The organism is Microlunatus endophyticus (genome assembly GCF_014646195.1).
GTDB lineage: Bacteria > Actinomycetota > Actinomycetes > Propionibacteriales > Propionibacteriaceae > Microlunatus > Microlunatus endophyticus.
Window position 1 is genome coordinate 1 of sequence record NZ_BMMZ01000017.1, and the last position, 55,757, is coordinate 55,757.

Annotated in this window: 57 protein-coding genes and 1 pseudogene (1 of these 58 running past the window's edge); 34 read left to right on the forward strand and 24 right to left on the reverse strand. The window is 67.3% G+C overall.

The annotated features are described in order from the left end of the window. Window positions 1-74 precede the first annotated feature (74 nt). Complete coding sequence (locus IEY07_RS22235; protein ID WP_188898042.1) at window positions 75-1,280, reverse strand: LCP family protein; 1,206 nt, start codon at window positions 1,278-1,280, stop codon at window positions 75-77. A 133-nt stretch (window positions 1,281-1,413) separates the two neighbouring features. On the opposite strand from IEY07_RS22235, the gene IEY07_RS22240 reads away from it, so the two are divergent. Genes IEY07_RS22240 through IEY07_RS22250 form a run of 3 tightly spaced genes read left to right on the forward strand, consistent with a single transcriptional unit; the run spans window position 1,414 to window position 4,246 of the window. After that, a complete protein-coding gene (locus IEY07_RS22240; protein ID WP_229670530.1) occupies window positions 1,414-2,940 on the forward strand; it encodes an LCP family protein in 1,527 nt (508 codons plus the stop codon). Window positions 2,941-2,974: 34 nt separating this feature from the next. Further along, on the forward strand, window positions 2,975-3,973 hold the full coding sequence (locus tag IEY07_RS22245) for a glycosyltransferase family 2 protein (RefSeq protein ID WP_188898161.1): 999 nt from the start codon (window positions 2,975-2,977) through the stop codon (window positions 3,971-3,973). Window positions 3,974-3,982: 9 nt separating this feature from the next. Further along, window positions 3,983-4,246: a hypothetical protein gene (locus IEY07_RS22250; RefSeq protein ID WP_188898044.1), complete on the forward strand. Its 264-nt coding sequence runs from the start codon at window positions 3,983-3,985 to the stop codon at window positions 4,244-4,246. Here the strand turns inward: IEY07_RS22250 and IEY07_RS22255 are convergent. Beyond that, window positions 4,216-4,968, reverse strand: coding sequence for a GntR family transcriptional regulator (locus tag IEY07_RS22255; RefSeq protein ID WP_188898046.1), 753 nt, complete (start codon window positions 4,966-4,968; stop codon window positions 4,216-4,218). The two genes, IEY07_RS22250 and IEY07_RS22255, sit on opposite strands and share 31 nt — an antisense overlap. A gap of 76 nt (window positions 4,969-5,044) precedes the next feature. Here IEY07_RS22255 and iolC point away from each other — a divergent pair, with 76 nt between their 5' ends. Genes iolC through IEY07_RS22290 form a run of 7 tightly spaced genes read left to right on the forward strand, consistent with a single transcriptional unit; the run spans window position 5,045 to window position 13,014 of the window. Continuing rightward, window positions 5,045-5,989: a 5-dehydro-2-deoxygluconokinase gene (iolC, locus tag IEY07_RS22260; RefSeq protein WP_188898048.1), complete on the forward strand. Its 945-nt coding sequence runs from the start codon at window positions 5,045-5,047 to the stop codon at window positions 5,987-5,989. Further along, entirely contained in the window at window positions 5,986-6,855 is an 870-nt protein-coding gene (locus tag IEY07_RS22265; RefSeq protein ID WP_188898050.1) for a Cgl0159 family (beta/alpha)8-fold protein, read from the forward strand. The genes iolC and IEY07_RS22265 overlap by 4 nt, the downstream gene beginning before the upstream one ends. Continuing rightward, window positions 6,855-7,640, forward strand: a complete 786-nt coding sequence (gene iolB, locus IEY07_RS22270) for a 5-deoxy-glucuronate isomerase (protein WP_188898052.1) — start codon at window positions 6,855-6,857, stop codon at window positions 7,638-7,640. The genes IEY07_RS22265 and iolB overlap by 1 nt, the downstream gene beginning before the upstream one ends. After that, window positions 7,640-9,568, forward strand: a complete 1,929-nt coding sequence (iolD, locus tag IEY07_RS22275; protein WP_188898054.1) for a 3D-(3,5/4)-trihydroxycyclohexane-1,2-dione acylhydrolase (decyclizing) — start codon at window positions 7,640-7,642, stop codon at window positions 9,566-9,568. Before iolB ends, iolD begins: the two co-directional genes overlap by 1 nt. After that, window positions 9,561-10,460, forward strand: a complete 900-nt coding sequence (locus IEY07_RS22280) for a sugar phosphate isomerase/epimerase family protein (RefSeq protein ID WP_188898056.1) — start codon at window positions 9,561-9,563, stop codon at window positions 10,458-10,460. The genes iolD and IEY07_RS22280 overlap by 8 nt, the downstream gene beginning before the upstream one ends. Continuing rightward, window positions 10,457-11,467 carry a Gfo/Idh/MocA family protein gene (locus tag IEY07_RS22285; protein WP_188898058.1) on the forward strand — a complete coding sequence of 337 codons (1,011 nt, stop codon included), beginning with the start codon at window positions 10,457-10,459 and terminating at the stop codon, window positions 11,465-11,467. The genes IEY07_RS22280 and IEY07_RS22285 overlap by 4 nt, the downstream gene beginning before the upstream one ends. Window positions 11,468-11,496: 29 nt before the next feature. Next, entirely contained in the window at window positions 11,497-13,014 is a 1,518-nt protein-coding gene (locus IEY07_RS22290; RefSeq protein ID WP_188898060.1) for a CoA-acylating methylmalonate-semialdehyde dehydrogenase, read from the forward strand. A 10-nt stretch (window positions 13,015-13,024) separates the two neighbouring features. On the opposite strand, the gene IEY07_RS22295 is transcribed toward IEY07_RS22290, so the two are convergent. Further along, window positions 13,025-14,566 (reverse strand): LLM class flavin-dependent oxidoreductase, encoded by a 1,542-nt coding sequence (locus IEY07_RS22295; protein WP_188898062.1) that lies wholly within the window; start codon window positions 14,564-14,566, stop codon window positions 13,025-13,027. Between the two features lie 80 nt (window positions 14,567-14,646). Here IEY07_RS22295 and IEY07_RS22300 point away from each other — a divergent pair, with 80 nt between their 5' ends. Continuing rightward, a complete protein-coding gene (locus IEY07_RS22300) occupies window positions 14,647-15,132 on the forward strand; it encodes a MarR family winged helix-turn-helix transcriptional regulator (protein WP_188898064.1) in 486 nt (161 codons plus the stop codon). Between the two features lie 67 nt (window positions 15,133-15,199). Here the strand turns inward: IEY07_RS22300 and IEY07_RS22305 are convergent, their stop codons facing one another. The 3 genes and pseudogenes from IEY07_RS22305 to IEY07_RS22315 form a co-directional block, all read right to left on the reverse strand. Further along, entirely contained in the window at window positions 15,200-15,787 is a 588-nt protein-coding gene (locus IEY07_RS22305) for a DinB family protein (RefSeq protein WP_188898066.1), read from the reverse strand. Between the two features lie 57 nt (window positions 15,788-15,844). Then, window positions 15,845-16,561, reverse strand: coding sequence for a GNAT family N-acetyltransferase (locus IEY07_RS22310; RefSeq protein ID WP_188898068.1), 717 nt, complete (start codon window positions 16,559-16,561; stop codon window positions 15,845-15,847). Between the two features lie 16 nt (window positions 16,562-16,577). After that, window positions 16,578-17,284: pseudogene (locus tag IEY07_RS22315) on the reverse strand (SDR family NAD(P)-dependent oxidoreductase). Window positions 17,285-17,426: 142 nt separating this feature from the next. Here IEY07_RS22315 and IEY07_RS22320 point away from each other — a divergent pair. Both IEY07_RS22320 and IEY07_RS22325 read left to right on the forward strand, forming a co-directional pair. Continuing rightward, window positions 17,427-17,867, forward strand: coding sequence for an MmyB family transcriptional regulator (locus IEY07_RS22320; protein WP_188898070.1), 441 nt, complete (start codon window positions 17,427-17,429; stop codon window positions 17,865-17,867). Between the two features lie 76 nt (window positions 17,868-17,943). Next, the gene (locus IEY07_RS22325; protein ID WP_188898072.1) at window positions 17,944-18,771 is read left to right on the forward strand and encodes a sugar phosphate isomerase/epimerase family protein; all 828 of its coding nucleotides are present in this window, start codon (window positions 17,944-17,946) and stop codon (window positions 18,769-18,771) included. Here IEY07_RS22325 and IEY07_RS22330 read toward each other — a convergent pair. Beyond that, window positions 18,768-19,571 carry an HIT family protein gene (locus IEY07_RS22330; RefSeq protein WP_188898074.1) on the reverse strand — a complete coding sequence of 268 codons (804 nt, stop codon included), beginning with the start codon at window positions 19,569-19,571 and terminating at the stop codon, window positions 18,768-18,770. The two genes, IEY07_RS22325 and IEY07_RS22330, sit on opposite strands and share 4 nt — an antisense overlap. A 216-nt stretch (window positions 19,572-19,787) precedes the next feature. Here IEY07_RS22330 and IEY07_RS22335 point away from each other — a divergent pair, with 216 nt between their 5' ends. Next, complete coding sequence (locus IEY07_RS22335) at window positions 19,788-20,657, forward strand: hypothetical protein (protein WP_188898076.1); 870 nt, start codon at window positions 19,788-19,790, stop codon at window positions 20,655-20,657. Here the strand turns inward: IEY07_RS22335 and IEY07_RS22340 are convergent. Next, entirely contained in the window at window positions 20,605-21,519 is a 915-nt protein-coding gene (locus IEY07_RS22340) for an oxidoreductase (protein WP_229670535.1), read from the reverse strand. The genes IEY07_RS22335 and IEY07_RS22340 overlap by 53 nt on opposite strands. Before the next feature lie 23 nt (window positions 21,520-21,542). On the opposite strand from IEY07_RS22340, the gene IEY07_RS22345 reads away from it, so the two are divergent. Continuing rightward, entirely contained in the window at window positions 21,543-22,427 is an 885-nt protein-coding gene (locus IEY07_RS22345) for a MurR/RpiR family transcriptional regulator (RefSeq protein WP_188898078.1), read from the forward strand. Then, complete coding sequence (locus IEY07_RS22350; RefSeq protein WP_188898080.1) at window positions 22,427-23,290, forward strand: EamA family transporter; 864 nt, start codon at window positions 22,427-22,429, stop codon at window positions 23,288-23,290. Before IEY07_RS22345 ends, IEY07_RS22350 begins: the two co-directional genes overlap by 1 nt. Window positions 23,291-23,331: 41 nt before the next feature. Here IEY07_RS22350 and IEY07_RS22355 read toward each other — a convergent pair whose 3' ends face one another. Continuing rightward, window positions 23,332-24,042, reverse strand: coding sequence for a TIGR03089 family protein (locus IEY07_RS22355; RefSeq protein WP_188898082.1), 711 nt, complete (start codon window positions 24,040-24,042; stop codon window positions 23,332-23,334). A gap of 86 nt (window positions 24,043-24,128) precedes the next feature. Between IEY07_RS22355 and IEY07_RS22360 the strand changes: the two genes are divergently transcribed. Continuing rightward, a complete protein-coding gene (locus IEY07_RS22360) occupies window positions 24,129-25,208 on the forward strand; it encodes a mannose-1-phosphate guanylyltransferase (protein ID WP_188898084.1) in 1,080 nt (359 codons plus the stop codon). A gap of 18 nt (window positions 25,209-25,226) precedes the next feature. Here the strand turns inward: IEY07_RS22360 and cofE are convergent, their stop codons facing one another. Then, window positions 25,227-26,123, reverse strand: coding sequence for a coenzyme F420-0:L-glutamate ligase (cofE, locus tag IEY07_RS22365; RefSeq protein ID WP_188898086.1), 897 nt, complete (start codon window positions 26,121-26,123; stop codon window positions 25,227-25,229). Continuing rightward, the gene (cofD, locus tag IEY07_RS22370; protein WP_229670538.1) at window positions 26,120-27,136 is read right to left on the reverse strand and encodes a 2-phospho-L-lactate transferase; all 1,017 of its coding nucleotides are present in this window, start codon (window positions 27,134-27,136) and stop codon (window positions 26,120-26,122) included. Before cofD ends, cofE begins: the two co-directional genes overlap by 4 nt. 350 nt (window positions 27,137-27,486) lie before the next feature. Here cofD and IEY07_RS22375 point away from each other — a divergent pair, with 350 nt between their 5' ends. The 3 genes from IEY07_RS22375 to IEY07_RS22385 all read left to right on the forward strand — a co-directional run bounded on the left by IEY07_RS22375 (window position 27,487) and on the right by IEY07_RS22385 (window position 33,080). Next, complete coding sequence (locus IEY07_RS22375) at window positions 27,487-27,771, forward strand: WhiB family transcriptional regulator (RefSeq protein WP_308422970.1); 285 nt, start codon at window positions 27,487-27,489, stop codon at window positions 27,769-27,771. 285 nt (window positions 27,772-28,056) lie between these two features. Further along, window positions 28,057-31,605 (forward strand): glycosyltransferase family 2 protein, encoded by a 3,549-nt coding sequence (locus tag IEY07_RS22380; RefSeq protein WP_188898088.1) that lies wholly within the window; start codon window positions 28,057-28,059, stop codon window positions 31,603-31,605. Continuing rightward, window positions 31,602-33,080: a DUF5719 family protein gene (locus IEY07_RS22385; RefSeq protein ID WP_188898090.1), complete on the forward strand. Its 1,479-nt coding sequence runs from the start codon at window positions 31,602-31,604 to the stop codon at window positions 33,078-33,080. Before IEY07_RS22380 ends, IEY07_RS22385 begins: the two co-directional genes overlap by 4 nt. Window positions 33,081-33,100: 20 nt before the next feature. On the opposite strand, the gene IEY07_RS22390 is transcribed toward IEY07_RS22385, so the two are convergent. Next, a complete protein-coding gene (locus IEY07_RS22390) occupies window positions 33,101-33,538 on the reverse strand; it encodes a metallopeptidase family protein (protein ID WP_188898092.1) in 438 nt (145 codons plus the stop codon). 95 nt (window positions 33,539-33,633) lie between these two features. Between IEY07_RS22390 and IEY07_RS22395 the strand changes: the two genes are divergently transcribed. The 5 genes from IEY07_RS22395 (at window position 33,634) to aroQ (ending at window position 36,876) form a co-directional block, all read left to right on the forward strand. Continuing rightward, entirely contained in the window at window positions 33,634-33,996 is a 363-nt protein-coding gene (locus IEY07_RS22395) for a DUF3499 domain-containing protein (RefSeq protein ID WP_188898094.1), read from the forward strand. A 77-nt stretch (window positions 33,997-34,073) separates the two neighbouring features. Next, the gene (locus IEY07_RS22400; protein WP_188898096.1) at window positions 34,074-34,328 is read left to right on the forward strand and encodes a Trm112 family protein; all 255 of its coding nucleotides are present in this window, start codon (window positions 34,074-34,076) and stop codon (window positions 34,326-34,328) included. 7 nt (window positions 34,329-34,335) lie between these two features. After that, entirely contained in the window at window positions 34,336-35,376 is a 1,041-nt protein-coding gene (locus IEY07_RS22405) for an SIS domain-containing protein (RefSeq protein ID WP_188898098.1), read from the forward strand. Then, the gene (locus IEY07_RS22410; RefSeq protein WP_229670540.1) at window positions 35,373-36,407 is read left to right on the forward strand and encodes a cation diffusion facilitator family transporter; all 1,035 of its coding nucleotides are present in this window, start codon (window positions 35,373-35,375) and stop codon (window positions 36,405-36,407) included. Before IEY07_RS22405 ends, IEY07_RS22410 begins: the two co-directional genes overlap by 4 nt. A gap of 43 nt (window positions 36,408-36,450) precedes the next feature. Next, a complete protein-coding gene (aroQ, locus tag IEY07_RS22415; protein ID WP_188898100.1) occupies window positions 36,451-36,876 on the forward strand; it encodes a type II 3-dehydroquinate dehydratase in 426 nt (141 codons plus the stop codon). On the opposite strand, the gene IEY07_RS22420 is transcribed toward aroQ, so the two are convergent. The 4 genes from IEY07_RS22420 to IEY07_RS22435 form a co-directional block, all read right to left on the reverse strand. After that, window positions 36,843-37,355: a hypothetical protein gene (locus IEY07_RS22420; protein ID WP_188898102.1), complete on the reverse strand. Its 513-nt coding sequence runs from the start codon at window positions 37,353-37,355 to the stop codon at window positions 36,843-36,845. The two genes, aroQ and IEY07_RS22420, sit on opposite strands and share 34 nt — an antisense overlap. After that, window positions 37,355-37,570, reverse strand: a complete 216-nt coding sequence (locus IEY07_RS22425; RefSeq protein ID WP_188898104.1) for a hypothetical protein — start codon at window positions 37,568-37,570, stop codon at window positions 37,355-37,357. Before IEY07_RS22425 ends, IEY07_RS22420 begins: the two co-directional genes overlap by 1 nt. A 66-nt stretch (window positions 37,571-37,636) precedes the next feature. After that, window positions 37,637-39,067, reverse strand: coding sequence for an aminotransferase-like domain-containing protein (locus IEY07_RS22430; RefSeq protein ID WP_188898106.1), 1,431 nt, complete (start codon window positions 39,065-39,067; stop codon window positions 37,637-37,639). 74 nt (window positions 39,068-39,141) lie between these two features. Beyond that, window positions 39,142-40,359: a DUF2786 domain-containing protein gene (locus IEY07_RS22435; protein ID WP_188898108.1), complete on the reverse strand. Its 1,218-nt coding sequence runs from the start codon at window positions 40,357-40,359 to the stop codon at window positions 39,142-39,144. A 198-nt stretch (window positions 40,360-40,557) separates the two neighbouring features. Here IEY07_RS22435 and IEY07_RS22440 point away from each other — a divergent pair, with 198 nt between their 5' ends. Next, window positions 40,558-41,430 carry a LysR family transcriptional regulator gene (locus tag IEY07_RS22440; RefSeq protein ID WP_188898110.1) on the forward strand — a complete coding sequence of 291 codons (873 nt, stop codon included), beginning with the start codon at window positions 40,558-40,560 and terminating at the stop codon, window positions 41,428-41,430. A gap of 159 nt (window positions 41,431-41,589) precedes the next feature. Here the strand turns inward: IEY07_RS22440 and IEY07_RS22445 are convergent, their stop codons facing one another. Continuing rightward, window positions 41,590-42,579: an aldo/keto reductase gene (locus tag IEY07_RS22445; RefSeq protein WP_188898112.1), complete on the reverse strand. Its 990-nt coding sequence runs from the start codon at window positions 42,577-42,579 to the stop codon at window positions 41,590-41,592. Window positions 42,580-42,753: 174 nt separating this feature from the next. Between IEY07_RS22445 and ahcY the strand changes: the two genes are divergently transcribed. Genes ahcY through IEY07_RS22460 form a run of 3 tightly spaced genes read left to right on the forward strand, consistent with a single transcriptional unit; the run spans window position 42,754 to window position 46,038 of the window. Then, window positions 42,754-44,193 carry an adenosylhomocysteinase gene (gene ahcY, locus IEY07_RS22450; protein WP_229670542.1) on the forward strand — a complete coding sequence of 480 codons (1,440 nt, stop codon included), beginning with the start codon at window positions 42,754-42,756 and terminating at the stop codon, window positions 44,191-44,193. Window positions 44,194-44,201: 8 nt separating this feature from the next. Then, window positions 44,202-45,206, forward strand: a complete 1,005-nt coding sequence (locus tag IEY07_RS22455; RefSeq protein ID WP_188898116.1) for a small ribosomal subunit Rsm22 family protein — start codon at window positions 44,202-44,204, stop codon at window positions 45,204-45,206. Window positions 45,207-45,213: 7 nt separating this feature from the next. Further along, the gene (locus tag IEY07_RS22460) at window positions 45,214-46,038 is read left to right on the forward strand and encodes a phytanoyl-CoA dioxygenase family protein (RefSeq protein WP_188898118.1); all 825 of its coding nucleotides are present in this window, start codon (window positions 45,214-45,216) and stop codon (window positions 46,036-46,038) included. A gap of 9 nt (window positions 46,039-46,047) precedes the next feature. Here the strand turns inward: IEY07_RS22460 and IEY07_RS22465 are convergent, their stop codons facing one another. Beyond that, window positions 46,048-46,569, reverse strand: a complete 522-nt coding sequence (locus tag IEY07_RS22465; protein ID WP_188898120.1) for a SixA phosphatase family protein — start codon at window positions 46,567-46,569, stop codon at window positions 46,048-46,050. Window positions 46,570-47,214: 645 nt separating this feature from the next. On the opposite strand from IEY07_RS22465, the gene IEY07_RS22470 reads away from it, so the two are divergent. Then, window positions 47,215-47,520 (forward strand): hypothetical protein, encoded by a 306-nt coding sequence (locus tag IEY07_RS22470; protein WP_188898122.1) that lies wholly within the window; start codon window positions 47,215-47,217, stop codon window positions 47,518-47,520. A 189-nt stretch (window positions 47,521-47,709) separates the two neighbouring features. On the opposite strand, the gene IEY07_RS22475 is transcribed toward IEY07_RS22470, so the two are convergent. From IEY07_RS22475 to IEY07_RS22485, 4 genes are all read right to left on the reverse strand, one after another. Continuing rightward, on the reverse strand, window positions 47,710-48,219 hold the full coding sequence (locus tag IEY07_RS22475) for a hypothetical protein (RefSeq protein WP_188898124.1): 510 nt from the start codon (window positions 48,217-48,219) through the stop codon (window positions 47,710-47,712). Next, window positions 48,212-48,337, reverse strand: a complete 126-nt coding sequence (locus IEY07_RS24530; RefSeq protein ID WP_268239255.1) for a hypothetical protein — start codon at window positions 48,335-48,337, stop codon at window positions 48,212-48,214. The genes IEY07_RS22475 and IEY07_RS24530 overlap by 8 nt, the downstream gene beginning before the upstream one ends. 466 nt (window positions 48,338-48,803) lie before the next feature. After that, window positions 48,804-49,781: a phosphotransferase gene (locus IEY07_RS22480; RefSeq protein ID WP_188898126.1), complete on the reverse strand. Its 978-nt coding sequence runs from the start codon at window positions 49,779-49,781 to the stop codon at window positions 48,804-48,806. 45 nt (window positions 49,782-49,826) lie between these two features. Beyond that, on the reverse strand, window positions 49,827-50,705 hold the full coding sequence (locus tag IEY07_RS22485; protein WP_188898128.1) for an aminoglycoside phosphotransferase family protein: 879 nt from the start codon (window positions 50,703-50,705) through the stop codon (window positions 49,827-49,829). 120 nt (window positions 50,706-50,825) lie between these two features. On the opposite strand from IEY07_RS22485, the gene IEY07_RS22490 reads away from it, so the two are divergent. Beyond that, complete coding sequence (locus IEY07_RS22490) at window positions 50,826-51,674, forward strand: class I SAM-dependent methyltransferase (protein WP_188898130.1); 849 nt, start codon at window positions 50,826-50,828, stop codon at window positions 51,672-51,674. A gap of 163 nt (window positions 51,675-51,837) precedes the next feature. Here IEY07_RS22490 and IEY07_RS22495 read toward each other — a convergent pair whose 3' ends face one another. Beyond that, on the reverse strand, window positions 51,838-52,413 hold the full coding sequence (locus IEY07_RS22495) for a class I SAM-dependent methyltransferase (protein ID WP_229670543.1): 576 nt from the start codon (window positions 52,411-52,413) through the stop codon (window positions 51,838-51,840). A gap of 119 nt (window positions 52,414-52,532) precedes the next feature. Here IEY07_RS22495 and IEY07_RS24895 point away from each other — a divergent pair, with 119 nt between their 5' ends. Together IEY07_RS24895 and IEY07_RS22505 are read left to right on the forward strand one after the other, a co-directional pair. After that, window positions 52,533-52,982, forward strand: coding sequence for an HIT family protein (locus IEY07_RS24895; protein WP_373288912.1), 450 nt, complete (start codon window positions 52,533-52,535; stop codon window positions 52,980-52,982). 445 nt (window positions 52,983-53,427) lie between these two features. Beyond that, window positions 53,428-53,961 carry a GNAT family N-acetyltransferase gene (locus IEY07_RS22505; RefSeq protein ID WP_229670545.1) on the forward strand — a complete coding sequence of 178 codons (534 nt, stop codon included), beginning with the start codon at window positions 53,428-53,430 and terminating at the stop codon, window positions 53,959-53,961. On the opposite strand, the gene IEY07_RS22510 is transcribed toward IEY07_RS22505, so the two are convergent. Then, entirely contained in the window at window positions 53,927-55,144 is a 1,218-nt protein-coding gene (locus IEY07_RS22510; protein ID WP_188898136.1) for an NAD(P)/FAD-dependent oxidoreductase, read from the reverse strand. The genes IEY07_RS22505 and IEY07_RS22510 overlap by 35 nt on opposite strands. A 148-nt stretch (window positions 55,145-55,292) precedes the next feature. On the opposite strand from IEY07_RS22510, the gene recQ reads away from it, so the two are divergent. Then, window positions 55,293-55,757: the 5' portion of a DNA helicase RecQ gene (gene recQ, locus IEY07_RS22515; protein WP_188898139.1), read on the forward strand. It continues 1,365 nt past the right edge of the window; 465 of the gene's 1,830 nt are visible here — the first part of the coding sequence; the start codon lies at window positions 55,293-55,295; its stop codon lies beyond the right edge, outside the window.

The window sequence follows — 55,757 nt, forward strand, 5'->3', positions numbered from 1 at the left end:
ACCTCGAACACAGTTGATGGCATACACCATCATCCCACACTGTAAACGAATTAATGACGCGCAACACTAGCTACCTATTTGGTAGCGAACTTCTTCAGATTGCTGGTATCGCCCCGCGCGATGTCGCCGAACATCTCCTTGGCCTTGGCGTTGTCCCACAGCACCGACGAACCGGCCGAGGTCGTGGCGTTGGCGTTGGCGATCGGAACCGTGAGCGTCAGGCCGTTGCCGCTGGAGACCCGGCCGAGCGCGATGATCATCTTCATGGCGGAGAACATCGAGGCGTTCTCACCGACAGCCAGCGAATCGGTGCCGGAGTTGGCCAGCCGCCAATAGCGCATCGGGTTGACGATCGTCGCGGGCGAGGCGGCCTTCTTGGCCATGGCGCCGAGAACCTGGCGCTGCCGCTCGACCCGGCCAAGATCACCATGCGGGTCGGCATGGCGTTCGCGGACGTATCCCAACGCGTCCTTGCCGACCAGAGTCTGGCAGCCCTTCTTGAGGTTGATGTGCGCGTCGTGATCCTTGATCGGTTGCTTCAGGCACACGTGGATGCCGCCGATCGCGTCGATCACGTCCACAAACCCCGCGAAGCCGACCTCGGTGTACTGGTCGACCCGCAGCCCGGTGTTCTTCTCGATGGTCTTGGTCAGCAGTTTGGCCCCACCGAAGGAGTAGGCCGCGTTGATCTTGTTGGAGCCGTACCCGGGGATCGGCAGATAGGAATCGCGCGGAATCGAGATCAGCGCCGGCTGCCCGCCTGGCGGGACGTACAGCAGCATGATCGTGTCGGTCCGCTGGCCCGCGTCATGTCCGGTTCCGAGCTTCTTCTGCTCCTCCTTGGTCAGTCCGGCGCGAGAGTCCGAGCCGACCATCAGGTAGAGGGTGCCGGGCTGGTCCGCCGGACGACTCCCGGACGGCTCGAACGCGACCCGGTTGACATGGCTCCAGGCGTAGATCGGAACCGCGACCAGCCAGACCAGCACGGCCGCCAGGAAGATCGCGATCCCGGCGGCGATTCGCCGCCCGACCCTCCGCTTCCGCGGCGGACGCGGTGCCCGGGCGGGTTGCGGCGGTGCGACCGGCGGCTGGGAGGGCGGTTCCTGCGGCGGTTGGGGAGCGCGCTGCGTAGGTTGCCGGCTCTCGACCTGCGGATTAGGGTCGTACGCCGCCGGTTCCTGCTGCGGCAGCAGGCGGGTCGGCTCGGGCTCCTGGTCCCGCGACTGTTTCGGGTCGCGGTGGTAGAGCCAGTCGAGATCGTCGTCGTGACTGGATGCCATTCCACCAAAGTACCTGTGACCGGCGAGTCGGCCCGGCATCGTCGCCGGAGGGCCGGAATACTGAGGTCATCTGTACGTCGGCCGACCGAGCGGGTGGGCGCACGGATACCTTCCCCAACTGAAAGGCGCGCCGGTGACCGCAACAACGCTGCCGCCTGCCTCCCGTCCGGCAGGTCCGAACCCGACCCAACAGAAGAGCCAGCGGATCAAGCTCCGCCGCGGGCTGACCTTCTTGTTGATGACCTTGGTGCTTCCCGGCTCGGCCCAGATGGCCGCCGGAAGCAAGCGCCTGGGCCGGTTCGCACTGAGGACCTGGGCGGTGCTGGTGGTCGCGGTGCTGGCGACTGTTGCCCTCGCCCTCTTCCGTCGCAGCGCATTCATCACGCTGATGTCCAGCCAGGCCCCGCTGCGGCTGCTGCAGGGTCTGCTGATCGTCCTCGGGATCTGCTGGGCGGGTCTGATGATCGACGCCTGGCGGATCAGCCGGCCGCCGGAGCTGGCACGACAACACCGTCTCGGGTTCGCCATGCTCAGCGGCGCACTGGTGTTCCTGGTGACCGGCGCCATGTTCGCCAGTGCATCGATCGTCTCCGACCAGCGCGACTTCATGTCCTCGGTTTTCACCGGCGGTGGCGACAAGGTGGCCAAGGACGGCCGGATCAACGTGCTGCTGCTCGGCGGCGACGCGGGCTCGGACCGGGTCGGTCTGCGTCCGGACAGCATCACCGTCGCCAGCATCGACACCGACTCCGGACGTACGGTGCTCTTCAGCCTGCCGCGCAACCTGGAGGACGTGCCGTTCCCGGCCTCGTCACCGCTGCACAAAGTCTTTCCCAACGGCTACGGATGCGCCGACCACAGCTGCATGCTGAACGCGGTCTACACCTACGCCGAGGCCCACAAGGATCTCTATCCCGGCGTGAAGAATCCGGGTGCGCAGGCCACCAAGGAGGCCGTTGAGGGCGCCACCGGACTCAAGATCAACTACTACGCGCTGATCGACCTGAAGGGTTTCCAGAAGCTGATCGACGCGGTCGGCGGGATCACCATCACGGTCAACAAGAAGCTGCCGATCGGCGGCCAGGTGCCGGGCCAGAAGGTCAAGCACTACATCGAACCGGGCACCCGGCACATGGACGGCTATCACGCTCTCTGGTACGCCCGATCACGGCACGCCGATTCCGACTACGCGCGGATGGCCCGGCAGAAGTGTGTGATGGACGCGATGCTCAACCAGCTCGACCCGGTCACCGTGCTCACCAAATTCAACAAGATCGCGGCCGCGGGCAAGCAGATCATCGAGACCGACGTGCCCCCGTCGGAGATCAACAAGCTGATCGACCTGGCCGGCAAGGCCAAACGGCACTCGATCGCCAGCGTCGCCTTCGTACCGCCGATGATCTATCCGGGCAGCCCCGACTTCGCCCTGATGCACCAGACCACCAAGGCGGCTGTGGCCAAGGCCACCGATGCCGGTGCCAAGCTGGCCAAGGCGCAGCGCGCGGCGGCCAAGAAGGCGAAGGCCACGGCAAGTCCGTCCGGCCATGCGACGGCCGGCACCAAGCCGTCCGGCGGGTCGTCCAGCGCTTCGACCAAGCCCTCGGCGCCGACCAGTGGGACGAACGATCTCAACTCGGTGTGCTCCGCGGGGTCGGCCTGATCATCCGGTGTCGACCTGTCAGGATGGCGAGATGATCTCGCAGTATCCCGGCGTGTCGGTCGTGATGCCGATCCTCAACGAGGAACGCCATCTGGCTGCCGCCGTCCGGCGGATCCTTGACCAGGAATACCCCGGGGATCTGCAGGTGATCATGTCGATCGGACCGAGCACCGATCACACCCATGAGATCGCCGAAAAGCTGGCTGCGGGGGATGCCCGGCTGCAGGTGGTCGACAATCCGACCGGTCGCACGCCGACCGCGCTCAACCTGGGCATCGCCGCCGCGAACTACGACATCGTCGCCCGGGTGGACGGCCACGGTGAGCTCACCGACGGCTACCTGAGGCGAGCCGTCGAACTGCTCGAGGAGACCGGAGCGGCCAATGTCGGTGGGGTGATGGATGCCCAGGGCCAGTCACCCTTCGAGGAGGCAGTGGCGTACGCGTACACCTCGCGGCTGGGCCTGGGCGGCTCGAAATTCCACCTCGAGGAGTCCCCCGCCGGGCCGGCCGACACGGTTTTTCTCGGCGTCTTCCGCAAACAAGCACTCCTGGACGCGGGGTGCTACGACGAGACCCTGCACCGGGCACAGGACTGGGAGTTGAACTACCGGCTCCGGCAGCGTGGCGAGCTGATCTGGTTCTCCCCAGAGCTGAAGGTCACCTATCGGCCGCGCTCGACGTTGCGCGCGCTGACCGCACAGTTCTACCTGACCGGAAAGTGGCGCCGCGAGGTGGTCCGGCGACACCCCGACACGGCCGGGCTGCGCTATCTGGCACCCCCGATCGCCGTGATGGGGATCGGTGTCGGCATCTCGGGCGGACTGGCTGGCATGATCACCAACAAGTTGATCTTGAAGCTGGGTTGGCTCGCACCGCTGGGCTATCTCTTGTTGATCATCGCTGGTACCGCAACGGCTTCCGGCCTCAGCCCTGCCGCGCGGGCACGGCTGCCGCTGGTGTTGATCATCATGCACCTGGCCTGGGGGCTGGGATTCCTGGTCGGGCTTGATCACGACACCAAGGCGTCGTAATCCTGGCGGTTGCCGAGAACCCCGTCCCAAAGCTTCGTCAACAACCGGGTTTGCATCGAGCTGACCGGCAAGGACAAGCACTTCGATCGCCTGATCGACTCGATGGCCCGTGATGCCGAGGCTGCGCTGGGGACTCTTGACGGGCTGGGCCTCTATTTCGCCAATCTGTACGAGGACCTCGACACCTCGCCGGAATCGGTCGTGGTCGAGATCGGCGCCATCCGGGTGCGGCGCCGTCCGCTTCACGGCACCAGCGACACGTCCAGGGAGTAGTGCGGGGCGCGGTAGACATGCCGGCCGATCTCGATCAGCCGGCCGGTGTCGTCGTAGACGACCCGTTGGGTTGCCATACACGCCGACGGCTGGTGATCGGAGAGCAGCCGGCACTCCTCGGCGGTCATCAACCGCGCGCTGACGGTCTGGTGGGCGACCCGCAGATTGATGCCGCGGGACCGCAGCAACGCGTACAGGGCCCCGTCGGCAAGATCAGCTTCGCTGATCGACAGCCAGTCCGGCAGGTGGTTGACCATGATCGCCAGCGGTACGCCGTCGGCCAGCCGGAGCCGTTTGATGGTGATGAAATTCGTCCCCGGATCGATGTCGGCGCCACAGGAGAGCACTTCCGGCCGAGCCTCACCGATCTCGTACGACAGCAGCCGGGTCTGCGGACTGCGGCCTGATGCGACCAGATCGTCGTACAGGCTCGACAGTCGGGCCTGCCGGTTGATCTGCCGGCTCAGCACCTGGGTGCCGACGCCGCGCTTGCGGACGACCAATCCCTTCCGGGCCAGTTGGGCGATCGCCTGGCGGGCGGTCGGCCTGGCCAGTCCGAGCCGGCTGGTCATCGACAGCTCGTTCTCCAGTCGGTCGCCGGGAACCAACTCACCTGCGGTGATCGCCGCCTCGATCGCGTGTGCCAACTGGTGGTAAAGAGGGATCGGACTGGTCCGGTCCAGCACGATGTCCAGCTGCTTCGGCTCGGCAGACTGAGACATGAGCACGAGCTTAATATGTCCGATTGTCTGGACAAAGACTTGACCTGCTCGCCGTCCGCCTGATTGGCTGGTGGTCATGGCGGGTGTGCACCACGAAGTCCTCACCTTCGGACGGAGCGGGGTCGACATCTATCCCGACCAGATCGGCATCGGACTGGAGGATGTCACGTCCTTCGGCAAATATCTCGGCGGAACCACCGCCAATGTTGCGGTCGCCGCCGCCCGGCTGGGGCGGGCGGCGGCGATCATCACCGGCGTCGGTGACGATCCCTTCGGCCGCTACGTCCGCCGGCAGCTGACCACCCTCGGAGTGGACGACCGGCACGTCGTCACCAACCACGAGTACGCGACCCCGGTCACCTTCTGCGAGATCTTCCCGCCGGACAACTTCCCGCTGTACTTCTACCGCAAGCCCTCGGCACCGGACCTGCAGGTCCGGCCGGCCGACATCGACTTCGACGCCGTACGGGACACCGACCTGATGTGGATCTCAGTCACCGGGCTGAGCGAGGACCCCAGCAGGGAGTCGCATTTCGCGGTGCTCGAGGCGAGGGCCCGCAAACGGTTCACGGTGATCGATCTGGACTACCGGCCGATGTTCTGGCAGACCCCGGACGCTGCTCGGGAGCAGATCGCAAAGGTGCTGCCGGACGTGACCGTCGCCGTCGGGAACCGGGAGGAGTGCGAGGTCGCGGTCGGCGAATCGGATCCGGAGAAGGCCGCCGATGCGCTGCTCGACGCCGGGGTCCAGATCGCAATCGTCAAGCAGGGCCCGGACGGGGTCCTGGGCAAGACCAGAACCGAACGGGTGGTCGCGCCGCCGATCCCGATCGAGCCGCTCAACGGGCTCGGGGCCGGCGACGGATTCGGCGGATCGCTCGCCCACGGGCTGCTCGCCGGCTGGCCGCTGGAGAAGGTCTTGCACCGGGCCAATGCGGCGGGTGCCATCGTCGCCTCCCGGCTGGAATGCTCGACGGCGATGCCGACCGAGCAGGAGATCGACGAGTTGTTGCGGGCATGACCGAGATCAGCGACCTGACCGACATCCGCTTGACCGATCCCGGCCGAATCGGTCGGCTGCTGGCCGAGCGTAGCCGTCCGGGACTGCCCGCCGACGGTCGTTTGATGATCATCGCCTGTGATCATCCGGCCCGCGGATCGCTGTCGGCGCTGGGCCGGCCGACCGCGATGGCCGATCGACCGGAGCTGCTGCGGCGGCTGGTGACGGCACTGTCGAGGCCGGGTGTGGACGGCGTCCTCGCGACTGCCGACATCCTGGAGGACCTGCTGCTCCTCGGCGCCCTCGAAGGCAAGATCGTCTTCAGCTCGCTGAACCGCGGCGGGCTGTCAGGTTCCTGCTTCGAGGCCGATGACCGGATGACGGGTTACGACGTCCGTGGCACTGTCGAATCCGGCTTCGACGGAGCGAAGATGCTGCTGCGGATCGTCGTCGACGACCCCGCTACCGCGTCGACGCTGCAGGCCTGCGGGCAGGCGGTGACCGAGCTCAACCGGGCCGGACACATCGCCCTGGTCGAGCCCTTCCTGGCCCGGCACACCGACGCCGGCCGAATCGCCAACGACCTGACGCCCGAGGCCGTGATCACCTCGATCGCGATCGCCCAGGGGCTGGGGGCCTCCAGTGCCTACACCTGGCTGAAGCTGCCGGTGACCGATCGGATGGAAGAGGTTGCCGCGGCAACCACGCTGCCGAGTCTGCTGCTGGGCGGGGATCCCGAGGGCTCGGCCGATGAGACGTACGCCCAATGGGCCGCCGCGCTGAAGCTGCCGCCGATCCGGGGCCTGGTCGTCGGACGCAGCCTGCTCTACCCGCGCGATGACGATGTCGCGGCGGCGGTGGACATCGCTGCCGGGATGGTGCACTGATGCAGTACACGAGCCTTCGGGTGCTCGACGTCGCCGCGGGCGGGTCTATCGACATCGAGACAGCTGGCGAGGAACTGATCGTGGTGCCGTTGGCGGGGTCGGCAGCCGTCAGCTGTGACGGCAGGATCTACGAGCTCGTGGGCCGGGAATCGGTCTTCGCCGGACCCAGTGACTTCTGCTATCTGCCGATCGGTCGTACGGTTTCGGTCTCGTCACCGACGGGCATCCGCTTCGCGCTCTGCGGCGCGGCAACCGACCAGGAGCTGCCCTTCCGCTACGGCGCCGCCTCGGACGTGCCGATCGAACTCCGGGGTGCCGGACAGTCCAGCCGGCTGGTACGCAATTTCGGTACGGTCGGGTCGTTCGACACCGCGAAGCTGATCGCCTGTGAGGTGATCACGCCGGACGGCAACTGGTCGTCCTATCCGGCGCACAAACATGATCATTCCAGCGAGACGGAGTCGGTGCTGGAGGAGCTCTACTACTTCGAGATCGCCGGCGGACCGCGCGGCGAGCCGGGTTTCGGGTATATGCAGACGACTGCCTCGGACGATCGGCCGATCGATCTGCTGCAAGAGGTCCGTGACCGGACGATCATCGAGGTCCCGTACGGATGGCACGGCCCCTGTGTGGCGGCACCCGGTTTCGAGATGTACTACCTGAATGCGATGTCGGGCCCCGGACAGGAGCGGGCGTGGTTGATCACCGATCACCCCGACCATGCTTTCGTCCGGGCGTCCTGGGACGGTCAGCAGATCGATCCCAGGCTGGAAAGGAGACGATGATGTCGGAAACGGAGCTGGAGAAGGCACGAGAGACGGTCAGGCTGACCGTCGCCCAGGCGACGATCAGGTTCCTGGCCAACCAGTGGACCGAACGCGACGGCGCCCAGCAGCGACTCTTCGCCGGCTCGATCGGGATCTTCGGGCACGGCAACGTGGCCGGACTCGGTCAGGCACTGCTGCAGGCCGAGGTCGACGAACCGGGCAGCATGCCCTACATCCTGGCCCGCAACGAGCAGGGCGCGGTGCACACCGCGGTCGCGTTCGCCCGGGCCAGGAACCGGTTGCAGACCTACGCCGTCACGACCAGCATCGGCCCAGGCGCGACGAACATGATCACCGGGGCGGCGCTGGCAACGATCAACCGAATCCCGGTGCTGTTGCTGCCCGCCGACGGTTTCGCCGCCCGGCACGCATCGCCGCTGCTGCAGGAGCTCGAACGCCCGGAGGCCGGCGATATCTCGGTCAACGATGCGTTCCGGCCCGTCTCCCGCTATTTCGACCGGGTCTCCCGGCCCGAACAGCTGCCCTCCGCGCTGCTCGGTGCGATGCGGGTGCTGACCGACGTTGCCGAGACCGGTGCGGTCACGGTCTGTTTCCCCCAGGACGTCCAGGCGGAGGCGTACGACTGGCCGCAGGCGCTGTTCGCCAAGCGGGTCTGGCGGCTGGGCCGTCCGCAGCCCGAGCCGGCATTGCTGGAGCGGGCGGCACAGTTGATCACTGCGGCACAGCGGCCGCTGATCGTCGCGGGCGGCGGCGTGCACTACAGCCAGGCCGAGGACGCCCTGCAGGCGTTCGCCGAGCAGACCGGGATTCCGGTCGGTCTCAGCCAGGCGGGCAAGGGCGATCTGGTCGATGATCATCCACAGTGTCTCGGGGCGATCGGCTCGACCGGGACGACGGCGGCCAACGCGATCGCCCGGGACGCCGACCTGGTGATCGGGATCGGCACCCGGTACTCCGACTTCACCACCGCCAGCCGCTCGGCCTTCCAGGATCCGGGAGTCCGGTTCGTCAACATCAACGTCGCCGGTCTGGATTCGATCAAGGAAGCCGGTCTGCCGCTGCTCGCCGACGCGCGGGACACCCTGACCGCTCTCGCCGGCCTGGTCGGTGATCACCGGGTCTCCGCCGACTACACGGCCAGGATCACCGCCTTGAAAGCCGAATGGGATGCCATCGTCGACGACGCCTACCATCCGGCGGTCCCGGCCGCCGGCGACGGCGGGCTGCTCAGCCAGAACGAAGTGATCGGAATGGTCAACGAGCAGTCCGACTCCCGTGACGTGCTGGTGTGTGCAGCCGGGTCGATGCCCGGAGATCTGCACAAGATGTGGCGGACCCGTGATCATGGTGGCTACCACGTCGAATACGGCTATTCCTGTATGGGCTATGAGATCGCCGGCGGGCTCGGTGTCAGACTGGCGGATCCGAGCCGGGACGTGTTCGTGATGGTCGGCGACGGCTCCTATCTGATGCTGTCCAGCGAACTGGTCACCGCGATCCAGGAGGGCGTCAAGATCATCGCCGTCCTGGTGCAGAACCACGGCTTCGCCTCGATCGGTTCACTGAGCGAGTCGCTGGGGTCGCAGCGGTTCGGCACCCGGTACCGGAGGCGTACGGGATCGGGTCGGTTGGACGGCGACCTGCTGCCGGTCGACCTCGCCGCCAACGCCGCCAGCCTCGGGGCAGACGTGATCAAAGCCAATACGGCCGACGAGTTCGTCGCCGCGATCAGGACCGCCAAGCAGGCCGACCACACGGTCGTCATCCACGTCGAGACCGACCCGTTCATCGACGCACCCGACTCCGGGTCCTGGTGGGACGTGCCGGTCAGCCAGGTCTCGACCCTTGACTCGACCCAGCAGGCGTACCAGGACTACCAAGATCACAAGAAGGCACAGCGGATCTACCTGGATCCTCATGACTGAAGGAACTGAATTGATCACTATCGGGTCTGCACCCGACTCCTGGGGCGTGTGGTTCGCCGACGATCCCGAGCAGATCGACCCCGGCCGTTTCCTCGACGAGGTCGCCGAGGCGGGCTACACCTGGATCGAGCTCGGTCCGGTCGGCTATCTGCCCACCGACGCCCAGGAACTCCAGGACCAACTCGACGCCCATGGACTGAAGGTGTCCGCCGGGACGGTCTTCGAGCACCTGCACCAGCCCGATTCCTGGGATGACGTCTGGCAACAGGTGTCGACGGTCGGCGCGCTGACGCAGGCCGTCGGTGGCGAGCACATCGTCGTGATCCCGGACGTCTGGCGCGATCACAAGACCGGCGAGCCGAAGGAGCCCCGCGAGCTCACCGTCGAGCAGTGGAAGCTGATGACCGACGGGATGAACGAGCTGGGCAAGCGGATCGCCGACGAGTACGGCCTCAAGGTCCAGTTCCACAGCCACGCGGACAGCCACGTCGGCTACCAGGTTGATATCGAACGCTTCCTGGCCGCCACCGATCCGGCGTATGTGAACCTGTGCCTGGACACCGGCCACGTCGCCTACTACGGCGGCGACAGCCTCGACCTGATCAACCGGTTCCCGGAGCGGATCGGCTACCTGCACCTCAAGCAGGTCGACCCGGCGATCCGTGACACCGTGCTCGCCCAGGACCTGTCCTTTCCCGAGGCAGTACGCCGCGGCGTGATGATCGAGCCGCCGGCCGGCGAGCCCGATCTCGGGCCGATCCTGGACGCGGTGGGCCACCTGGGCCGACCGCTCTACGGGATCGTCGAGCAGGATCTCTATCCGTGCCCGCCTGACGTGCCGCTGCCGATCGCACAGCGCACCTTCACCTATCTGAAGAACTGCGTCGCATGAGTGATCTTCGGGTCGCCGTGCTCGGCGTCGGGATGATGGGCGGATTCCATGTCGAGACGCTGAGCCGACGCGTGCACGGGGCTACCGTCTCGGTGATCAACGACTACGACCAGGCCAAGGCTGTGGCTGTGGCCGGGTCGATCGGTGCGAGGACCGAATCCGATCCGCTGGCCGCGATCAACGCCGACGATGTCGATGCGGTGGTGATCGCCAGTCCGGGCACGGCCCACGAGCAGCAGGTGCTGGCCTGCCTGGACCGCGGCATCCCGGTACTGTGCGAGAAGCCGCTGACGGTCGATCCGGTCAGTGCGCTCGAGGTCGTGAAGGCGGAGCGGCGTACTGGGAAACAGCTTGTGCAGTTGGGATTCATGCGGCGGTTCGACCCGGAGTATGCAGCGGCCAAACAACTGATCGACTCCGGCGAGCTGGGCCGGGTGCTGTTGCTGCACTGTGTCCACCGCAACATGGCCAACGGCCCGCACTTCGACTCGGCGATGATGATCACCGACTCGGTGGTGCACGAGGTCGACGTCGCCCGGTTCCTGCTGGGTGAGGAGATTGCCTCGGTGCAGGTGCTGAAGCCGACGGCCACCTCCGCGGCACCAGAGGGCGTCTCGGACCCGATGATCGTGATCTTCCGGACCGGGAGCGGCGTGATCGTCACGGTCGAGATCTTCGTCAGGGCGCAGATCGGCTATGAGGTGCGGACCGAGGTCGTCGGGGAGCGGGGGAGCACGCTCTTCGGTCTGGACCAGCACGGCATCACCAAGCTCTCCGGACCGGATGGCAGCGGGCGGTGGGGCGGCCTGGTGCCGCCCGGATTCATCGAGCGGTTCGCGCCGGCATATCAGATCGAGCTGCAGCACTGGGTCGATGCGGCACGCACCGGTGGCATCGACGGTCCGGGTGCCTGGGACGGTTATGCGGCGGCGGCGGTTTGCGCGGCCGGAGTGGAGGCGGTGCGCACCGGTGAGGTCGTCCCGGTGACACTGGGATCGATCGAGTAGGAAACGAAGCGAAGGATGGGTTGCTGATCATGGCAGGGTCGAACGAGCAGTCGGACAAGCAGACGATCAATCACTGGGCGGCCGGAGCGGAATTCGCCGGCACCTCGGGCAGGTTCGGCGATGTCACCGACCCGGCGACCGGAGCGGTCACCGCACAGGTGGCGTTCGCCTCGGAGCAAGATGCCGATCAGGTGATCGCGGCGGCGGCCAAGGCCTTCCCGGCCTGGCGCGACACCTCGCTGACCAAGCGGGTCCAGGTGCTCTTCCGGTTCCGCGAGCTGCTCAACCAGCGGTCCGGCGAGGTGGCGGAGATCATCACCTCCGAGCACGGCAAGGTGCTCTCCGATGCTGCCGGCGAAGTCAGTCGCGGCCAGGAGGTCGTCGAGTTCGCCTGCGGAATCCCGCATCTGATCAAGGGCAGCTTCACCGAGAATGCCTCCACCGGCGTCGACGTGCACTCGGTCCGGCAGCCGCTCGGCGTGGTCGGCATCATTTCGCCGTTCAACTTCCCGATCATGGTGCCGCTGTGGTTCACGCCGATCGCGATCGCGGCCGGCAACGCCGTGGTGCTCAAGCCGAGCGAGAAGGATCCCGGTGCCGCCCTGTGGATGGCCAGGCTGTGGAAGGAGGCCGGACTGCCAGACGGTGTCTTCAACGTCCTGAACGGCGACAAGACCGCGGTCGACGCGCTCCTCGGTCATAATCAGGTCAAATCGATCTCCTTCGTCGGCTCGACACCGATCGCCCGCTATGTCTACGAGACCGCAACCGCCAACGGCAAGCGGGTGCAGGCGCTCGGCGGTGCCAAGAACCACATGGTGGTCCTGCCGGATGCCGATCTCGATCTTGCTGCCGATCAGGCGGTCAATGCCGGTTACGGATCGGCGGGGGAACGCTGCATGGCGATCTCGGCGGTCGTCGCCGTCGGCACCATCGGCGACGAGCTGGTGGCCAAGATCAAGGAACGGACCGAGAAGCTCAAGATCGGCGACGGGCGCCGCGACAGCGACATGGGCCCGGTCGTCACCAAACAGGCCCAGGACAAGATCACCGGCTACATCGGCGCCGGCCAGGAAGCTGGAGCGACGCTGATCGTCGACGGCCGCGACGTGACACCGGATTCCGATGGCGACGGCTTCTTCGTCGGACCGACGCTTTTCGATCATGTCGGCCGGGAGATGTCGATCTACACCGACGAGATCTTCGGCCCGGTGCTCTCGGTCGTCCGGGTGGAGACCTACGAAGAGGCCATCGACCTGATCAACAAGAACCCGTACGGCAACGGCACCGCGATCTTCACCAACGACGGCGGCGCCGCCCGGCGCTTCCAGAACGAGATCGAGGTCGGCATGATCGGGATCAATGTTCCGATCCCGGTGCCGATGGCGTACTACTCCTTCGGCGGCTGGAAATCCTCGCTCTTCGGAGACACCCACGCGCACGGTGTCGAGGGTGTGCACTTCTTCACCCGCGGCAAGGTGATCACCTCCCGCTGGCTCGATCCCTCGCACGGCGGCATCAATCTGGGCTTCCCGCAGAACTCCTGAAGGGCGATGCTCAGAGCTGGCCCGGGTAGAAGCCGTGTCGGGCCAACGGCTCGACCAGCTCGCGCTCCTCGTAGGCCAGATGGGAGAGCAGAGTGTCGGTGAGCAGATCGACGGCCTCCTGCAACTCGGTGTAGTCGCCGGGATGCTCGATCACGCCGACGAGTCGGCGGTCGACATCCTGGAGCACCTCGTGGATCACGTGGTGCTCATCGGTGAGCCGGTCGAGGACCGCGCCCAGCTCGTGATCAGCCGCGCGCAGATTGGGAAAGACGGCCTGGTCCTCCAGCGTGTGGTGCTCGGCGACGGTCCGGCAGTAGGCCGCGCAATAGGCGCCGAGGGTCCAGTCGTTCTGCCGCATGGTCAACTCGTTGATCACCGATCGTGCCCGGCCGATGTCCAGCGCACCACTGCGCACCTGGTTGATCACGTCGCGCACGGTCTCGAGCTCTTGGCGTAGATGATCATGGACGTCGATCAGGTGTTGGCCGGCCATCCGACCACGGTCGGTATAGGTGACATCGGGGCCGGAAGCACTCCGGTGCGGTCGGGCGGACTCGTCCCAGAGCGTGCGCTGTGCCAGCCGGGCGCCACTGTCCGCGGTCGGGCGGATGCCGAGCCGGTCATATTCGGACCCGTCGTCGGTCGGCGTGACGGACTGATCATGGTCCAGGTCCGCCTCGGCGCCATCCGTCGGTGAGGTGTCGGTGTGCACGGCACGGGCTGCAGCCACCCGCTCGCGTACCTCGGGGGCGATGCCGGCGAAGTGTTGCAGGACCGCCGGATCGTCGCCCATCACGATGAAGGTGTCGATGCCTTCGGTCAGCGCCAGCTCGACCAGATGATCCGGGTCGGCGTCGGTGACGTTGAGGAGTCTGCGGATGTCGGACGGCTCACGGCCGGCGGTCCGGGCGGCATCGTCGATGATGGTGTTGCCGCGGGTCAGGTCACCCGGTTGCAGATACGGCTCGGACGGCAGCCAGCCGTCACCGAGCCGGCCGGTCAGCCGCAGGATCCGTGGCTTGTACGCGCCGATCCAGATGCCGACCGGATGGGCCGGCGCCGGGCCGCGCTTGGCGCCGTGGAGTTGATAGTAGTGGCCGTCGAAGCGGACGCCGCCGCGCTGGTCGGCATCCCAGAGCTCGCGGATGATGGTGATCGCTTCCCCCAGCGCTGCAACGGATTCGCCCGGCTGCAGCCGTCGGCCGCCCATCGCTTCGATGGCGTCCCAGAATCCGCCGGCACCGATCCCGAGTTCGATCCGGCCGCCGGTGAGCAGGTCGAGGCTCGCCACGCTCCGGGCCAGCACCGCCGGTGGCCGGAGCGGGAGATTGGTGACGTTGCCGCTGATCGCGATCCGCTCGGTGCGTGCGGCGACATAACTGATCAAGGTCCAGGTGTCGGAGAAGCCGGCCTGATAGGGGTGGTCCTGGAAGGTCACCAGGTCGAGTCCGAGTTGTTCGCTCAGCTGGGCCAGGTGGACGGCCCGCTGCGGATCGGCGTTCGCCGGCGTGATGAAGCTGCCGAAGCTGAGCTCGCGGCCGTAGTCCGGCATGATTCCCTCGGTTCCAAAATGTTGATACGTCATCCTCTGTGTTGGATGATACATCAACCTCTCCGGCGTACGATGGATACATGACGGTCGAAGCAGAGCGAGCGATCAGCGCCGAGCAGGAGCTGGGCTGGCGGCTTTACTACCGGATGCAGACCCAGCTGCTGGGCGTGCTGAACCGGGAACTGACCCAGGAGACCGGACTGTCCGAGGCCGACTATGAGGTCCTCATCACCTTGCTGGAGAGCCCGGACCACACGGTGCGGGCCCGCGAGATTCGGGCTGCCCTGATCTGGGAGAAGAGTCGGTTGTCGCACCAGTTGCGGCGGATGGAGGAGCGTGGTCTGGTCCGCCGCGACGACTGTGTCGAGGATGCCCGTGGCGCGATGGTGATCATGACCCCGGTGGGGCAGGAGATCATCGAGCGGGCGGAATGCGCGCGGCTGCGGGCCGTGAACGATCACCTGATCGGGGTGCTCAGCGAAGATCAGCTCCGGGCGTTGGGCGATATCAGCGAGACCGTGCTCGCCCATCTCGGCATCGCCTGCGCGGCTCACCAGGAAGTGTGAGTAATCTGCCGGTCCAGTTGCAGGTGGAGCCCGAATTTCGGCCCAGCGTCAGCACTGGACCGCTGATTTACTCACCGCTGCTCCGGAACCGGAGTGCGACCTCTTCCAACCTGGCAGTGTAATCGCGCCACCAGTCACGATCACCGGCGTCCGACCAGTCGGTGCCAGCGCGGCTGTCGATCAGCTCACGCAGGATCTGCAGCTGGCCCGCGTGCATCGACGTGTCCTTCAAGACCCGGGCCACCAGGCCGGCAGCGGTGGTGACGCGGACTTCCTCCGGCCACCAGGGAACGCTCGCCTCGGCGGCCGGTCCGACTTCTGCCAGCACGGCGTCGGAATGTGCACAGGCCCGCTGATAGAGCTCGACGATGTAGTCGCCCGACTCGTCGGCCGTGGCCCACATGTCGCGGTTGGGGCCGAGCGACTCATCGGCGATCCACGGCAGCGGCTGCTCGAACGGATGGCCGAGGCAGACGCCGAGGTAGCCCGCCTCGATCCCGATCAGGTGTTTCACCACACCCAGCAGATTGGTCCCCGTCGGCGTCATGGGATGTCGGAGCTCGTACGCTCCCAGGCCTTCCACGCAGCCCAGCACCGTTTGCCGCGATTCCTGCAGGTAGCCGTGATCATCCTGGCGGATCGGTGTGGTCGGCATGGCCGAATGCTAGACGGCTATCAGCCTCGGCAAGGTCTGCCTTTCCCGTATGCCGGCTCAGCGAGCTCCGGCTGGCCGGAGCGCGAGCTGCAGGCAGTCCGGTTCGAAGCCCAGCCGGTCAGCGATGTGGCGGGAGGCCGTGTTGCCGGACAGTGCCCTCCATCGGGCGATGCCGAACTCCCGTACGGCGTGGGTGGTCGCGCGCACCCCGACGGCTGTGGCAGCTCCGCGTCCGCGGGCCTCGGGTCGGGTCAGGATGCCGACATCCGACGGCGATCCATCGAAGGGTGTGAGGTTTGCGGCAGCGACCACATGACCAGAGTCGTCGACGGCCTGCCAGGCACCTTCGATGTCGTCGCCGCCGAAACCGCTCTCGCCCCACTCCGCCGGGTCGACCCGGGACCGCAGCTCAGTGAGTTGTCCGGGCAGGACCGGCTCGATGCGGAACCGCGATGCCCGGTGATCGGCCGGCGGGGCTTCATCGGTGAAGGCATGGACACTCGGACCCAGGATCTGCCAGTCGGGCAGCTGCCGAAGCCACCAGCCGGGATCGATCACTGTCGTGGGATCGATCCTCCATTGGCTGATGGCGTCAACGAGGTACTCCGGAGCCGAGACGTACGCCGTTTCCTGTCGCAGAACGGCGTAGATGCCCGGGTAACCGTGCAGGTCCGGCGCCCGATGCGGTGTGATCACCGCGTGGTTGGAGCAGTCGGTGGTACCGAAGACGGCACGCCAGAACGCCTCGACACGATCCCGGCCCCGCTGCTGCACTTGCGAAGTACAGCATCTAGTCAGCAGCTGTGGCCAGCGACCTTTCACGCCACGGCGCCAGGGCGGCGACGTCGTCGACGGCCCGCTGTTCGAGCACCTCGACCGCATCCCGGCCCATCGGGAGCCGCGGTGGCATCGGATCGGTGGTCACCGCTTCATAGATCAGGGCAGCACCCTTGACCGGGTCTCCGAGCTGGAGATGGTTGTTCTGCTCGATCCATTCGCGATGCTCACGCCCTGCCGGCCCGTCGTCGTAATCGGTGATGGAGCTTGCCGTCTGCGCCAAGGACGAGGAGTCGAGGAAGTCGGTCCGGAAGACGCCCGGCTCGATCACCGTCGCCTGGATGCCGAACGGGGCGAGTTCGAGGGCGAGTGCGCCGGTGATCCCTTCCAAGGCGTACTTGCTGGCGTTGTAGATCGACGAACCGGCATCCGGACCGAGCCCCGCACGGGACCCGATGTTGACGATCCGGCCGGAGCGCTGGGCCCTCATCACCGGAGCACCGCACGGGTCATGTTGATCACTGCGAAGACGTTGAGGTCGAAGAGGTTGCGCACCTCGTCCTCGGTCGCCTCCTCGAGTGGCCCGAGCAGGCCACGGCCGGCGTTGTTCACGAGTACGTCGATGGTGCCGTGGTCGAGTGCGGTTCTGGCGATCAGCGCGCCGAAGCCGCGCGATGCGCCGATGATGAACCAGGCGGACATGTTGCTCCTTGCTGCCATGGGTTGTGTTGCGTCGTTTCCGCCATGGCACCAGCCGGAGACGTAGAACAAAATGGGATAGCCAGCCCTGGCAAACCGGCACTGTCAGTGCCTGCTTAGCCGTCCCGATTGCCTTGGGGTGAGGAAGACTGGGGAGATGGCCATGCCCGACACTGTCCGGGAGTTCCTGGCCTCGCGGCGTACGGCTATCGAGCCGGCTGACGTGGGCCTGCCGCCGTCGCCGGTGCCGCGCCGCGGCAAGGGACTGGAGCAGGGCCGGGCCGGACAGGTCTCGGACCAGGTCCTGACGGCGATCGAAGATGCGTTGCGCCTCGACGACTACGAACGCCAGCACCTTCGTGCTCTGGTGGAGCCCCGTCGGGCCCGGCCTCGACCGGCTCGTCCGGAGAAGATCCGGGTCCGGGCCGGTCTGCGGACTCTGATCGCGGCCATGGATCCCACTCCTGCGATCCTGCAGGGACCGCGGTTCGAGGTGCTTGCCTGGAACCGGGCCGACGCGGCCTTGTTGACCGACTTCGGTGCGATGTTGTTCGCCGACCGGAACATCGCGCGGACGGGCAGTTCATCTCCGCCTATACCGTGAATGTCGGCTCGCCGTCCGAGGACCGGCTGAAGCTCTTGATGAGTTGGGACGCAACTTGGGATGCCATGATCGAGCGGTGATTCTTCCCGAACCGCTGTGCTCAACGGGTTGCTTCTCGCGCGACCCCGGATTGTCCTCGGTCGACGTGATCACCGACGGCATGCGGCGGTTGGACGGCACGAGCTTCGAGGTGATCTTCTACAGCACCTGGTTCGATGCCGCGGTCGAGATCGCCGACCAGATCGCGGCGACCGGAGCGCCGACGCCGGTGCTGCATGCCGAGAAGTCGATCGGCCCCGCGTTCGCGAGCGACTCCGGCCACGAGATCGCATTCGACAGGTTCGCCGTGAACTGCCGGTTCGCACGGGCGATCGGGGCGAAGCTGATGGTGCTGCACCTGTGGGGGTTGCCTGATTCCGATCGCCGGCTCGACCGCAACCTGGCGGCATTGACCCGGTTGCTGGACATCGCGGAGTCGTACGATCTCACGCTCTCGATCGAGACCCTGTTGTGTGCGGTGGGCACGCCTCTCGATGCGGTCGTACGCTGCCGGACCGTCGATCAGCGGGCCGGAATCACTCTCGATACGGCCTTCCTGGCGATGCATGATCAACTCGGTGCAGCGGTTACCGATGACCGGTTGTGGCCCGGTGTTGATCATGTGCATCTGAAGGACTACGCCGATCCGGGCCAAGGCTGGGGGACGAGCTATCTCCATCCGGGGCAAGGGAAGCTGGATCTTTCGGCGATGATCAACGGCCTGCACACCCGCGGCTACACGGGCACCGTGACACTCGAGGCACATGCCCTACGTGATGACGACACACCTGATACCGCACGGATCGAGGAGAGCCTCGACTGGATCCGCACGACGCGGAGCAGCGCTGCCACCGTAGGCTCCTAGGGCTTTCGCGAAGGTCCGGCCAACAGCTCGAACGGGTTGGCAGGCTCGTCCTGGGAGCGGCCGAACACGTGCAGGTGCACGTGCGCTGTCTCCTGGCGCGCGGCCGTACCGTCGTTGGCGAAGCAGTTCAGTCCGGTCGCTCCTGAAGCCAGCTGGAATTGCGTCCGGACCCTCCCGAGCTGTTGGTGGATCGACAGGACCTCTGCGGGAGCAAGATCACCGAGACTGAGGACGTGCCGCAGCGGCAGCACGATGACCTGCGAGTCGATCACCACATGCCGAGGACGGATGACCCGAGTGGCATGATCACGCCATCGCTCCTGCGTGGTCAGTACATCAGGACGGCAGCCGTCGCAGTCACTGTCGGAGGGTGCCGGGACGGTGATCATCTCCGGTTCCGCCAGAGCGGCGGCAAGGGCTGTCCTGATCATCTCGTCAAGATCAATTACAGATCGCTCCGACCGCGGAACGGCCATCAGCCGGGACGGTGAGGTGTCGCCGGAGCGGCGCCCGAACACCTGGACGACGCGCGGTGCTGACTCGATCGGGTCCGGTTCACCGATGCCCGCGGCGTCGGGCTGCCAGTTGACAGTGAATCCGATGCGGAATCCGCGTGAGCCGCACACGGACCACAGTGCTGACCGGGACCGGCGGTAGGCATCGAGCAGCTCTGCTGCTGCGGAAGCGTCGAGGGTCTCGTCGGGCGAACGGTCGATCAACGCCAGCTGGGCATCGGTCAAGGGCTTCGGCGGGACGACCACCTGCCAACGTCGGTTCTGCCACAGCGCCGCCAGGCTCATTCCTCCAACCTATGGGGCGAAGGCGCGATGTCCTGCAGGAAGTGCCCATGGTCCCCGTCGGAGTCATCGGGTGTCGGAGCTCGTACTCTCCAAGGCCCTCCGCACAGCGCCGCACCGCGTGACGCGCTTACTGCAGGTAGCCATGATCATCCTGGCGGATCGGTCTGGTCGGCAGAGGGTTCGCGCCGAGCGCCGATGGTCGGGCAGGATCGTGGTGTGAATGGCGAATTGGCCGCGCTCGTGGCCCTATGCCTGTACGGCAACAACTGGCTGGCCGCGCAGGCCGACGATCCGCCTGCCCTGGATGCGGACACCGAGATCTTCACGTTCGTGAAGCGGTGGCGGGCAATCGAGCTCACCGAGCGCGATGGCGAGTCCGTTCCGGTATGGCAGGGTGACGGCATCGCGGCGTGGTTCGCGCACCTCGCCGGTTCCGGGGTGCGGCGTCTCACCCTCGTGACGGCGGACGATGAGCGCACCGGTCCGCTCGACAGCCGGATCGCGGCCGCCTTCGCCAACGGTGGCAGCTGGACGATCGCCGCCGACGGGCCGCGGCCGCGTCTGTGGATGTCGCGCTGGACGGTCGGTGATCGCGATGATCCGCAGCAACGGATCTGGAACGTCGACCACCTCGGACACGCCCTGCCACGCCCACTCGTCGCCAGCCCCGACCTCGCCGCGGCGCACGCGGCGCTGCACGAGCGGCTGCGTGCTGCCTTGGAGTTTGCGCAAGCGCAGGGCCTGGACTCCTGGGCCGGCTTGTTCCGCGACGCGCTCGGTTTGCTCGAGGACACCGATCCCAGCTTCGACCACTTCCCATGGCTCGCTTCTGCGAAAGCTCTCGGTCGACGCCCGCAGGCTCATGGCTGCCGGATCCCGGGCTTGGGTGTTCGGCGGCATGGGCTCGTGGAACGACCTTGGTTTCCCGGACGAGGGCGTGGAACAGGACTACGAACAGCTCAGCTCGACTCTCTTCGCTGCGGTCCTGACCGCGATCACCACTGCCACCAACAGCGCCGCGCCATGAGCTGGATCAACCGGGCCCCTCGCTGGCCGCCGCAAGCAGCGGGACCACCACGTCGCTGATCGGGGTCGGGATGCCGTGGGCCCGGCCTCGTCGCTGGATGACGCCGTTGCGGATGTCCCACTCGAGTGGCCGCCCGGCCTCCCGGTCCGCGAGGATGGAGGTCCCCAGGTCGGTGGGGTAGACCTGGAAGCTGTCGATGATCTGCTCCGGCACCTCGTCACCCAGGACCGCACCTTCGGCCCGCGCCACTTCGAGGCACTCTCGGAGATAGGCCACTGCCAACTCGGCGATGTCCGTCCGCCGGTACATGCCGGACCGGCGACCGCTGAGGACCATCAGTCCGGCAACCGCGTTCTGCAACAACTTGCGCCAGGTCACCGAGGTGAAATCCGCGGCCAGCTCGACCGAGCACCGGGTGCCGCCGAGCGCCTGGCGCACAACACCGGCGGCCGGCACGTCCGGCAGGGTCAGCCGGGCCGGGCTGCGCAGCCACACCGAGGCATCGGGCTGGACCTGGGCCGGGAACCACACGACCGCAGGCAACACCGGGCAGCCGGGGACGTACGGCGCAATCATCGACTCCTGCTCGACGCCGTTCTGCAGTACGCAGACGATGGTGTGCGGGCGACACAATGCTGACAGCCACGGTGCCGCCGCCTCGATCTGCGTCGACTTCACGGCAAGAAAGACGAGATCGACAGGCTCCTCCACCAGGCCGGGATCGGTGCGCACGGGTCCTGGCACGACGATGACATTGTCGTCCTCCCGGAACTCCAGGGTCTTGCGGGCGGTCCGCCCGCACAGCAGCGGCGAGCGGCCCGCCTCGTGCAACGCCGCGGCAACGGTCGTACCGATCGCGCCCGGTCCGACGATCGCCACGCTCGGGTGCTCGGTCACGGTCAACTCCTGAGGGCTGGTCACGCCGGTAGGTTATCGTGTTACACGTGAACGGGGACAGCGGTAATGACATTTCGGATCCGGGCGGTCTGCTGACCAGATGGCTTGGGACCGTCCAGGCCCGCAGCGGGGACCTCGCCGCGAGCGAGGCGAAGGTCGTGGATCTGCTGCTGACCGATCCGCTGTTCGTCGGCACCAGCACCACCGCCCAGGTCGCGGCCCGCGCCGGCGTCTCCGCCCCGAGTGTCGTCCGTGCCGCACGCGCCATCGGATTCAACGGCTTCACCGAACTCAAGCTCGAGATTGCCCGGGCCCGCGGCACGACCGAGTTCTTCGTTCCGTCCCAGGCACTCGCCTCTGACGCGTCGACGGCAGCCGTGCTCGAGGCCTCGATTCGCACCGGGGCTGATGCGCTCACCGCGCTCGGCGGTGCGCTGGACCTCAGCGCCCTGGACGAGGCGGTCCGCGCGGTCGACCGGGCCAGCCAGGTGATCATCACTGGTGCCGGCACCTCTGCGGCGGTCGCGGCGGATGCGGTCTTCCGCCTCCGGGCACTCGGTGTGAAGACCCTCAACATCTCCGACCACGAGTCCGCCATGATCGCGATGCGGCTCCTCGGATCAGACGATGTCGTGATCGCGGTCAGCTCGACCGGCCGCACGTCATCGACCCTCAGCGTCGCCGACGCCGGCAGTTCCGCGGGAGCGACGCTGATCGCGATCACCAACCAGTACGACACCCCGCTCGCGACCCTCGCCGACATCGCGCTCGTCGTCGGAGGGGCGCCGCTGCCGACCCAGATGGCCGCGGCCGGAAGTCGCCTCGCCCAATTGGTCGTCATCGACGCGTTGGCAGCCGCCCTCGCGCTCCGCGACCCGGAACGCGGTCGGCTGGCCGAGCAGGCGAGCATCGACCTGCCGGACATCTCCTGATGCATCCGGGCACGATTGCGATCGTCCTGGTGGCGGCCGTCGCCCACGCCATCTGGAACACGGTGTCGAAATACAAGCGCGGCGACACGCTCGTGTTCGTCTGGGCCTACACCTGCGCAGCAGCGCTGCTGTGTGTCCCGGTCGGGATCATCCCGGTGATCACCGGCATCCAAACCCTCAGCTGGTCGCTCGTCGTTGGTTCGGTCGTATCGGCGGTCTTGCACGTGGTCTACTCCCTGACGCTGCAGACCGGCTACGACCGGTCCGATCTCGGTGTCGTCTATCCGGTCGCGCGGGGCACCGGGCCGGTCCTGACGATGCTGTTCGCGATCATGGTCCTCGGGGAGCAGCTGACCCCGATCGTGATCATCGGTGCAGTCGCGGTCGTGGTGGGCATCGTCGTTGTCGCCGGCAACCCGTTCCGGGGCGGCCAGCGTCGACCGCTCCAGGGCGTGTCGTGGGGTGTGATCACGGGCGCGGCGATCGCGGGCTACACCTTGTGGGACAACCACTCTGTCACGACCCTGCACCTGGAACCGGTGACCTATTTCACCGGCACGTTCCTGCTCCAGGGGCTGATGCTGACTCCGCGTGCGCTCCGCCGGCGGGACCAGATCCCCACGGTCGTCCGTACGAACGCAGCACCGATCCTGATCATCGCGGTGTTCTCCCCGCTGGCCTACATCCTCGTGCTGACAGCGATGCAGACCGCTCCCGTCGCCCTGGTCGCGCCGCTGCGGGAATCCTCGATCGTGGTCGGATCGCTGCTGGCCTGGTGGCTGTTCGGCGAGGGACATCTCGCCCGCCGCATCATCGGCGCTGTGGTCGTGCTGGCCGGTATCGCGGCGATCAGCCTCGGATGAGATCCGAGCGAACGCGACCTGATCGGGCGGCCGGCCACGGTCTAATGATCAACCGCGTGTTCGGCGGTGGCAATGGCCGACCAACGCGCCGGATCCGCCCCGACCACGACCACAGCGGACCCGCCGGTGACCACAGGTTCGATCAGTGCCCGGGCGATCGTCGCCCAGGGATCAGAGGCCGGCTCGGGCCCGACCAGCCGGCGTACGGCATCCCCGCCGGCGCCCGCGACCACCTGGACCTGGCTGAGCCGGCGCTCGCCGTCGCGCCACGCCGGGTCCTCGGGCGACGGATGCGGACCGGTGAAGCTGTCCGGAAACGTACGAACCTCCACGCCGTAGTCGAGCACCCCGGCCGGCAGTGCGGAGCTGAAACCCAGGCCGAAGGGGTGCAGGCTGCAGGCGATCGTCTCGGTCGGCCCTGGCTGCGGATCGTCGGGGCCGACGACCTCGGCGGCCACCTCGTCGTCCGGGTCCAGGGTGACCACGCCGCGTGCCCGCCAGATGGCCGCCACCCAGACCAGGGTGACCCAGTGGGCCGGATGAGCGCTCGCCAACGTCAGCCGTACGCGATCGCCCGGCTCGAGCAGGATCTCGTCAGTCAGCAGGCCGGCGGTCTTGTCCACCCAGTTGGCGAACGAGATGCCCGACAGTTCGACGCGTTCGCCGCGCGATTCGTCGTAGTAGGTGATCAGCGGCACCGAACCGGATCGTGCGTTACGGCGCTGCAACTGGGCGGTGAAAACTTCGGTCACCCGGCGATGGTGTCAGACGTGATGTCGGGCTCATCACGTGCACCGAACTGGCGCAGACCCCGGGTCGGCCCTCTACTCTGGCGGTCATGCGTTATGTGGTCATTGTCGCCGGTGGGTCCGGAACGCGGTTGTGGCCGTTGTCCCGGCAGGGCACTCCCAAGCAGCTGCTGAACCTGGTCAACGGCAAGACCCTGTTGCGGATCGCGTACGAGCGGATCCAGGGTCTGGTGCCCGACGAGCAGGTGCTCGTGTGCACCGGCTCCGAATTCGGTGACGCCATCCATGCCGAGCTGCCGGAGATCCCGCGGGAGAATATCCTCGGCGAACCGGTCGGTCGCGACACGCTGAATGCGGTCGCGTTCCCGGCGGCCGTGCTCGCCCGGCGCGATCCCGATGCGGTGATGGCGTCGGTGACCTCGGACCAGATCATGAATCCGGTGTCGACCCTGCGCGCGGCGCTGCAGAAGGCGTTCCGGCTCGCCGAGACACACGCCGATTCGCTGATCACCTTCGGCGTCGTGCCGACCACACCGCACACCGGTTTCGGCTATCTGCAGCGCGGGCCGGCGCTGGCCGGTCACGGCGACGTGTCGATGGTCGCCAGTTTCACCGAGAAACCGGACCGGGAGACCGCCGAGAGTTATCTGGCCTCGGGGCGGTATTGGTGGAATTCGGGCATGTTCGTCTGGCGGGTCGCCACTTTTCTTGATCAACTGCGGCAATTGCGGCCGGACGCGTACGACATTCTCGAGACGATCGCCGACGATCCGTCCCGGCGCGATGATCTCTATCCGCAGCTGCCCAAGATCAGCGTCGACTACGCGGTGATGGAGCCGGTCTCGCGCGGCGAAGGCACCGCCCAGGTGCTGGCCGTACGACTCCCGATCACCTGGCACGACGTCGGCGGGTTCGAGGCGCTCAGCACGCAGCTGCCGCGTGATCACGCCGGCAACGCCACCACCGGGCATAGCGTGCTGGTGGACAGTTCCGACAATGTCGTGATCAACACCGACGAGGACGGCCGGGTGGTCGCGGTGGTCGGGTTGTCCGGGACCGTGATCGTCCAGACGCCGCAGGTGACCCTGGTCTGCCCGATGAGCGAGGCCGAGCGGATCAAGGAGCTGGTCGCCGAGGTCACGGAGCGGATGGGCACCTCGTACGCCTAGCACTGCGCTTCGACGGGCTCAGCGATCGGGCGGTGGCCAGAGCGGCTGGGCTGCAGTGATCAACTTCCGGATCATGATCAGTTCCGGGTCGGTCAGCTCAAGATCAGCGGTGATGGCCGCGAGGAGCGCGTCGCGGTCCCACAGCCGTACGACGTCCTCGTAGCGGTCGGCGCGCCCGACCGCTGACAGGATCGCGCCGAGGACAGCCTCCCGAGTGCCGCGGTAGAAAAGATCTTCCTCACCGGTCCGCAGCAACTCGCGGGCCACCGGTCCCGGGTCGACGACATGATCACCGATGCCGCGGATGATCGCCACCGGATTGCCGCCCAGCTTGGTCTTGGCAAGATCGGCGGCCGCCGCCAGCTCGTCGGCGATCGCGATCGCCGTGACGTGCAGTTCGTTGCCGTAGCTGTCGACGCGGCCCGCATAGCGATCAAGGACCGTGACCCCTGCCGACCCGATCGCGTGGTCCGTCTGGCCGATCCGCCAGGCGCGACCGGCAGTGTCGGACATGATCACTCCGATCCGGACGCCGAAGCGTGCGGCCAGACCGGCCCGCAACCGCTCGGAACTGCCGTCCGGATCGGCCGGCAACAACAGGATCCGACCCTGATCGACATTGGAGTTGTCCACCCCGGCGCCGGCCTGGGTCAGCCCGTGGTGGGTCTCGACGATCCCCATCGATTGCCGACGGGCGACGGTCCGTACGGTCTCGGAGTCGATCACCGACTGCCGGTCCTCGGCGTCGGCGAACCGGCCCTCGGCCTTGCTGACGATCTTGGACGTGATCACCAGGACATCGCCGCCCCGCAGCCGGCTGCGGTCGGATGCCTGGGTCGCGTCACCGATCACCGTGACCAGGTCGGTGCCCGGGACGATCTCGCCGATGCCGGCAAGTGCGAAGATCTCGATCACTCGGTGGCCAGCTTCACGCCGTACTGGATGAAGCGGGAGGTTGCCGCCGGATCCTTCATGATCAGATCGGTGCTGACCGCGGTCAGCCCGGCCTGTGCGAGCCGGGGGAGCAGACCGGCGTCGGTGTCGTCGATCACCCAGCCGTCCAGAATGCCACCGGCGGCACGGCTGCCGTAGTGCAGGCCGACCGCGGCAGCGTCCACGTCGACCCCGATCGCCGGCAGCAGGCGGTGCGCCATGCCCAGCACCGGAGCACCGGAGATGATCCCGGAGAAGCCGACGACGGGTGCCTTGGTCGCGATGATCGCGGTACGGATGCCGGGCACGGCCAACACCGGCCCGACCGACACGACGGGATTGCTGGGGGCCACCAGCACCAGGTCGGCCTCGGTGATCGCCTCGATCACGCCGGGGGCGGGACGGGACTTCTCGATGCCCACCTGCAGCACCTGCCGGGCCTCGGGCTCGGCGTGCAGCTTCACCCAGTACTCCTGGAAGTGCACGGCCCGCACCCCGGAGGGTGCCGACGGAGCATCGATGACGACGTGGGTCTCGACCCTGTCGTCGGTCATCGGCAGCAGTTGCAGATGGTCGGAATCGGTCAGCCAGCGGGTGCACAACGCCTGGGTGACCGCTGAGAGCGGATAGCCGGCGTCCAACATCTGGGTGCGGACCAGATGGGTGGCCAGGTCCAGGTCGCCGAGCCCGAACCAGGTCGGCTCGACGCCGTAGGCGGCCAGTTCGGCGCCGACCCGCCAGGTCTCGTCGGCCCGTCCCCAGCCGCGTTCGGGATCGATCGCGTCGCCCAGGCTGTACATCATCGTGTCCAGGTCGGGGGAGATGTGCAGCCCGTGCAGCCTGATGTCGTCGGCGGTGTTGACGATGACCGTCAACCGGGCGTCGGGGTAGGCGTGGCGTACTCCCCGGACGAAACGTGAACCACCGACGCCACCGGCGACAACCGCGATCTGCACGTCCACCAGTCTCGCATCGGGGGCGGTTCGGTCCAGCATCAGGGGATCCGCGTGGTCGCGGGCCGGCAAACCGGACTGCCGAGGGTGTTCGCCGAGCGCTCTCGAACGCAATATCCGGCGAGATCACAGACTGATCAATTCGGAAACCCGGATTCAAATTCTCTGCCAAATTCCCGATACCCGGTTCGGGGCGGCTCAACCAGCCTGTGAGCGCCGCCAACGAGCGGTTGGCCGGTGGCCCGCCGATGTGATATTGGCAGCGCTTCTACCATGCTCGCACTTGACTTATCGGTATTGACAGGCATGTAATTTCACTCATGTTGTTCGTTGCGCAGCGTTCCGCGAGCGGTGCCGGAGCAACACGGGCGATCGAGGGTCGAGGAGGCAGCATGATGGAGGACTACGGATTGGATCCGACTGTCCTGGATCCGGGAGCCGGTTTCGACGACGACGGTGCACTGGCCTGGCAGGAGCGAGCGCTGTGCGCCCAGACCGATCCGGAGGCGTTCTTCCCTGAGAAGGGCGGCTCCACCCGGGAGGCCAAGAAGGTCTGCCTGTCCTGTGATGTCCGGTCCGACTGCCTGGATTACGCGCTCGCCAACGACGAGCGGTTCGGGATCTGGGGCGGGCTGAGCGAACGGGAGCGCCGCAAACTCAAGCGCCGGGCCGTCTAGTCCGGTGCCGAGGGCCGGATCCGTGGCATTCGCCGCGGATCGGAGATCTGACGGCCCAAATCCGCCTCCGAGACGACCCCAGCCCGACCGCGCCCGCAGCTGGCGTCCACCGGTCCCGACCCTCGACCGGGACCCGGCTGCCGGAGCACTGAGTCCACCGGCGTACTGAGCGCAGCACAGGCGGAGAATGGCCTTCGCCTTCGGTCCTCGCATACAGTAGTGGCCGCCCGTGTAACGGAATGGACACGGAGACTCCACAGCGGCGAAGGATTCTGCAGGCAGGCGATGGACGACAGCGTGGCACCGGGGACACACCCCGACAGGTCGGCTGATCCCGGCGACACCACCTTCCTGCCCCGTGTCACCGCACCACTGCTCGATCGCCCGGTAGCCGGCCCGCCGGCCGCCGTGGCCTCCGGAGTGGATCTCCTCGATCCGGACGACCCGTGGGCGTGGGCGTCGGTCGAGGACCAGCCCGTCATCATCGACATCTCGCACTGTCGGGTGACGGCCGTACTGGTCAGCCAGAATGCCGGGCGCTGGCTCGCCGAGACGTTGACCGCGCTCGCCGGCCTGACCCGCCGCCCCGACCGGGTGATCGCGATCGACAACGAGAGCACCGACAACACTCTCGACCTGCTCGACGACGCCATCCAACGGCGCGAGATCGACGCCGTCTACCTCGGCCGGCACGGCTACGGCTACGGCGACGCGATCCGGTCCGCCCTCTCCCAGGACGCCGTCGCCCACCCCGAGACCGCTGCTGCGGTCGGCCCGCACGACTGGCTCTGGCTGCTGCATGACGACGCGGCACCCGCCCCCGAGGCGCTGGCCCAGCTGCTCGGACACGTCGTCAGCGATCCGACCATCGACATCACCGGACCGAAACTGCTGCGGCCCCGCCGCCGGCACCGGCCGTACCAGATCAGCGAGATCGGCGTCTCGATCTCCAGCTCCGGCCGCCGGCACCTCGGGCTCGACACCGGCGAGATCGACCAGGGGCAGCGGGACCAGCCGGCCCGCCGGCTCGCGGTCTCCAGTTGCGCGATGCTGGTCCGCCGTTCCGTCTGGGACGAGCTGGGCGGATTCGACCCGGCGATGCCGGGCTTCCGCGACGGCGTCGAATTCGGCTGGCGTGCCCAGCTCGCCGGGCACAAGGTGCTCACCACTCCGGCGTCCGCCGTGGTCCACCGTCAGGTCGGTCGGGCCGGGCTGCGGCCCAGTGGGGTCGGCGGCTCGAGCCCGGAGAAGATCGACCGCGAATTCGGCATGGCCCTGGTGGCCGCCCACGCTCCTGCAGCACGGCTGCCGTTCGTCTGGCTGCGGTTGGTGCTCGGATCGGTGCTGCGGGCGATCGTCTATCTGATCGGCAAGGCGCCCGGTCGGGCCGGCGCCGAACTGGCTGCTGCCCGGTCGTTCGTCCGGCACCCGCGTCGGATCAGCCGCATGCGGCACCGGATCAGATCCGGGCGGATCACGCCTCGGGGACGGGCGGTCGTCGAACGGCTGCGCCCGGGTCGGTTCACCGGGATCAAGGCCGCGGTCGACGTCCTCACCACGGCGATCGGCAACCGCTACGTCGAGATCGCCGGCACCGAACCGGAAGCCGCCAGCCTGGACGAGCTGACCAGCGACGAGCTGCCCAGCAGCCCGGACGAGCGCCGGTCCAACCCGTGGTTCAGCCCGATCGTGATCACCGTGGTGCTGAGCGTGATCACCAGTGTGGTCGCCGCCCGCCGGGTGATCGGGCTCGGGTCGCTGGCCGGGCCGCAGTTGCTGCCGATCACCACCGACCTCGGCCGGCTCTGGCACAATTTCCTCGACGCGATCCCGGGGGCCCCGCACACCACGACGGCACCGTGGACCGGTCTGGTCGCGGCCGCCTCGACGATCTTCTTCGGCCAGCCGGAATGGCTGGTCACCGTGCTGCTGGTCGGCACCGTCCCGCTCGCTCTGCTCAGCGTCTATCCGCTGATCCGGCGCACCATCGACGACCGCCGCGTACGGCTGTGGGTCGCAGTCAGCTACGCGTTGCTTCCGGTACTGCTCGGCGGCAGCAATCAGGGCCGGCTGGTGCTCAGCGTCGCGGCGATCATGTTGCCGGTGCTGGCCATCGCCGGCCGGGCGCTGGTGCTGCGCCGGGCCGGCTACCCGGAAGCCTGGCGCGGCGGCTGGGGTGCCGGCGTCGCCCTGACGGTGCTCGGCGCCTTTGTCCCGGCCCTGATCCTGATCGCTGCGCTGACCGCCGTCGTCGCCGCATTCACTGTCGCCCGGACACCCCGCAAGATCGGCCGGCTGGTGATCGCGATCGGCGTGCCGGTCGTGATCCTCAGCCCGTGGTGGCCGACGATTTTCTCGTCCTGGGGCCGGTTGCTGACCGGACCGGATCCTGCACTCGAGCCGACCGCGGTGCCGGGCTCGGCCGTCTTCTTCCTGTTCGGGCGCGACGGGGGCGCCGGGCTTCCGCCGCTGTGGGTCGGGCTGATCATCTTCGGGTCGTTCTGGGCGGTCGGACTGGTCGGGCTGCTGCGCGGCTACCGGCGTCGCGCCGTCATCGCCGGCTGGCTGATCGGGCTGGTCTGTCTGGCGGTCGCCGTCGGACTTTCCCGGCTGCTGGTCGAGGTGCCGCCGGCCGGTGTCCAGACGCGCCCGTACGTCGGCATCTATCTGCTGACCGCCTTCGGGGCCTTGATCCTCGCCGGTGGCATCGGCGTGGACGGCTACACCAAGGATCTCGGCCAGCAGAGTTTCTCGGTCGTGCAGCCACTCAGTGTGCTGGCCGGTGTGCTGGCTGCGGTGATCTGTATGGGCGGCGCCGGCTGGTGGGTGCTGGACGGCATGGCCGGCCCGATCCATCGCACTCAGCTGGCCGCGATCCCGTCCTACATCGTCGACGAACAGACCGGCCCGAACCAGGTCCGGACGCTGGCCATCGATCTGCACGGCAGCCAGGCCGACTACTCGGTGATCCAAGGCGATCAGAGCCGGCTCGGAGATCCCGAGCGCGGCGACAGCTTCGGTGGCTCCCAGGCTGCCAGGAACGAGGCCGCGGGGGTGGTGGCGCGTCTGGTGTCGGGCTCCGGTGACACCGATCTGGCCTCCGATCTCGCCGATCTGGGCATCAACTATGTGTGGGTCAGCGGCGCCAATGACGACGTACGCTCCCGGATCACCAACACACCGGGGCTCGCGCCCGCCAGCGGCAGCGCCAGCGGCGCCGTCTGGCAGCTGAGCCAGCCCACCTCGCGGGTCCGGCTGGTTTCCGGTCAGCAGGTGACCCGGCTGGGCAGTGATCCGGACGGCGTACGGATCCCGGCGAGCAGTCTGCAGCGGGTGCTGCGGCTCGGCGTGCCGGTCGACCCGCGCTGGCAGGCGACCCTGGACGGTCGCCCGCTGACGCCGCTGCGGGACGGCAACTGGCAGCAGAGTTTCACCGTGCCGGCTGCGGGCGGGGTGCTGCGCTACCACCTGGACAGCCCGATCCCGTGGCTGCCGCTGGGGCAGGGGATCGCGCTGCTGATCACTCTGGTGCTGGCCGCCCCGGGTATCCGCAGGCCCGAGGTACGGGACCCGGTCCAGGTCGCGCGCCGGGTCGCGGCCGTCGGCCCGAACGGCCGGCTGCAACTGTCCGACAGCATGATCATGACCGAGCTGAACGATCTCACCGGCCTGACCATGACCGGCGGATTGATCACGACCTCCGACGGGGTGACGACCTCGACCGGCGGCACCAGCGGTGAGAACCTGTTGGGCACCACGACCCTGGAGTCGTTGCGCCGGGGCGAGGCACCGGTCGAGTCCGGGCAGACCGGACCGTGGAAGGGTGCCTCATGAGCAGGCGATCGGTTCCGCGTGCCGTCCGGGGTCCGGCGGTGGTCGCCTTCGCCGCGGTCGCCGCGGCGGCCATCGCGGTCGCCGGCACCCTCGTCCCGACCCAGCGACCGGATCCCACCGCGGCCGCGGTGCCGATCCAGGGGCGTACGAGCTCGGTCTGCACGACCGGCACCCTGGGCACCGGCAAGGGCTCCGACGACTCCGAATCCCAGGTCTTCGGCGCTTCTGCGACTGCCGAGGTCGGTGCCACCGGCACGTTGACGGGTCGCTCGCTGGGTGCCGGCGACACCAGCTCACCGCTGTTGTCGATCGACCGCCAGGGCCAGAGCAAGACCATCAGCTCACCGGATTCCTCGGTCGTCCTGGTCGCCGACGGCGTGATGGCCGGAGCGTCGGCAGGGATGGTCTACGGCCAGACCGACACCGGCGAGGACCGCGGTTTGTCGCTGGGACCCTGTACGGCGCCGGTGGTCGAGCAGTGGTTCACGGGACTGGGTGCCACGGCGGCCCTGCGCAGCCAGTTGGTGCTGACCAATCCCGACGACCGGCAGGCCGAGGTCGATCTGGAGTTCTTCGGGCCGCACGGGTTGCTGACGGTCCCCGGCGCATCCGGCCTGATCATCCCGGCCGGCACCAGCCGTACGCTCTCGCTGGAGGATCTGCTCGGAAGTGTCAGCGGCAGCATCTCGGTCCGCGTCAAAGCCTCGGTCGGCCGGGTCTCGGCGATCTCCCGGGACCTGCGCGCCGACTCCCACGGCGACCCGACCGGTGTCGACTGGCATCCCGCCTCGGCCATGCCGGCTGGCACCCAGATCATCCCGGCGGTGCCGGGCGGCGATGGCTACCGCAAGCTGGTGATCTTCAACCCGGGCCAGCGGCGTGCCGACGTCAAAGTCGAGGTCCTCGGTCCGGACGGACCGTTCGCGCCCGCGAACGCGGCCTCGGTGTCGATCGGCCCGGGCGGCTCGACCACCGTCGACGTCGCATCCGGATTGGCCAAGACGATCGGCGCGCTCCGGGTGACCAGCAGTCAGCCGATCGTGTCAGCGGTGCAGTCCGAACGCTCGGCGAGCAAGGAAGCCAGCGATATCGCGGTCACCACCGCTCAGTCGCCGGTCAGCGGGATGGGGATCGCTCCGGCGACCGCGATCGACGGCACCGAGACCGAATTCGCGATCAGCAACGGCGGCACCACGGCCAGCAACGCCGATGTGACGCTCTACAACGCCGACGGCGTCGCGCTCTACCACGAGCAGGTGCCGGTTCCGGCGGGCGCCTCGATCGAACGCCGGGTGACCCAGGCCGGACCGGCCTTCCTGGTGCTGCGGGCCCCGGTCGGATCGTCCCTGTACGGCGGTGTGACGCTCACCCAGACCTCCGGCAGCGTCGCCGGGCTGGCGGCAGCGTCCTTCGTCACCCCGGGCCTGGCCGGTCGGGCGCGGGTGCCGGTGGAGAATCCGCGGGTCACGCAGTGACCACTGCCGTGTGACGGGACTCAGTCCTCGTCGTCGGCGTCCGGATCGATCTCGCCGATGCTCAGCCCGGTCAGCGCGGCCAGCTGTTCGACCAGAGTCCGGTGCACCAGGATCTGCAGGCCCGGACGGGTCGCCGCCCGGTGCTCCAGCGGGCGGCGGTAGAGCACCACCCGACCCAGCGCGGCCGGTGTCGGAGCGACCGCTGCGGCCAGCGGCACCTTCTCCCCCGACCAGGCGGTCTGCAGGAACGGCACCTCCTCGACCCCGAAGACGATCCCCACCAGCGCCTCCGGACAGTGGGCCTGGACCCGGTCGATCGACGCCTGCAGCGCCTCCTCGAAGAAGGTCGCCCGGCCGGGCGGGCCGACCGGCTCGACGGCCGTACCAGTGAGAGGATTCGTGGTCGCCAGCGGGCCGCGGAGGCCGCGCCCGTGCCGATCTCGCCGCCGGGTGGACATGATCGATGAGTGTACTTGCGGGCCGGTCCCGGGAGTGTCCCGCGGACCGGGTGTCACTGCTCCATCGGCTGGTGCAACGGCGGTAGCGTGCGGGGGTGACGTCGAGAAGTTGCTCCCGTAGCGGGTGCGATGAGCGGGCGGTCGCCACCCTGACCTATGTCTACCTCGAGTCGACCGCCGTGATCGGGCCGCTGGCCACCCGGGCCGAGCCGCACGGCTACGACCTCTGCCGGCGGCACTCCCTGAATCTTTCCGCACCGCGCGGCTGGGAGGTCATCCGCCTCGCCGAGGATTTCACCGATCCCGAGCCCAGCGACGACGACCTGCTGGCGCTGGCCGATGCTGTCCGCGAGGTCGGCCTGAACTACGGTGCCGAGGACGAGCCGCCGGCCAGATCCTCGATGATCGAGGTCGCCCGTCGCGGTCACCTCACTGTGCTGGCCGACCCCGAAGCCTGATTCCCGAGGCTGGCTCCGGGACCCGATCGGGCCACTAAGCTCAGGTGTCGCTACCTGCGCAGATCCGAGGAGGAACGATGCCGGTTGAGTTGGTGCCCGAGCTGCTGGACATCCTGGCCTGCCCCAACTGCCACGGCAGTCTTGCGGTCGACCACGATCGCGACGAGTTGGTGTGCACGGCACCGGACTGCAGCCTGGCCTATCCGGTGCGCAACGGCATTCCGGTGCTGTTGGTCGACGAGGCCAGGTCGCCGCAGCGCGAGCCGAAGCCCGCGGTGAAGACCGAGGCACAGGTCGAGGCACAGGCCGACCCGGCGCCGGACACCGAATAGTCCGGCGATGCCGTTCTTCGACGACTCGCTGCTGGACGACCGGGACGCGCTCGCCGCGGCCGATCCGATGTTGCGCCGGCTCGCCCAGGCCGGGGCACGGATCCGGACCGAGGCCGAGCAGGCCACCGACGCGCTGGCGGCGGTCAGCGAGTTGTCCCGGCCGCGTGCGGTGATCGTCGCCGGTGCCGAGGCCCGCTTGGTCCGCGCCCTGCTTGAGCCCACCTGCCCGGTGCCGTTCCTGGCCTGGCCGCGGCACGGCCTGCCGGGCTGGGTCGGCGCGTTGGACCTGGTCGTCGTGCTGGCCACCGACGGCGCGGACGCCGACCTGATCGCCACCGCCCACCAGGCCAGGCGCCGGGGCAGTCAGTTGATCATCGCCTGTCCGCAGCCGTCGGCGATCGCCGACGAGGTCGGCGGCCGGGACACGATCATGATCCCGACCCGGACCGGGGACGTACTGGCTGCTGCCGTGGTGATGCTGGCCGCTCTGCACCGGATGCAACTCGGTCCGCAGGTCGATCCGGAGTCGGTAGCGGCTGCGTTCGACCGGGTCGCGGAGGACTGCTCGCCGTTTCTCGACGTCTCGGAGAATCCGGCCAAGGACATCGCGCTCGGGCTGGCCGAGGCGCAGCCGCTGGTCTGGGGCGGCTCGGTGCTGGCCGGCCGGGCCAGCCGGCGGGTCGCCGAGGCGTTGCGGGCTGCCAGTGGTCGGATCGCGTTGGCCGCCGACTCCAGCGAACTGCTGGCGGTGCTCGGTGGAGTGGCGCCGAAAGATCTTTTCGACGATCCGTTCGAGGATCCGCAGCCCGAGGAACGGCGGCCGGCGCTGGTGATCTTGGACGACGGTACAGGTGATCAACTCACGCTTAGAGCCCAGTACGCCCTCCGCGACGTTGCCGAACGGGCCGACATCCGGGTCTGTCCGGTGACCTTCGGCTCCGGCGGTGATCTTGACCGCTATGCCGGGCTGCTGCAGACCGGTCTGTATGCGGCCGTCTATCTCGCGCTGGGTCTTCGCCGTACGGTCTGGCAGGATGACCCGTTGTGACCGACATCTCGACGAGCGGGCAACCAGCCGGCCACAGTGACAACGACGAGCCGGAGCCGGGCCACAACAGCAATCGCGCGATCATCGCCGCGTTGGCCGCCAACACCTTCATCGCGTTACTGAAGTTCGCTGGCTGGGGACTGACCGGCGTTTCCTCGATGCTGGCCGAGGCGATCCATTCGGTGGCCGACACCGGCAACCAGTTCCTCTTGTTGGTCGGCGGGCGAAGGGCGCAAAAGGCAGCGACCGAGGAGCATCCGTTCGGTTACGGCCGGGAACGCTATGTCTTCGCCTTCATGGTGGCGATCGTGATGTTCAGCATCGGTGGCGTCTTCGCGCTGTACGAGGCCTGGCACAAGCTCCAGGAAGTGCTGGCCGGCGAGCATCACGACATGGGTCGCTGGTGGTGGGTACCAGTCGTGATTTTGATCGGCGCGATCTGCGCCGAGGGGGCTTCGCTGCGGACCGCCCTGCGGGAGTCCGACAAGGCACGGGGCCGGCAGCGGCTCTTCAAGTACATCCGCTCGGCGAAGGCACCCGAGCTGCCGGTGGTGGTGCTGGAGGATTCCGCGGCCGTGATCGGCCTGGTCTTCGCACTCTTCGGCGTGGTGTTGACCAAGATCACCGGACACGGGATCTTCGACGTGATCGGCACTGCCCTGATCGGCTTCCTGCTGGTCGCGGTCGCGATCACGCTGGCCACCGAGACCAAGAGCCTGCTGCTCGGCGAGGCCGCATCGCCGGACAGCATCCGGACCATCTCCGACGCTCTGATGGCCACGGAGGGGGTCGACCGGATCATCCACATGAAGACCCTGCATCTGGGGCCGGAGGAGATCATGGTCGCTGCCAAGATCGCGGTCAGCCCGACCGAGTCGGCGGCCGAGGTCGCTGCGACCATCGACCGCGCCGAGGTGGCGATCCGGTCCGCCGAGCCGATGGTCACCTCGCTCTACCTCGAGCCGGACATCTACTCCACGTCCTACCAGCCGGCCTCGCGGCCCGAGCGCCCGTCCGCGCCGTCGCACTGAGATCCCCGTGCCCAGGATGTCGCCGCCCACTAAGGTCGTGCCCATGACCAAGGTGCTGGTGCTCAACGGACCGAATCTGGGCCGGCTCGGTAAACGTGAGCCGGACACGTACGGCCACACGACTCACGCCGACCTGGTGGAGCGCCTGGTGAAGGTCGGGGCCGAGCTCGGGCTCGACATCGAGGTCCGGCAGACCGACGCGGAGGCGGAGATGATCGGCTGGCTGCACCAGGCCGCCGACGAGCAGCTCCCGGTGGTCCTCAACCCGGCCGGTTGGAGCCATTACTCGATCGCGGTCGCCGACGCCGTCGCGCAGCGGACCGCGGACCTGATCGAGGTGCACATCTCCAACATCCACACCCGCGAGGAGTTCCGGCACCACTCGGTGATCTCCGCCTACGCGACCGGGGTGATCGCCGGGCTCGGGATCGAAGGTTACGAACTGGCGCTGCGGCGGCTGGCGGCGTGATCGAGATCGGGCCAGTCCGGGACGTACGCCAGCTGGTGTGAGATCCGGCGCACCCGCCCCGGCCGGTCGTAGACGGTGGTGTCGACCCGCAGATACGGCCCGCGAAGGCCTTCGTCGACGGTGACGACGATCCGTCGGATGGTCGCGGCCGGCACCACCTCGACCACCGCCTCGTCGGGCGGCATGATCACCCGTCGCAGCAGGGTCCTTCGGCCGACCGGTGTGCCCAGCCAGGCGGCGGCTCGTGAGGAGGACCGGATCCGTACGGTGATCACCACCGGTCGCGTACCCGGATTCTCCACCTGTACGGCGATCCGACCGGCAGGAGGCCGGAGTTGATCGTCGTCGATCGTGACCTTCAGGTCGTCGAGTTCATCGCCGTCGCGCAGTCCGAGCCAGGTCAGCACGACCAGTCCGATCAGCGCCAGGGCGAACAGCAGTACGCCGATCGCGACGACGGAACCGTGGGCGGCCGGCATCACGCCACGTCCAGGTGGGTGCGGACCGCACGGACCGCGGCGTCGGCACGATCCGGCCGGGACTCCGCGATCCGTCCGTAAGCTGTCAGGTGGGTCTCCCCGCAGGGGCACTCCCATCGCATGACGATCATGCCGGGCTCGAGGTTGAACAGATTGCGCACGGACTCGTCGCCGATCAGCAGCCGGCCGCGCGCCGGGCACACACCGAGGAACATGCCTCGATGGTGCGGCGGAGCGAAGCCGGTCGGAAGAGCCAATCGTCTCGGATTGGTTCGTATCAGCTAGACGGCAAGCACGGGTACGGGAGCGGTCACGCGGGCGGGGGCAGCGTAGCTCGACCAGGCCACAGCCAGACGTTGTACCGCCTCACTGAGCAGTGCGTTGTCCAGCGCGTAGTGGATGCGGATCCGGTCCGTGCTCTGCCGGGACGGATCCAGGCCGTCGCCGGGCAGGATCGCGACTCCCTGTCGCAGCGCCGCCTGGGTGAAGGACGCGCCGTCGCCGCGGGGCAGCCGGATCCACAAGGTCTGGCCGCCGAGGGCGGGCACGGTGGTCCACTCCGGTATGGCCTCGGCCAGCTCGGCGCGCAGATGATCATGGCCGACCTGGAGGGCCCGGGACCGGCGGCGCGCCAACTCGTCCAGGATCGGAACCAGTTGTGCGGCGGCCATCTGGACGGGGAGGTTGCCGCCGAGATCGTGGATCGCCCGGATCCGTGCGGCGCGGTTGATGATCGCCTGGGGCGCCCGGATCCACCCCACCCGGAGCCCTGCCCAGACCGACTTGGACAGCGAGCCCACTGAGATCACCGTGCCGCGCCGATCGGTGGCGATCGGCGGTGGCGCCGGTTCGTCGGCGAAGGTCAGGCCGGCCAGCACCTCGTCCTCGATGATCGGGATTCCCGCCTCTGCGGCGATCCCGGCCAGCCGATTGCGGCGCAGCGCGGGCAGTGTGGTCCCGGTGGGGTTGTGGTTGGTGGGGATCACATAGGCCAACGCCGGCCGACGGTCACGGACCGCGTGTCCGAGGCCCTCGAGCCCGAGTCCGAGGGGAAGTGTGACGGCGCCGGCCTCGCGGATCGCCTCGAGTGCACCGGTATAGGTCGGTGCCTCGACCGCGACCTGGTCTCCGGGTCGCAGCAGGCTGGTCGCCAGCAGTGACAGCGCCTGCTGGCTGCCGTTGGTGATCATGATCTGGTCCGGCTGGGTCGACATGCCGCGTTCGCAGTAGCGGCGGGCCAACGCGGCGCGCAGCCGCGGGTATCCGATCGGGTGGTAACCGACGTCGGTGAGCAGCGCCAGTTCGTCGATCGCTGATCGGTACGCCTCGATCACCTCCACCGGCGGTCGGTCCGGGGCGGCCGACGCCATGCTGATCACGCGATCATCGGGCTCCAGTCGGGCCAGGAACATCGGATCGGTCGTCGGCTCGACGCCGGTCGGTATCGGTTCGGTGCTGCCGGCCACCCTCGTGCCGCTGCCCTGGCGGCGTACGACCCGGCCGTCCATCCGCAGTTGCTCGTAGGCGTTGACGACGGTTCCGCGACCGACGGCCAGGGTCCTGGCCAACAGCCGCTCCGGCGGCATCCGGGTGCCAGGCTCGAGATCGCCGTCGTCGATCATTTGCCGCAAGCGGCCGGCGAGCAGGAGATACAGCGGCCCGCGGCCCGACGACCAGCGCCCGAGCAGCTCCACGACCCGACGCGCGTCCATGTGGCCAAGCGTAGCCAGATTGGATCGGTACGCGATCCATTTTCGGGGCCCGATCGGTGTCGGCAACTCCGCCGCTAGTCGCCCCCGCCGGACAGCCGACCACGTGGCAGCACAGCCTGGTCCGCGGCGGCAGTGCCGGCCTGCCAGCCGCGCAGGTCGACCGTCCGACTGCCGCCGCGACTGACGTGCGGGAACAGTTCGTCGACAGCCTCGTCCACGGCGGCCCTGCGCTCGGCCAGCACCGGCACGAGCTCGGTGCCGTACTCGGCCGCCACCCGGTCCGAGGCCTCGGACAGCCGTTCGCCGATGCGGGTCGCGTACGCCGAGAGGAACGATCGGCGGAAGGTGGGGGAACGGTTCACGCTGCCGGAGCGGGTGCCGTGCGCGGCCTCGGTCATCGCCCGGGTGGCCTGGACGAGCAGTGAGGTGACCAGCAGTTCGACCTGCTCGAGATCCACCTCCATGCCGATCACGGTGCTCGCGCCGGCTGCCTCGTCCCAGATCGCCCGGACCTGGTTGGCCCCGGCGACCTCCTGCACCAGCAGTGCCTTCGTCATGGCGTACGGGTTGTCGAGGTGCAGGCGGCGGGCGGAGACGTCGTAGCGCCGGCCGGGTCCTCCGGCGTTCACCAGGGCCTCGTCGATCGAGTGCCGGGCGGTCAGCTCCTGCGCCTTGGCGGTCAGCGCCTCGGCCTCGGCGCTGAAGGTGGTGGATTCGGCCTTCGCCAGCAACGCGCGAACCCGGTCGAGAAGGTCGCTGTCGCGATGGGGCCGCGGTGTCCGCACCTGTGCACCGAGCGTGGATCGGGGCGTCCGGCTCCATTGGGAGGGTGGCGGCCCGACGGGCGCCAGCGGATGCATCTGCCGCAGTCGAAGCATCAGGTGCAACACCCGGGGCCAGGCCCGGATGGGATCCGCATCGATGCCGAAGAGCCAGTCCGCGCGGCCGGTCGGACGGGGCCGCCGGATGGGGTGACCGTCAAGCTGCTGCTGCCACTCGGGTGGGAGTCGTTGATCAAGTCCGGAGCGCCGCAACTGCTCCCGTGCCGCGGCCGCACCGAGGTCGTCCACCTTCGGGTTCTTGCGGCTGAGATAGTGCAGCAGGTCCGCCGGTTGCCAGCCTCGCTCCCAACGATTCCCGATCATCGTGATGATCTCTTCGCCGATCACGAATTCCGGGTCGAGCCAGTCCTCGGTCGCTGCGGCGCTGGTCTCGTACAGGTCGGTGAGTTCGCGCTCGATCAGATCGGCCGGCCGACCCGACGCCGCCATCCTGACGCCGTGATCGATCATCTGCCGGATCCGCAGCGCGATGACGCGCCGGATGTCCTCCGTGCTGCCCCTTCCGCGCTGACCCTCGCGCGCAGATCGTCTCGCGCTGACCCTTCCGCATCGACCCCTCGGCTCCGGGCAACGACCATAATCGCGGTCGGCGACAATCCGGCGGCGCTGTCCACAGGCCCGCGACGGCGGGCTCCGTACACTGGCTGCGTGGAACTGAGGCAGCTCGAGCATTTCGTCGCGGTCGCCTCCGAGCAGCACTTCACCCGTGCTGCCGAGGCGATGCAGATCTCCCAGTCGGGACTATCGGCATCGGTGCGTGCGCTGGAGCACGAACTCGGCACGCCGTTGTTCACCCGTAGCACCCGCCGGGTGGTGCTGACCCAGGCCGGCGAGGCGCTCCTGGACGAGGCGCGGCGGACGCTGGCGAGCGCGGCGGCTGCGCGGCGCGCGGTGGAGTCCGTACGCGGTGTGCTGGGCGGGACGCTCAGTGTCGGCACCGAGCAGTGCCTGGGGGTCGTTGATCTCGGCCGTGAGCTGGCCAGGTTCCGGACCGAACACTCCGGTGTGGAGATCCGGCTCGGCTTCGACGGCTCGGCCGATCTGGTGGAGCGGATCGCCAACGGTCAGATGGATCTGGCCATGGTGGCCGAGACCGGCGCGTTGCCCACCGGGGTGCGTACGGTCCCGGTATCGACCGAGTCGTTCGTGATCCTCTGCAATCCCGAGCACCGGTTCGCCGATCTCAAGGGAGTCACCCTGGACGAGATCGCCGAGGAGCCGCAGGTCGGCTTCCTGCCCGGCTGGGCGGCACGGTCCATCGCCGAACGGGCCTTCACCGCGGCCGGGCTGCGGACCCGGGTGACCATGGAGGTCAATGACGTCCACACCCTGCTCGATCTGGTCGGGCACGGGCTCGGTGTCGCCGTCGTGCCGGAGCATTTCAAGCACAAGCGCCCGCAGACACTGTGCTCGGTCCCGGTCAAGGAACCGGACCTGGACTGGAATGTCGCGATCGCGATCCCCGAACAACAAGGACCGGCCGGGCTCGCGTTGATGAAGCAGATCCTCGCCTCGCTCTGAACCAAGAAATCCCGGCCCGGCCCCGCGACGCAGTTGTGAGCCCGGTATGTGTCGTGGGGCCGGGGCCGGGATGGCCGGACCGGATTGCTCCGGTTCATGATCATCGCGACCGGCGGCGGTTAAGGGAGTGCCGTGGTCGCGGTGATCACATTCGGGGGATCACCAGGCGTAGTCCTCTGGTGCCGTCTTGTAACCCGGGAAGATCTCGTCCAAACGATCCAGGACGCCCTGTTCGAGCCTCAGCTCGACCGCGCGAACGGCGCTGTCGAACTGGTCCGCGGTCCGCGGGCCGATGATCGGGGCGGTGATGCCCGGACGGTGCAGCAGCCAGGCCAGACCAAGATCACCGGGCTCCACGCCCAGCTCGTCGGCGAGGTTCTCGTAATCGGTCAGAGCGTCGCGATTGGCCTCCAGCGCTTCCTTCGCGCGACCCTCGTAGCGCCGTACGCCTTCCCGCTCCTTCTTCACCACGCCGCCGAGCAGACCACCGAGCAGTGGCGACCAGGGGATGATGCCCAGGCCGTAGTGCTGCGCTGCCGGGATGACCTCGCGCTCGATGTCACGGGTCATCAGGTTGTAGAAGGACTGCTCGCTGACCAGACCGAGGAAATTCCGCTGCGCGGCAGCCGCCTGGGCCTGCGCGATGTGCCAGCCGGAGAAGTTGGACGAGCCGACGTAGATGATCTTGCCCTGCTGGGTGGCCACCTCCATGGCCTGCCAGATCTCCTCCCACGGAGTGTCGCGATCGACGTGGTGGAACTGGATCAGGTCGATGTGGTCGGTCTGCAGCCGCTTCAGGCTCTCGTCGATGGCGCGGCGGATGTTGACCGCGGAGAGCTTGCCGGCGTTGGGCCAGCTGTCATCGGCGCCCTCGAACGGCATCGCGCCGTAGAGCTTGGTGGCCAAGACCGTACGCTCCCGGCGTCCGCCGCCCTGGGCGAACCAGTTGCCGATGATCTCCTCGGTGCGGCCGGGGTAGATCTGTCGGCCGTAGCCATTGGCGGTGTCGAAGAAGTTGATGCCCGCATCGTGTGCGGCGTCCATGATCTTGTGTGAGTCGGCCTCTTCGGTCTGCGGGCCGAAATTCATCGTGCCCAGGCAGATCCGGGATACGGACAGGCCGGTGCGCCCGAGGTGCGTGTACTCCATATCGACCAGCCTCACCGACGGCCCTCAATTAGTCAAACAGTGAAAAGTGGTGGGATTGAGAAGCAGCGGTGATGGATCCGCTGCAGGCTCCGGGATCGGTTGACTGGCGCCACGATCGGTGAAGGATCGTCGATGATTGCCGCCTCGGCCAACCGACCCGATAGATTGGCCGACATGGAATTTCGCGTCAAAGATCTGGGCCTGGCCGCTTACGGCCGCAAGGAGATCACCCTTGCCGAACAGGAGATGCCCGGCCTGATGGCCATGCGCGCCCAGTACGGCGCGAGCAAACCGCTGACCGGTGCGCGGATCGCCGGGTCGATCCACATGACTGTGCAGACGGCGGTGCTGATCGAGACCCTGGTCGACCTGGGTGCCGACGTCCGTTGGGCCAGCTGCAACATCTTCTCCACCCAGGACGAGGCTGCGGCCGCCGTCGTGGTGGGCAAGGACGGCACCCCGGACGACCCCAAGGGCGTCCCGGTCTTCGCCTGGAAGGGCGAGACGCTGGAGGAGTACTGGGAGTGCACCAACGAGATCTTCAACTGGGGCGACGAACTGCCCAACATGATCCTCGACGATGGTGGTGATGCCACCCTGCTGGTGCACAAGGGTGCGGAGTACGAGAAGACCGGCGAGGTCCCGCAGGCCGGCGCCGACGATCCCGAAGAACTGCACGTCATCCTCGCGCAGCTGAAGAAGTCGATCGGCTCCGGCTCCTCCCGCTGGGTCGAGGTCGCGGGCGCCGTCAAGGGTGTCACCGAAGAGACCACCACCGGTGTCCACCGGCTCTACGAGATGGCCCGCGAAGGGTCGCTACTGTTCCCGGCGATCAGCGTCAACGACTCCGTCACCAAGTCCAAATTCGACAACAAGTACGGCTGCCGGCACTCCCTGATCGACGGCATCAACCGCGCCACCGACGTCCTGATCGGCGGCAAGGTCGCGGTCGTCGCCGGCTACGGCGACGTCGGCAAGGGATGTGCGGAATCGCTGCGTGGCCAGGGCGCCCGGGTGATCATCACCGAGATCGATCCGATCTGCGCCCTGCAGGCCGCGATGGACGGCTACCAGGTCACCACCCTGGAGGAGACGCTCCCGTACGGCGACATCTTCGTCACCTCGACCGGCTGCAGGGACGTGATCACGGCCGACCAGATGAGCCGCATGAAACATCAGGCGATCGTCGGAAACATCGGCCACTTCGACAACGAGATCGACATGGCCGGTCTGGCCCGGATCCCCGGGATCGTCAAGGACGAGATCAAGCCGCAGGTCCACGAGTGGACCTTCGAGGCCGGCACCGACAACGCGCACTCGATCATCATTCTGAGTGAGGGCCGGCTGTTGAATCTCGGCAACGCCACCGGGCATCCCAGCTTCGTGATGAGCAACTCCTTCACCAACCAGGTGCTGGCGCAGATCGAGCTCTTCACCAAGCCGGACGAGTACCCGGTCAACGTCTACACGCTGCCGAAGAAGCTCGACGAGTTGGTGGCTCGGTTGCATCTGGACTCGCTCGGCGTCAAGCTGACCGAGCTGACCTCGGTGCAGGCGTCCTACCTCGGCGTCGATCCGGCGGGCCCGTACAAATCTGATTTGTACCGCTACTGATCTGATTCGTGTTCGAGCTGCCGGGTGATCTTGCCGCGGCTGTCGCCCGGTTGTCGGACGGGCAGTCCCGGCAAGATCAACTCGGTGCGACGACCCGGCAGCTGATCGAGCGCTACCAGGCCGACACACCGGCGGTGCCTGGCCGGCCGATCATGGCTGGTGATCGGGAGGCTCTGGCGTACGCGGTCTATAGGATGCCGGCGACGTACGCGGCCATCCGGACCGTGCTCGAGCAGGTACCTGACACGTGTATCCCTGCGTCCGTACGGCATCTGGACATCGCCGGCGGCACCGGCGCCGCGGTTTGGGCAGTCGCCGATCGCTGGCCCCAGGTGGCGGACCACAGGGTGATCGAGCAGTCGGTTGCGGCGATCGATCTTGGCCGGCGACTGCAGAAGTCGGCCTCCGGGCCGGTGGGGCGGACCAGCTGGGAACAGCGGGTGATCAACTCCCGGATCGAATTGGGAGAAGCGGACCTGATCACCGTCGGCTACCTGCTGAGCGAGATCGACGCCGGGCTTCGTACGGCATTGCTCGACGCGGCACTCGCCAGCGCCCGGCGCCTGCTGGTCATCGTCGAACCGGGGACCAAGACCGGCTATCGCCGGATCCTGGACGCACGGGATCAGATCATCGCCGCCGACTGGCAGATCGTCGCACCGTGCCCGCATCAGGCCGACTGCCCGCTGGCCGGTCAGGAGCGGGACTGGTGTCATTTCTCGGCACGGCTCAACCGGAGCAGCATCCATCGCCGGGCCAAGAGTGCGGAGCTGGGCTTCGAGGACGAGAAGTTCAGCTACCTGGTCGCAGCACCGACACCGGTGCGGCGGCCTCAGGGGCGGGTGCTGCGACATCCGTCGTTTCCCAAGGGCCGCGTCGAATTCAGCTGCTGTCAGGCGTCGGGCGCAGCGGAGCGCGTCACGATCGCCAAACGCGACGCGGACCGCTACCGGGCCGCCCGCAAGATCGAGTGGGGTGACCCGTGGCCCGCACCGGCACCGGGCGTGGAATAGTGATCGTGTGCTGACCTCCAACGGTTATGTGCTCGACGAAGCGCCGCACAGGCTGGGCGCGCTGCGGCCGGTCCCGGACGGGGAGCGTCGCTCCCGCGAGGCGCTGTGGAACCGGCTGGACTGCGACGGTTATCTGTTGCTGCGCAATTTCCTGGACCCAGCTGTCGTCGGGGAGTTCCGGCGCTACTACTTCGCACGACTGGCCGAGGCCGGGCTGCGGGAGGACGGCAGCGGCGAAGTTGATCAAGCCCGGCTGCGGCACATCCTGTTCCGGGAGATCGTGCCGGGACCCGAGTACGACGCGTTCTGCCGGCAGCCGGTGATCGTCGACTTCTTCTCGTGGCTGCTCGGCGACGACGTCCACCTGCACCGCCGCAAGATCATCCGTCACACCCGACCGGGGGATTCGGGTATCGGGCAGGCCACGCAGGCACACTACGACCTGCTCTACCTGCGGGAGGGCACCGACGAAGTGCTCACCCTCTGGATCCCGCTGGGTGACTGCCCGGTGCCGCGCGGTGGGCTGATCTATCTGGAGGGCAGCCACCACTGGGTGCAGGCCGAGGAAGCTGCCGGCGTCCGGAAACGGCCTGCGGCCTCGATCACCGCCGACCTGCCGGGTCTCGCTGATGATCATGATGGTCGATGGCTGATGACCGACTACGCCGCGGGCGACGTGATGGTGCATACCGCGCAGATGGTGCACGCGGCACTCGACAACGTCGATCCTGCGCACATCATGCGGCTGTCCACCGACATCCGCTACCAGCGCGTCTCGGATGCCGTCGACGGACGGTGGCAGCACGACTGGCACGACCGCGACGGTCTCTAGGAGCGCGGGCTACTTCTGTCCACGGGGCACATCGAAGTCGGTCAGCCGGGCGGACTGTTTGGACAGATCGGCCCAGTTCCCGTCGTAGTCCAGCGAGGCCAGACCGCTGGTCGGGAATTTCTCGTCCATCCGTTTCCAGAGATTCTTGTGCCCCTTGCGCGGCGCCAGGCGGTCGACCAACTCGGGGACCGCCGGCGAATGTCCGATCAGCAGCACTGTCCGGACGTCGTCCGGTGTCTTGCGTAGCACTTTGACCAACTCGTGGGCGACTGCCTCGTAGAGATGATCGTCGTACTGCACGGTCCCGGCTGATGCGCCCGCGGCGACTGCCCGCTCCCAGGTCTCGCGCGCACGGACCGCAGTGGAGCACCAGACGAGATCGGGGTTGACATGGCGCTCCGCCAGCAACTGGCCCAGGGCGGCGCTGTCCCGTCGTCCCCGGCCGGACAGCGGACGCTCATGGTCGGGCACGTCGAGTCCCCAGGCCGATTTGGCGTGCCGGAGAAGGAAGATCCTGCGGCTGGTGCTCATGACCCAACCCTAGGGAAACTCGTCAAGGCCAAAGTGGCCGGAAGGTTACGAGACGGCGGTGAGATCCTGCCTACCAGCTCTCGACCCGCACCTGCCACAAGAGCACCTTGGTACGGCCCACCTACCCGAGCTTCGCCGTTTGGCAGACTCCATCGGGTGATATCTGCAGAGGTGCTCCGGATCGGTGTCGAAGAGGCTCTCATCGATCGGTGGCGTGGCTGGTTCGCCCCGCCGGTGCAGCCGTTCCGCACTGATCTGCTCGGCCCTCAGATGGCAGCGGCAGTTCCGGTGCGTCAGGCAAGACCGACGGCCGAGTGGACTGACACATTCTTCATGTACTCCGGTACCTGGACGTGGCTGAGCGAAGACGAGTTCAGCTCGCTACGACCGAGCCTTCGACGCAGTCTGCTGGCGGTACGACGTCGAACGGTGCGTCCGAAGTTGATGCCGCTCTGGCCGTCGGAGCTGACTCGATCCGGCGATGATCCGATGCTTCGGTGGATCGCATCGGGAGCCGTCCGGCCCAGTCGGCACAAAGAGGTTCCCGGCAGGGTCTGGCAACGGGCGCAGGCGGTACTGCCGGAGGCTGAGCGGCTGGCGGGGACCTTTGCTGCCAGCGGTTCCGGCCCCAACTGCTTCGGCACAGTGCTGGCTGCCACGGGTCTCGATCTCAGCGATGTTCAGGTTGGCCCGGACAAGTTTCAGGCTTGGTTGTGCGAGCACACCGAACGCGTCAGCGGCACCGGCAGCGATGACGAGGCGGGCATCGTTTTCGCCTGGACCGAGCACGGAGACCTGGCTCATGCAACTGTGACCGTTGGCGGCGGTTGGATGTTGACCAAGCCGTCACAATCGTGGTCCAGTCCGCGATTGATCTATGGCGTGCGAGAAGCAGTCAACTCCTGGCGATATCCGGACACCCGTCTGGAGCGGTACCGCATCGTTCGGTAGTCGAAGGCACTGATCTTGGTGGCGGGCCCCAGCTACTGGATGTTCTTGCGGAACGTGATCCAGGTCGGTTGGAAGCCAAGTTGCCGGATACTGGCGAACGTGTCGGCGTGCCAGGTCAACGATTCGAGTGCGAGATCGATGATTGCCTCAATGTCATGATCGTGGGGGTCGCACGCAACCTCGCCCAGCTCAGCCGACGCCGTGGTCGACGATCCGCCAGGCGTGATCGGGTCCGACCTGCTGAAGTTCGTAGGTCCAGCCGTTGGTGCCAGGCTGGTAGCCGATGTCGGCTCCTCGAATATGGGTGTAGTCGAGGGCCACGTCGACAGCCCAGTAGCGGCTGTGCTGCCCGTACGTCGTGTCGTGGTGGCTGTCGATGATCTTGAGGTGGCTCATGGTGCCGAGTGCTCGATGACGGTTGGCATTGTGGAATCGGCGTTGGCTGGGATAGAGCGCGTTCATGGTGTCGAAGTCGCGATGGTTGTACGCGGCGACGTAGGCGCGGACGACGTCATCAGGGCTGGCGCTCGGAGCTGGTACGCCGACTGATGCGGTCTGGAGGTTCAGCCGGTATCCGAACGCCCACGCGCCGGACGTGCAGATCATGATCACGGCGATCAGGATGGCGGCAGGAGGAAGCCAGCGTCGTACCGCCGGAGATCGATCAGCGGTATCGACGGGCAGTCGCCGGTCAGCCACGCCGCCGACCTCGGGTGACCGTGAACATGATCGCGGTGAATGCTCCGGCAATCACCACCAGACCTCCGAAAGCAACGAGCACAAGGATCAGCAGCTCTGGTGCGCCCAGATCGAACATGGTTCTCGCCTCCGTACCGGCACATTCCCCGCCGTGTCCAAGAGTGCCATTTCAGAGGCCTGCCGGGGGCGATTCGTCTGTAGTTGATCGGTGCCGGGATCTGGACTGCGCTTGTTCCATCGGACGCAACGGGCAGCCCGCGCATCGATCGAGTTCAATTCGTGGCGAACCTGTGGTTGACGTCACCGGGGAAGGTCGGTCAGGTCGGGGACTTGTCCAGCTCGGTCGTCCGTATCCGCACGGCGGCTATGCCGAGCGACGGCTGCACTGTGATCCATTGTCCGAGGTAGCCGTCGTGGCTGCGCGCTCCGCCATTAGTCGCTACCTGGTCGTACCAGTGTCAGAATCAGGTCGCGCCAGGTTGTGGCTCCCTTGCGAACGCGGCTGGGAATCATGTCAGCCGCCGGTGCGAGACGACCCCGGGCCACCTCTTCGTGCGATTCGCGCAATCCGGTCGGTCGAGGTCTTACTCGAACAGCTGCTCCCACTTTCGCGCGTTTGCCACAGTGTCAGGTAGTCGCTCGATTCGCTCGCGGATCTTCTGCTCCTCGTCCTGTGTGTCGAAGAAGCGGCCCAGAGTGTCGGCGATCTTCGACAAGTGCTGGCCGATCATTCGATCCAGCAGCCCGGGTCTCGCGGTGAGCGGTTGACCGCCGGCGGTCACGTATGCCTGGTGCGAGCGATGTATCAGGTGAGGATCGGGCTCGTCGCGTCCTCTCCTGGCGAAGGAGGCGAAGACGTAGGCCGCTTCGAGCGGAATGCTTTCCGGACCGGTGGTGTCCCAATCGATCAGCATGGGCCGCCCATCGGCCATGAGCACGTTCCACGGCTCGAAGTCGCGATGGCTCAGCGCATAGGGTGGCGATGCGGTGAACGTCGCGACAACCCTTTCTGCTTGGTCCTGCACCAGGTCGAGATGTTCCCGCAGCGCTGGGGCCCAGACCGCGCCGGAGGCCTGACCGTCCTGCAGCCACTTTCGCCACCGATCCGCCGGTACCGGAGGAAACTGGCAATACCACCAGTTCGGGGCGGGTCGATGACTCAGGCGCTGAAGCCCATGGATGAGTGCCAGTGTCGCTCCGATCCACTCGGCGATGTCGTCATCGTCGGAGAGCGGCAGGTGCTCGATGAAGGGAAACGCGCGGAACAGTCCGTGCCCGTCGATTCGAGCGACTGACCCGAACAGCGGCCGTACAGGCTCGATTGGTGGTGGACTGTCGATGCCGACCTGGATCGCCTGCTTTTCGATCTTCATGGCGACGTCGAGTTGATCTTGCCACGGCAGCTCATCGTCGGCCCAGAAACGCTTGATCAGCACGGGTCCGGAGCCGGTCGGGATGCGCCAAGCTTCGACCTGGCCGCGTCGACGTATCAGGCGTGGGGGACCGATCGGATCAGCGAGACCAAATGCCTCGGCCATCGCTGCCACGTCCACGTCAGTCACAAGACCTGCATCGTATGACAGCCGGGTATCGCGGTCGGGTGCCTGTCATGAGATCAGGGCCAGTGCGGCGGTTGCAGCCGAGATCATCTGCTGACCCTTGGCATCGCCGAACATCTTGGTCGCGAAGGCCAGGTACTTGATGTTTGCCCAAACGGTGGCAGTCAGCCGAGCGCGCTGCCAGTCAGGATCGGCGACAGGGTCGTGCCCGGTGAGATCCCGCCAGGTTCTCAGATAGGTCCGAAATCCGGTGCTGTCGGCTCCGCCGATGTTCGGCAGATCCAGCGCCGGCGACCCGATGAAGGAACCGCCCCAGTCGATGATGTGTCCTTGTCCATTCGCCCCGACGAGCACGTTGTTCCGGTGGACATCGCCATGGATCAGCGTGCGGGGCAGTTGTTCCAGCGCCTCGAGAATCGCGTGAGCTTCTCGGAATTCCTTCACTTGTGCGCACAGCTCCTCCGCGACCGGGCGTTCCAGTGCATGGAGGCGCTTCATCGACACGTCGCATTTGGTACGCCACCAATCGGGGTCGACAACCGGAACGCCGCGAGGCACCTGGATGCGCAGATAGTGTGCGTGTATCCGAGCCAGTGTTTCGATCACGTTGCCCGGCAGAGCCGATTCGCTCTTGGCAGGACTGGCAGCGTAGAACTCAGTCAGGATGTAGGGACCATCTGAGTTCTCGCCGGCGTAGATGAGTTCGGGGATCGCGGTCACGTCCGGAACACGCGCCGCCGCAGTCAGTGCAGCCACCTCGGTCGCGGATGTTTGCTTCAGCAGCAGCGTTCGCTCGACGGGTTGGCCGCCGCCGGTCAGTATCACCTGGACTCGGAACGTTGATGCATCGCTGACTCCGCCAGCGACAGGCTCCCGTGCCACGACTTCGATCCCATTGCCGAACAGGGCCGCTGCATCGTCGGTCATGGCGACACAGACTAGGCGATTGGCGGGACGCTCTCGGAGGTGCGACTGCCGTCTACCCGGATCGTTCGAGGCCTCGCAATCACTGGGTGGCACAGCTCGGCAGATTGCGATACTGAGCCCGTGACCACCGAGGACATCAACGCGACCCGTATCTACTACGACCAGCTTGGAGAGCGGGAGTGGACCCGGCTCACGAGTGCTATCGCAGGCCGTGTCAGTTTTGAAGTGCACCGCCGGTTCCTTGCACGGTTTGTCGGGCGAGGAGACCGCGTCCTGGAGATCGGCGCCGGACCCGGACGATTCACGATCGAGCTGGCGGCGCTGGGCGCCCGCGTGGTCGTCAGTGATCTGTCGCCGGTGCAACTTGAGCTGAACAGGTTTCACGTTGCCAGGACGCCTGCAGAGAGCGCGGTCGAAGATCGAGTACTCCTTGATGTGTGTGATGTCAGCCGCTATGCCGACGGCGAGTTCGACGCTGTCGTCGCGTACGGCGGCCCGCTGTCCTACGCGTTCGACGCCGCCGAGGATGCCCTAAATGGGCTGCTTCGGATCACTCGTCCCGGTGGGATGGTCGTTGCCTCGGTCATGTCGACGCTTGGGACGTGGCGCAGCTCGTTACCCGGAGTTCTGGGTGTCGCCCACCGGTTCGGTGAAGAAGTCAACGACAAGGTACTCGCCACTGGAGACATGCGTCATCTGGTAGGGCTTGATCATGTTTGTCGGATGTTTCGAACCCGTCAGGTTGAGGAGTTGATTGATACGGTAGGTGGGGAGTCCGTCGCACTGAGCGCGAGCAACTGGGCGTCAATGAGCGATCCGTCGGCCCTGGAACCTCTTGAGGACGACCCCGAGCGCTGGAGGCATTTCCTTGACAACGAAGTCGCTGCCTGTGCGGAACCTGGCGCCACCGACGGTGGCACGCATATCCTCTTTGCGGCAGCGCCGGGTCGCGACGCGTCTGACGGATGATTGACCTGGCTCAATGGCTGGCGATTAGATCCGATGAATGGATTTGTTGCGCACCTTCCCGGGAACGTCCGCTCGATCAACGACGGCCTGCGGCCTGCGGCGGTCGTCAACCTTGTCGCGTGCTAACCGGCTACCCATCTGACGGCTGGGGTGGCGCCGTGACTCAACGGACGAAGTTGAACCAGTGCGCTCCGACATCGAGCGGCTGCGGTGTTCCGGTGAACCGATGCGAGCCGACCGACCACGAAGCGTTGTCCGGAGCAACGAAGGAGACTTCTTCGAATCCAGTTGTTCGGAACCACTCGCGGATCAGAGGTGTTAGGTCGGGCCCCTCGCGATGTCTCGTCCAGATGACATGGGCGCCGGCTCCGCAGAGTTGGGGCAGTGCGGCGATCGTGCCGTGGACGTCCTGGTCGCTGATGTTGCCGAACACACCACACATGAGTACGAGCTCGGCCGGCGCAGCTTCAGCGTAGACGCTGCTGTCGGCTGCATCGGCGCAGCGAACGGTTAGGTGCGCCGGGGACCCTTCGATCGCCTTCCGGGCTCGTTCGGCGAGCCCAGGGTCGTATTCGACGAGGAGTCCTTCGACGCGGCTGGCATCATCGCGGACCGCCAAGGCCCCGAGGAGATCACGGCCGTCGCCTGAACACATGCTGATGACGCGAGCGAAGCCTGTGCCGGACATATCGAGGTAATGATTGATGGCCGTCCGCACTTCTGCCAGCCGTTCCGCCAAGCCCGACCCTGGACGTGTGTACGCCTCGTGCCATTCCACCCAATCTGCGCTCACGAGGAACGATGCTGCCAGATTGGGGTGCCGGTCCGGCCAGCCCTGATAGATGTTGAGGTGTGTCGATGCCTCATGTCGATGAGCCTGGCTGCCACTTCTGTGACGCACTCCGAGGACGGGAGCGCGGTGTGTTCTGCGCTTTCGATGACGGGCAGTTCGCGGTGCTGATGGGCCGGTACCAGCCGACGGGACCGGGCTATGCGCTCGTCGTTCCGTATGCGCACATCCCGGACTTGCACTCACTGTCGCAAAGTGAGTGCGGGCAAGTGCTCCACTTGGTTGCACGGGTGTCGGCGGGTATCACCAGCGCGTTCGACGTGACCGGCACGACGGTCGTTGAGAACAACGGCCGTCCTGGTCAATCCGTGATGCATCTCCATTTCCACGTGGTTCCGCGGTGGGAGGGAGATCGATATCCCAGGCGGACCGAGAAACCCGAGTCCGACCGCGTGTTGGCCGAGCAGTCCGCCCGGTTGGCCGCAGTCCTGGGTTCGTCGACAGGTCGCCCTCGATAGCGCAGCCAGGGTGATCGACCTGTGCGATCAAGCTCCGTGCCGGCCCACTGCGGTACGGCGAGTTCGAGGTGATCAGCTCCTACGAGAGCGACGATGCCGTGATCGTCGAGATGACGCTACGCGACGGCAATGCGGGCGGTTCCGCGGTTACCTGAACCCAGGCATGGTCGGGCAGTGCGATACCGAGTGGCGTCGGGCGGACCGGCCGTGATCGATTGTGCGCTTGTGGATGACGTCCGGGTGGAACAGATCGATCTCGCGGCATCGGATCGGTTGGTGGAGTGGAACGACATCCTCCGCCAGGGGTACGTAGCCGGACGGGAGGCTGTTTGGTGGCGCAGTGCCGAGGCGACGGTTTCCCAGTTTCAGTCGCCAAAGCCCGGCCGGGTTTCGGTCGCGGTGCTGGCAATGGACGGCGGTCGACCCGTCGGCGCTCGACCTGCCGATGAGCGCCGAGCAGCTGACCCGACTTGGCCGCCCATCGGCGAGGGCCGAGATCAAGGGGTGGGTCGGCAGATGTCCGGAGGAGCTGATCGAGGACTGGGCAAGTCTGACACGGCAGATGGACGTCGACGTGCCGATGGGGGATCTGACGCGATCGTCAAAGGTCACAGACGTTTCCGCAGTCCGGCAGAACGAGGAACGGATGCTCGCCCAGGGCTACATCCCGATCAACTGCCTGGCGCAGATCGCCGGGCGGAGCGTCGGCTACACCGAACTGCTGGTATCCAGCCACGATCCCGAGATCGTCAACCAGGACGACACTCTCGTCGATCGAGCACATCGCGGCAACGGCGTTGGACGGGCACTGAAGCTGGCGAACCTTCGACAGCTCCTGGAAGTGCCGCAAGCGAGGCGTTCCCGCTGGGTCCAGACGTACACCGCAAGGGACAACGAACCGATGCTGGCGCTGAATCGCGCGATCGGTTTCCGTGAAGCAGACGTCATGACGGCTTTGGAGGGGCCACTTGCCCGGTAGCAGCGCCGAGCGCGACCTTGGCCTCGGCGAACGGCCTGCGATCGGAGATCAGTTGCTGGGCGTGCTCGTAGACGTCGTCCCATTCGTGGCACAACACGCCGACGATCAGCCCGTCGCCGGCATACACGACGGCCCAACCGGCCGCATTCTCGAGTAGCTCAGCGTGGTCGAAGCCGTCGCCCCAGGCGCTGTACTTCAGGGTGCGGTCACCGATCTCCGACCAGAAACCCGGCGGCTGATCCCAGGCTGCACCCTGGCCGGCAATGGCCCGGCCCGCGATCTCGCCCATAGTCTCCGCTTCGCCCCAGTGCTCGACCCGCAGCGGCCGGCCGGCTGCACGATTGACCGCAGACGCGACATCGCCAGCCGCCCAGATCTGCTGATCGGACGACCGCATGCTCGCGTCGACGGCGATCGCGTCGTCGCGGATGGACAGGCCGGCCTCGCGCGCCAAGGACGCATCGGGTGTGGCGCCACTCGCGCTGACAACAGCGTCGCACCCAAGCGCGCGGCCGTCGGCCAGTGTCACCTGCCACCCGTCGCCGTCGCGCTCGATGCGCGACACCTTCGCGTCGGTCTGCAGGTCGACACCGTCGCTGCGCAACCATTCGGCGACACGGTGGCCTGCGTCCGGCCCGAGCCGTCGCTCGTGGGGGACTGCCTCGGGGGTAAGCATCGTGACCATGGTTCCGGTGCGGGCCAGACTGGCCGCGGCTTCGCAGCCGATGAATCCCGACCCGATGACGACGGCCCTGATGTCTGCACCGCGGAGCCCGCGCAGCCGCTCACCGCTGGCGCGGTCGCGCACGTAGATCACGCCGGGGTGGTCTGCGCCTTCCACGGGAAGTACGGCCGGCCTCGATCCGGTCGCCAACACCAGCTGGTCGTACGCCACCGCGTCCCCCGCCGCGGTGATGACCTGGCGCGCGTCGCGGTCGATCCGGGTCACGCGGGTATCGAGGACCAGACCGACATCGTGCTGCGCGTACCAGTCGGCGTCGACCAGCGGCAGCGTGTCCGCAGCGGACTCGCCGCGCAGATAGTCCTTGGTCAAGGGCGGCCGGTTGTACGGCGGGTACTGGTCCGCGCTGATCATCAACACCGGCGCGCTCCCGCCGGCGTCGCGGTATCCCCGCGCACACGCGAGCCCAGCCGGCCCGCCGCCGACAATCAGCAGACCCACTCGATGTGAACCGGAACCCAGACCGTCGCGGTCGTCGTGCCCAACAGACATGCTGAGGAGGTACCCAGGTCGGTCGGCTCAAGCAGATGAATCCGCAGTCGACCCGCTGACATCGGGATAGACGGGGCCGCTGCGTAGACTCCCGGGCGTGGTGGACGAGGGGCTGACGGCCGAGCAAGTGCTGCAGCGAGTCTTCGGCTACGACAGCTTCCGCGGCAGCCAGGCCGAGATCACCCGGCAGCTGATCGACGGCGGCGACGCTCTGGTGCTGATGCCGACCGGTGGCGGCAAATCGCTGTGCTACCAGATCCCCGCACTCGTACGACCCGGGACCGGCATCGTGATCTCCCCGCTGATCGCGTTGATGCAGGACCAGGTCGACGCTCTGCTGGCTCTCGGCGTACGCGCCGGGTTCCTCAATTCCAGCCAGGACTACCAGGCCCGGCAGGAGACCGAGCAGGCACTGCTCGCCGGTGATCTTGACCTTCTGTATCTGGCACCCGAACGACTCCGGCTGCCGGCCACCATCGAACTGCTCGACCGGGTCAGCGCCCGGACCGGGATCGCCCTGTTCGCGATCGACGAAGCACACTGTGTTTCCCAATGGGGACAT

Bases quoted from the DNA above. Each gene is read 5' to 3' on its own strand.
- iolC (WP_188898048.1), top strand. From the start codon at position 5,045: ATGGCGGGTGTGCACCACGAAGTCCTCACCTTCGGACGGAGCGGGGTC.
- IEY07_RS22320 (WP_188898070.1), top strand. From the start codon at position 17,427: ATGCCCGACACTGTCCGGGAGTTCCTGGCCTCGCGGCGTACGGCTATC.
- IEY07_RS22265 (WP_188898050.1), top strand. From the start codon at position 5,986: ATGACCGAGATCAGCGACCTGACCGACATCCGCTTGACCGATCCCGGC.
- IEY07_RS22465 (WP_188898120.1), bottom strand. From the start codon at position 46,569: ATGAGCACCAGCCGCAGGATCTTCCTTCTCCGGCACGCCAAATCGGCC.
- IEY07_RS22255 (WP_188898046.1), bottom strand. From the start codon at position 4,968: ATGTCTCAGTCTGCCGAGCCGAAGCAGCTGGACATCGTGCTGGACCGG.
- IEY07_RS22435 (WP_188898108.1), bottom strand. From the start codon at position 40,359: ATGATCGATCACGGCGTCAGGATGGCGGCGTCGGGTCGGCCGGCCGAT.
- IEY07_RS24530 (WP_268239255.1), bottom strand. From the start codon at position 48,337: ATGTTCGATCTGGGCGCACCAGAGCTGCTGATCCTTGTGCTCGTTGCT.
- IEY07_RS22300 (WP_188898064.1), top strand. From the start codon at position 14,647: ATGACGGTCGAAGCAGAGCGAGCGATCAGCGCCGAGCAGGAGCTGGGC.
- IEY07_RS22445 (WP_188898112.1), bottom strand. From the start codon at position 42,579: ATGGAGTACACGCACCTCGGGCGCACCGGCCTGTCCGTATCCCGGATC.
- ahcY (WP_229670542.1), top strand. From the start codon at position 42,754: ATGGAATTTCGCGTCAAAGATCTGGGCCTGGCCGCTTACGGCCGCAAG.
- IEY07_RS22360 (WP_188898084.1), top strand. From the start codon at position 24,129: ATGCGTTATGTGGTCATTGTCGCCGGTGGGTCCGGAACGCGGTTGTGG.
- IEY07_RS22280 (WP_188898056.1), top strand. From the start codon at position 9,561: ATGACTGAAGGAACTGAATTGATCACTATCGGGTCTGCACCCGACTCC.
- IEY07_RS22420 (WP_188898102.1), bottom strand. From the start codon at position 37,355: ATGCCGGCCGCCCACGGTTCCGTCGTCGCGATCGGCGTACTGCTGTTC.
- IEY07_RS22285 (WP_188898058.1), top strand. From the start codon at position 10,457: ATGAGTGATCTTCGGGTCGCCGTGCTCGGCGTCGGGATGATGGGCGGA.
- IEY07_RS22375 (WP_308422970.1), top strand. From the start codon at position 27,487: ATGATGGAGGACTACGGATTGGATCCGACTGTCCTGGATCCGGGAGCC.
- iolB (WP_188898052.1), top strand. From the start codon at position 6,855: ATGCAGTACACGAGCCTTCGGGTGCTCGACGTCGCCGCGGGCGGGTCT.
- IEY07_RS22425 (WP_188898104.1), bottom strand. From the start codon at position 37,570: ATGTTCCTCGGTGTGTGCCCGGCGCGCGGCCGGCTGCTGATCGGCGAC.
- IEY07_RS22505 (WP_229670545.1), top strand. From the start codon at position 53,428: ATGAGCGCCGAGCAGCTGACCCGACTTGGCCGCCCATCGGCGAGGGCC.
- IEY07_RS22430 (WP_188898106.1), bottom strand. From the start codon at position 39,067: ATGGACGCGCGTCGGGTCGTGGAGCTGCTCGGGCGCTGGTCGTCGGGC.
- IEY07_RS24895 (WP_373288912.1), top strand. From the start codon at position 52,533: ATGCCTCATGTCGATGAGCCTGGCTGCCACTTCTGTGACGCACTCCGA.
- aroQ (WP_188898100.1), top strand. From the start codon at position 36,451: ATGACCAAGGTGCTGGTGCTCAACGGACCGAATCTGGGCCGGCTCGGT.
- IEY07_RS22405 (WP_188898098.1), top strand. From the start codon at position 34,336: ATGCCGTTCTTCGACGACTCGCTGCTGGACGACCGGGACGCGCTCGCC.
- IEY07_RS22330 (WP_188898074.1), bottom strand. From the start codon at position 19,571: ATGAGCCTGGCGGCGCTGTGGCAGAACCGACGTTGGCAGGTGGTCGTC.
- IEY07_RS22295 (WP_188898062.1), bottom strand. From the start codon at position 14,566: ATGCCGGACTACGGCCGCGAGCTCAGCTTCGGCAGCTTCATCACGCCG.
- IEY07_RS22400 (WP_188898096.1), top strand. From the start codon at position 34,074: ATGCCGGTTGAGTTGGTGCCCGAGCTGCTGGACATCCTGGCCTGCCCC.
- iolD (WP_188898054.1), top strand. From the start codon at position 7,640: ATGTCGGAAACGGAGCTGGAGAAGGCACGAGAGACGGTCAGGCTGACC.
- IEY07_RS22305 (WP_188898066.1), bottom strand. From the start codon at position 15,787: ATGCCGACCACACCGATCCGCCAGGATGATCACGGCTACCTGCAGGAA.
- IEY07_RS22390 (WP_188898092.1), bottom strand. From the start codon at position 33,538: ATGTCCACCCGGCGGCGAGATCGGCACGGGCGCGGCCTCCGCGGCCCG.
- IEY07_RS22290 (WP_188898060.1), top strand. From the start codon at position 11,497: ATGGCAGGGTCGAACGAGCAGTCGGACAAGCAGACGATCAATCACTGG.
- IEY07_RS22485 (WP_188898128.1), bottom strand. From the start codon at position 50,705: ATGACCGACGATGCAGCGGCCCTGTTCGGCAATGGGATCGAAGTCGTG.
- IEY07_RS22380 (WP_188898088.1), top strand. From the start codon at position 28,057: ATGGACGACAGCGTGGCACCGGGGACACACCCCGACAGGTCGGCTGAT.
- cofD (WP_229670538.1), bottom strand. From the start codon at position 27,136: ATGCTGGACCGAACCGCCCCCGATGCGAGACTGGTGGACGTGCAGATC.
- IEY07_RS22385 (WP_188898090.1), top strand. From the start codon at position 31,602: ATGAGCAGGCGATCGGTTCCGCGTGCCGTCCGGGGTCCGGCGGTGGTC.
- IEY07_RS22235 (WP_188898042.1), bottom strand. From the start codon at position 1,280: ATGGCATCCAGTCACGACGACGATCTCGACTGGCTCTACCACCGCGAC.
- IEY07_RS22350 (WP_188898080.1), top strand. From the start codon at position 22,427: ATGCATCCGGGCACGATTGCGATCGTCCTGGTGGCGGCCGTCGCCCAC.